This is a genomic window from Streptomyces sp. NPDC024687 (genome assembly GCF_055559055.1).
This window is the reverse complement of the sequence record NZ_JBVHLJ010000004.1, coordinates 204,162-261,832: the sequence shown is the minus strand read 5'-3', so window position 1 is coordinate 261,832 and position 57,671 is coordinate 204,162. Positions and strand designations below refer to the sequence as shown.

The 57,671-nt window shown below is 70.9% G+C and carries 43 protein-coding genes and 1 pseudogene (1 of these 44 only partly in view); 14 read left to right on the top strand and 30 right to left on the bottom strand.

All coding sequences use genetic code 11. The features are described from left to right. Positions 1-338, bottom strand: a pseudogene (locus ACZ39I_RS17870) (NAD(P)/FAD-dependent oxidoreductase) (it extends 921 nt beyond the left edge of the window). 303 nt (positions 339-641) lie between these two features. On the opposite strand from ACZ39I_RS17870, the gene ACZ39I_RS17865 reads away from it, so the two are divergent. Both ACZ39I_RS17865 and ACZ39I_RS17860 read left to right on the top strand, forming a co-directional pair. Then, positions 642-938 (top strand): hypothetical protein, encoded by a 297-nt coding sequence (locus ACZ39I_RS17865; RefSeq protein ID WP_467245312.1) that lies wholly within the window; start codon positions 642-644, stop codon positions 936-938. 136 nt (positions 939-1,074) lie between these two features. Beyond that, positions 1,075-2,082: a hypothetical protein gene (locus ACZ39I_RS17860; RefSeq protein WP_467245311.1), complete on the top strand. Its 1,008-nt coding sequence runs from the start codon at positions 1,075-1,077 to the stop codon at positions 2,080-2,082. A gap of 52 nt (positions 2,083-2,134) precedes the next feature. Here the strand turns inward: ACZ39I_RS17860 and ACZ39I_RS17855 are convergent, their stop codons facing one another. After that, the gene (locus ACZ39I_RS17855) at positions 2,135-2,317 is read right to left on the bottom strand and encodes a hypothetical protein (RefSeq protein WP_467245310.1); all 183 of its coding nucleotides are present in this window, start codon (positions 2,315-2,317) and stop codon (positions 2,135-2,137) included. 129 nt (positions 2,318-2,446) lie between these two features. After that, positions 2,447-3,505: an acyl-CoA desaturase gene (locus tag ACZ39I_RS17850; RefSeq protein ID WP_467245309.1), complete on the bottom strand. Its 1,059-nt coding sequence runs from the start codon at positions 3,503-3,505 to the stop codon at positions 2,447-2,449. A gap of 298 nt (positions 3,506-3,803) precedes the next feature. On the opposite strand from ACZ39I_RS17850, the gene ACZ39I_RS17845 reads away from it, so the two are divergent. Together ACZ39I_RS17845 and ACZ39I_RS17840 are read left to right on the top strand one after the other, a co-directional pair. Further along, positions 3,804-6,611, top strand: a complete 2,808-nt coding sequence (locus ACZ39I_RS17845; protein WP_467245308.1) for a DEAD/DEAH box helicase — start codon at positions 3,804-3,806, stop codon at positions 6,609-6,611. Then, on the top strand, positions 6,608-7,876 hold the full coding sequence (locus tag ACZ39I_RS17840; protein WP_467245307.1) for an SWIM zinc finger family protein: 1,269 nt from the start codon (positions 6,608-6,610) through the stop codon (positions 7,874-7,876). The genes ACZ39I_RS17845 and ACZ39I_RS17840 overlap by 4 nt, the downstream gene beginning before the upstream one ends. On the opposite strand, the gene ACZ39I_RS17835 is transcribed toward ACZ39I_RS17840, so the two are convergent. Together ACZ39I_RS17835 and ACZ39I_RS17830 are read right to left on the bottom strand one after the other, a co-directional pair. After that, positions 7,856-9,031 (bottom strand): cytochrome P450 family protein, encoded by a 1,176-nt coding sequence (locus ACZ39I_RS17835; protein ID WP_467245306.1) that lies wholly within the window; start codon positions 9,029-9,031, stop codon positions 7,856-7,858. The genes ACZ39I_RS17840 and ACZ39I_RS17835 overlap by 21 nt on opposite strands. A 52-nt stretch (positions 9,032-9,083) precedes the next feature. Beyond that, the gene (locus tag ACZ39I_RS17830; protein ID WP_467245305.1) at positions 9,084-9,929 is read right to left on the bottom strand and encodes a patatin-like phospholipase family protein; all 846 of its coding nucleotides are present in this window, start codon (positions 9,927-9,929) and stop codon (positions 9,084-9,086) included. A 100-nt stretch (positions 9,930-10,029) separates the two neighbouring features. Here ACZ39I_RS17830 and ACZ39I_RS17825 point away from each other — a divergent pair, with 100 nt between their 5' ends. Next, positions 10,030-10,710, top strand: a complete 681-nt coding sequence (locus tag ACZ39I_RS17825; RefSeq protein WP_467245304.1) for a TetR/AcrR family transcriptional regulator — start codon at positions 10,030-10,032, stop codon at positions 10,708-10,710. A 341-nt stretch (positions 10,711-11,051) separates the two neighbouring features. Here the strand turns inward: ACZ39I_RS17825 and ACZ39I_RS17820 are convergent, their stop codons facing one another. Both ACZ39I_RS17820 and xylA read right to left on the bottom strand, forming a co-directional pair. After that, positions 11,052-11,504, bottom strand: coding sequence for a hypothetical protein (locus ACZ39I_RS17820; protein ID WP_467245303.1), 453 nt, complete (start codon positions 11,502-11,504; stop codon positions 11,052-11,054). 286 nt (positions 11,505-11,790) lie between these two features. Continuing rightward, complete coding sequence (gene xylA / locus ACZ39I_RS17815; RefSeq protein ID WP_467245302.1) at positions 11,791-12,957, bottom strand: xylose isomerase; 1,167 nt, start codon at positions 12,955-12,957, stop codon at positions 11,791-11,793. A 145-nt stretch (positions 12,958-13,102) separates the two neighbouring features. On the opposite strand from xylA, the gene xylB reads away from it, so the two are divergent. From xylB to exaC, 5 genes are all read left to right on the top strand, one after another. Next, the gene (gene xylB, locus ACZ39I_RS17810) at positions 13,103-14,548 is read left to right on the top strand and encodes a xylulokinase (protein ID WP_467245301.1); all 1,446 of its coding nucleotides are present in this window, start codon (positions 13,103-13,105) and stop codon (positions 14,546-14,548) included. A gap of 7 nt (positions 14,549-14,555) precedes the next feature. Then, the gene (locus ACZ39I_RS17805) at positions 14,556-15,764 is read left to right on the top strand and encodes an ROK family protein (protein WP_467245300.1); all 1,209 of its coding nucleotides are present in this window, start codon (positions 14,556-14,558) and stop codon (positions 15,762-15,764) included. A 309-nt stretch (positions 15,765-16,073) separates the two neighbouring features. Then, positions 16,074-16,673 (top strand): N-acetylmuramoyl-L-alanine amidase, encoded by a 600-nt coding sequence (locus ACZ39I_RS17800; RefSeq protein ID WP_467245299.1) that lies wholly within the window; start codon positions 16,074-16,076, stop codon positions 16,671-16,673. A 62-nt stretch (positions 16,674-16,735) separates the two neighbouring features. After that, on the top strand, positions 16,736-18,052 hold the full coding sequence (locus ACZ39I_RS17795; protein WP_467245298.1) for a GAF domain-containing protein: 1,317 nt from the start codon (positions 16,736-16,738) through the stop codon (positions 18,050-18,052). 56 nt (positions 18,053-18,108) lie between these two features. Then, positions 18,109-19,632, top strand: coding sequence for an acetaldehyde dehydrogenase ExaC (exaC, locus tag ACZ39I_RS17790; RefSeq protein ID WP_467245297.1), 1,524 nt, complete (start codon positions 18,109-18,111; stop codon positions 19,630-19,632). Between the two features lie 247 nt (positions 19,633-19,879). Here the strand turns inward: exaC and ACZ39I_RS17785 are convergent, their stop codons facing one another. From ACZ39I_RS17785 to ACZ39I_RS17765, 5 genes are all read right to left on the bottom strand, one after another. After that, the gene (locus tag ACZ39I_RS17785) at positions 19,880-21,697 is read right to left on the bottom strand and encodes a glycoside hydrolase family 15 protein (RefSeq protein WP_467245296.1); all 1,818 of its coding nucleotides are present in this window, start codon (positions 21,695-21,697) and stop codon (positions 19,880-19,882) included. Positions 21,698-21,721: 24 nt separating this feature from the next. Further along, a complete protein-coding gene (locus tag ACZ39I_RS17780; RefSeq protein WP_467245295.1) occupies positions 21,722-23,140 on the bottom strand; it encodes a DUF2252 domain-containing protein in 1,419 nt (472 codons plus the stop codon). Then, positions 23,137-24,723 carry a GMC oxidoreductase gene (locus tag ACZ39I_RS17775; RefSeq protein ID WP_467245294.1) on the bottom strand — a complete coding sequence of 529 codons (1,587 nt, stop codon included), beginning with the start codon at positions 24,721-24,723 and terminating at the stop codon, positions 23,137-23,139. The genes ACZ39I_RS17780 and ACZ39I_RS17775 overlap by 4 nt, the downstream gene beginning before the upstream one ends. A gap of 79 nt (positions 24,724-24,802) precedes the next feature. Beyond that, positions 24,803-25,717, bottom strand: coding sequence for a YhjD/YihY/BrkB family envelope integrity protein (locus tag ACZ39I_RS17770; protein WP_467245293.1), 915 nt, complete (start codon positions 25,715-25,717; stop codon positions 24,803-24,805). A 335-nt stretch (positions 25,718-26,052) separates the two neighbouring features. Then, the gene (locus ACZ39I_RS17765) at positions 26,053-26,985 is read right to left on the bottom strand and encodes a cyclase family protein (RefSeq protein ID WP_467245292.1); all 933 of its coding nucleotides are present in this window, start codon (positions 26,983-26,985) and stop codon (positions 26,053-26,055) included. A 129-nt stretch (positions 26,986-27,114) separates the two neighbouring features. Here ACZ39I_RS17765 and ACZ39I_RS17760 point away from each other — a divergent pair, with 129 nt between their 5' ends. Next, positions 27,115-28,077, top strand: a complete 963-nt coding sequence (locus ACZ39I_RS17760; RefSeq protein WP_467245291.1) for a DUF389 domain-containing protein — start codon at positions 27,115-27,117, stop codon at positions 28,075-28,077. A 17-nt stretch (positions 28,078-28,094) separates the two neighbouring features. On the opposite strand, the gene ACZ39I_RS17755 is transcribed toward ACZ39I_RS17760, so the two are convergent. From ACZ39I_RS17755 to ACZ39I_RS17715, 9 genes are all read right to left on the bottom strand, one after another. Beyond that, positions 28,095-28,658: a gluconokinase gene (locus ACZ39I_RS17755; protein ID WP_467245290.1), complete on the bottom strand. Its 564-nt coding sequence runs from the start codon at positions 28,656-28,658 to the stop codon at positions 28,095-28,097. 116 nt (positions 28,659-28,774) lie between these two features. Next, on the bottom strand, positions 28,775-29,194 hold the full coding sequence (locus ACZ39I_RS17750; protein WP_393601017.1) for a DUF7144 family membrane protein: 420 nt from the start codon (positions 29,192-29,194) through the stop codon (positions 28,775-28,777). A gap of 282 nt (positions 29,195-29,476) precedes the next feature. Next, the gene (locus ACZ39I_RS17745) at positions 29,477-31,255 is read right to left on the bottom strand and encodes a cation:proton antiporter (protein WP_467245289.1); all 1,779 of its coding nucleotides are present in this window, start codon (positions 31,253-31,255) and stop codon (positions 29,477-29,479) included. A 106-nt stretch (positions 31,256-31,361) separates the two neighbouring features. Next, positions 31,362-32,402, bottom strand: coding sequence for a cytochrome d ubiquinol oxidase subunit II (locus tag ACZ39I_RS17740; protein WP_467245288.1), 1,041 nt, complete (start codon positions 32,400-32,402; stop codon positions 31,362-31,364). Continuing rightward, positions 32,402-33,886 (bottom strand): cytochrome ubiquinol oxidase subunit I, encoded by a 1,485-nt coding sequence (locus ACZ39I_RS17735; RefSeq protein WP_467245287.1) that lies wholly within the window; start codon positions 33,884-33,886, stop codon positions 32,402-32,404. Before ACZ39I_RS17735 ends, ACZ39I_RS17740 begins: the two co-directional genes overlap by 1 nt. Before the next feature lie 54 nt (positions 33,887-33,940). After that, positions 33,941-35,260 (bottom strand): NAD(P)/FAD-dependent oxidoreductase, encoded by a 1,320-nt coding sequence (locus ACZ39I_RS17730; protein ID WP_467245286.1) that lies wholly within the window; start codon positions 35,258-35,260, stop codon positions 33,941-33,943. Between the two features lie 6 nt (positions 35,261-35,266). After that, on the bottom strand, positions 35,267-36,103 hold the full coding sequence (locus tag ACZ39I_RS17725; RefSeq protein WP_451477560.1) for an SDR family oxidoreductase: 837 nt from the start codon (positions 36,101-36,103) through the stop codon (positions 35,267-35,269). Positions 36,104-36,449: 346 nt separating this feature from the next. Further along, complete coding sequence (locus tag ACZ39I_RS17720) at positions 36,450-36,734, bottom strand: hypothetical protein (RefSeq protein WP_467245285.1); 285 nt, start codon at positions 36,732-36,734, stop codon at positions 36,450-36,452. A 111-nt stretch (positions 36,735-36,845) separates the two neighbouring features. Continuing rightward, complete coding sequence (locus ACZ39I_RS17715; protein WP_467245284.1) at positions 36,846-38,279, bottom strand: endo-1,4-beta-xylanase; 1,434 nt, start codon at positions 38,277-38,279, stop codon at positions 36,846-36,848. Between the two features lie 353 nt (positions 38,280-38,632). Here ACZ39I_RS17715 and ACZ39I_RS17710 point away from each other — a divergent pair, with 353 nt between their 5' ends. Then, a complete protein-coding gene (locus ACZ39I_RS17710; protein ID WP_467245283.1) occupies positions 38,633-40,096 on the top strand; it encodes a non-reducing end alpha-L-arabinofuranosidase family hydrolase in 1,464 nt (487 codons plus the stop codon). Positions 40,097-40,147: 51 nt separating this feature from the next. Here the strand turns inward: ACZ39I_RS17710 and ACZ39I_RS17705 are convergent, their stop codons facing one another. The 4 genes from ACZ39I_RS17705 to ACZ39I_RS17690 all read right to left on the bottom strand — a co-directional run bounded on the left by ACZ39I_RS17705 (position 40,148) and on the right by ACZ39I_RS17690 (position 46,914). Further along, entirely contained in the window at positions 40,148-40,981 is an 834-nt protein-coding gene (locus tag ACZ39I_RS17705; RefSeq protein WP_467245282.1) for an endonuclease/exonuclease/phosphatase family protein, read from the bottom strand. Positions 40,982-41,047: 66 nt separating this feature from the next. Further along, entirely contained in the window at positions 41,048-43,981 is a 2,934-nt protein-coding gene (locus ACZ39I_RS17700) for a hypothetical protein (protein WP_467245281.1), read from the bottom strand. Between the two features lie 2 nt (positions 43,982-43,983). After that, the gene (locus ACZ39I_RS17695; RefSeq protein ID WP_467245280.1) at positions 43,984-45,852 is read right to left on the bottom strand and encodes an HSP90 family protein; all 1,869 of its coding nucleotides are present in this window, start codon (positions 45,850-45,852) and stop codon (positions 43,984-43,986) included. Positions 45,853-45,930: 78 nt separating this feature from the next. Beyond that, positions 45,931-46,914, bottom strand: coding sequence for a hypothetical protein (locus ACZ39I_RS17690; protein ID WP_467245279.1), 984 nt, complete (start codon positions 46,912-46,914; stop codon positions 45,931-45,933). A gap of 211 nt (positions 46,915-47,125) precedes the next feature. Between ACZ39I_RS17690 and ACZ39I_RS17685 the strand changes: the two genes are divergently transcribed. Next, positions 47,126-47,533, top strand: a complete 408-nt coding sequence (locus ACZ39I_RS17685) for a RidA family protein (RefSeq protein ID WP_467245278.1) — start codon at positions 47,126-47,128, stop codon at positions 47,531-47,533. Between the two features lie 53 nt (positions 47,534-47,586). Here ACZ39I_RS17685 and ACZ39I_RS17680 read toward each other — a convergent pair whose 3' ends face one another. The 5 genes from ACZ39I_RS17680 to ACZ39I_RS17660 form a co-directional block, all read right to left on the bottom strand. Next, a complete protein-coding gene (locus ACZ39I_RS17680) occupies positions 47,587-49,323 on the bottom strand; it encodes an amylo-alpha-1,6-glucosidase (RefSeq protein ID WP_467245277.1) in 1,737 nt (578 codons plus the stop codon). Between the two features lie 58 nt (positions 49,324-49,381). After that, positions 49,382-50,191 carry a carbohydrate ABC transporter permease gene (locus tag ACZ39I_RS17675; RefSeq protein WP_352386844.1) on the bottom strand — a complete coding sequence of 270 codons (810 nt, stop codon included), beginning with the start codon at positions 50,189-50,191 and terminating at the stop codon, positions 49,382-49,384. Next, positions 50,188-51,141 (bottom strand): carbohydrate ABC transporter permease, encoded by a 954-nt coding sequence (locus ACZ39I_RS17670; RefSeq protein ID WP_467245276.1) that lies wholly within the window; start codon positions 51,139-51,141, stop codon positions 50,188-50,190. Before ACZ39I_RS17670 ends, ACZ39I_RS17675 begins: the two co-directional genes overlap by 4 nt. 20 nt (positions 51,142-51,161) lie before the next feature. After that, positions 51,162-52,409: a sugar ABC transporter substrate-binding protein gene (locus tag ACZ39I_RS17665; RefSeq protein WP_467245275.1), complete on the bottom strand. Its 1,248-nt coding sequence runs from the start codon at positions 52,407-52,409 to the stop codon at positions 51,162-51,164. Positions 52,410-52,541: 132 nt separating this feature from the next. Continuing rightward, on the bottom strand, positions 52,542-53,561 hold the full coding sequence (locus ACZ39I_RS17660) for a LacI family DNA-binding transcriptional regulator (protein WP_403669979.1): 1,020 nt from the start codon (positions 53,559-53,561) through the stop codon (positions 52,542-52,544). A gap of 396 nt (positions 53,562-53,957) precedes the next feature. Here ACZ39I_RS17660 and ACZ39I_RS17655 point away from each other — a divergent pair, with 396 nt between their 5' ends. Further along, positions 53,958-57,563, top strand: coding sequence for a LamG-like jellyroll fold domain-containing protein (locus ACZ39I_RS17655; RefSeq protein ID WP_467245691.1), 3,606 nt, complete (start codon positions 53,958-53,960; stop codon positions 57,561-57,563). Positions 57,564-57,671 lie beyond the last annotated feature (108 nt).

Genomic DNA, 57,671 nt, shown 5'->3' with positions numbered 1-57,671 from the left:
GCGGTCCCGCACGCTGATCACCGGGTTGGCGAGAACCCGCCGCCGCACCAGTTCCTCGAGCTGTGCGCGGGAGCCGGTGTAGATGTGCGTCGTCGCGGGCACCGCCTGAACCAGCGGCTGCTCTGCCACAGCACCATGTCGGCCGGCATGCCCACTCGAGGCGCTCCCGCCTCCCGCAGCTCCGCCACGAACCCCGGCAGCAGCGATTCCAGGGCCGTCTGTCCGCCCTGGAGCAGAACATGCGGGTGACGGCCCTGCGGCACGCCGGGCCGCGGCCTCGCGCCCTCCGGGAACCGGTCGCGCTCGAGGATCGTCACCCGGTCTGCGTGCCCGGCCAGGACGTGCGCCGCGAAAAGCCCTGCGAGGCTCCCGCCGACGACGACGGCGTGCCGTCCGCCCCTGCCGCCGCCTTCTCCCCGACCGCCCGTCTCTCCGGCAGAATTCACCGATCACTCCCCCTGGTCGCCGTTCGCGAGAAGACACAAGTATCTCGACCCGCCCACCTGATTGACCGTTTTCCGGCCCTTCTGAGCGACACGGGAACTCCGGCCCTCTTCTGCGGCCAAAGCTCCGACTCTACGTTGGAGAGCAGAAGATGAAGGTTCGACGGGATCACGTCACGCAGGGGGAAGGTGGTCGGTATGTGGGCCAGGATCCGCAGGTACAGCGCCGGGTTCGTCAATTCGTTGCGCATCGAGGGGCCCACCGGTCGGCAGGCCGGCACGCACAATCTCTTCGAGGCCGCCGCCGCGTACGTCTCGGCCTGCGCGGAGGACGATCAGGACCGTATCGACGAGGCTTCGGCCTGGGTCTCGCCGGAAGCCCTGTCGTTCGGGGTCAACGAACTCGCGTGCCGGGCCGTTATCGCCCTCGCGCGGGAGCGCGACGAGTCGCCGGGTACGGTGGCCCGTGCGCTCCTCGGACTGCCGGCGGCCTGAGCGGCCGGCAAGTGAGGGTCGATTCGCCCCCGTCCAGCCGGATAACTGCAGCTCCGGGTGTTCTTGTGAGTCGTGACAAGCGCCTTCCGCGCACACTAAGGTGCGCGCCGTTGGACGAACCGATGGGGAGGCTGGGATGGCCGGGACGGACGAGGACGCCGTCGCCGCCGCGGACGACGCGCTCTATGTGCTGACGGCGGTGCTGTTGACGCCGGCGAAGTTCCCGAGCGTGCTGGGCGACGACTATCCGGAGGCCTGCGCGGCGCTCGGCCTGGCGCCGCTGGCCGACGGGTACGGCCTGGTCATCGGCCAGGACGGCAGCGGCGCCCGGTGGACGGTCGTCGTCGACGACGTCTCGCTGGTCGCCGTCGCCATCGCGTCCTGGGACTGCGGCATGGAGTACGACCTGTCGCCCGACGAGCGCTCGGTCGTGGCCGCCCTGCCCGGCTGGCCGCTCGCGGTCGCCGTCGCCGCGCCCGGTGTGCCGGCGCCGCACGACCCCGATCCCGAGGCCGGCGACGGCCCGCCTCTGACGCCGCCGGACACGTCGACGTGGGGATCCGCGCAGCGGCGTCTGGGTGCCGACGAGATCGCGCTCAGGTGGGCGATGTGGCGGGGCCAGATCGACGACGCGAGCTTCGCGAGGCCGAACGGCGGGTCCGCGGGGGGCGACCAGACCGCGGCCGGTCGGAGCGTGGACGGCGAGATCGCGGATCGCGTGACCACGGGCGGCGACGACTTGTCCCGCGACGTCTCACAGGACCAGGCGACGAACGGTGCGGCCGCGGGAGACAGTGCTGTGGGAGCCAGTGCTGCGGGAGCCAGTGCTGCGGGACACGCGGCCTCGGGTGTGGCCGAGAGGGAAGGCCCCAAGGGCCACAGCGGCGTCCGGCGTGTCCTCGCGGAGGCTCGCGCCTACGTGGATTCGCCGCCGCCCCTCGGGCGGGTGCGGTCGTCCTTCGCGTCCGGCCACGCGCGGATGCTGCGCGCCGACGGTCCCGGCTGGTCACTGGTGGCCAGGACCGACGACATCGCGTTCGTGCTGCTCGACGACGAGCCCGGAGAGGTCCTGCCGGTGGGCCGGGGCCCGGAGCTGCCAGGACTGCTGGAAGCGCTCGACAAGATGGCCGTACGTCCCAGCTGACCCGCCGCGCCGCACCGTCCGGGTCTGTCGGATCCCGGCCGGTGCGGGTGCGTCAGCGGCCGAGTTCCTTGCGGGTCACGCGCCGCAGCCTGCGCCGCTGTGAGGGGTCCAGGGTGAGGTACGCGGCGGCCGGGACTCCCACGATGATCAGGAATGCGGCCCACCACGGCAGCCAGACCAGCAGGAGCAGCCCGACCGCCACCCCCCCAGCGGCGATCTTCGCCTTCTTCGACATGTGCGTCGCCTCCTTCGCGGCGGTTGCCGCTCTCTGTCCAGAAGAACGGGTTCGTGCTTCCTGCAGTTCCGCACCGCGACCCTGAGACATCCCTGAGAACTCGCCCTGAACGCCCCGGATGCGCGCCTCCTAGCGGTCCGCCCGCAGCGGCTCGCCCACCTTGTGCATGTGGCCCAGGGCCTGTCGGTAGGAGTCGACGAGCCCGGTCTCCGTGTAAGGGATACCCAGATCCCTGCAGTGGGCGCGCACCAGCGGCTGCGCGAGGCGCAGATGCGGCCGGGGCATGCTGGGGAAGAGGTGGTGCTCGATCTGGTAGTTGAGTCCGCCGAGGAACCAGTCGGTGAAGGTGCCGCCGCGGATGTTGCGGGAGGTGAGCACCTGGCGGCGCAGGTGACCCCAGGACTCGCCGTCCGGGTCCGGCATCTCCATGCCCTTGTGGTTGGGGGCGAAGGCCATCCCGAGGTGCAGACCGAACAGCGCCTGGTGGATCGCCGCGAAAGCGAGCGCCTTTCCGGGGGACATGACGGTCAGGAGCAGCGTGGCGTAGGCGGCGACGTGGCTCACCAGGAGAGCGCCCTCGACGGCACGCTCCCCCGGCGCCTGTCGGCGCAGGTCCCGGAAGCCCTGGATTTTCAGGGCGATGCCTTCGAGGAGGGTGAGCGGGAAGAACAGCCAGGCCTGGTGGCGGGTGAGCCGGCGCCTGAAGCCGGTGCGCAGCGTCGCCTGTTCACCGGTGAAGACGAGGATGTCGGCGGCGACGTCGGGATCCTTGTCGATGTGGTTGGGGTTGGCGTGGTGGCGGTTGTGTTTGTGGTTCCACCACGAGTAGCTCATCCCGAGCAGCAGGTTGCCGTGGATCAGACCGATGAGGCGGCCGGTCGCCTTGTCGCCGGTGATCTGCGCGTGGCCCGCGTCGTGCCCTATGAAGGCGGTGCGGGCGCAGAACAATGCGAGAAGCGGCGCCAGCAGCAGGGTTCGCCAGGAGTCGCCGGACAGGGCTACGGCCGTGACGAGGCCGGCGAGGGCGAGCGCGTTGACGGCGATGGCCCGGACGTACCAGTCGTGGCGGCGGTCCAGGAGGCCCTGGCTCTTCACTACACGCAGGAGGGGTGCGAACTCGCTTTGGCCGGGCGGGGAGCCGGACGTACCGCGCGGGTGGGGTGCGACGGTTGTGGCGCTCTGGGGCATGTCCGGACTCCGGCTCTCTCAGGAAACGCGCTGACCTGAGGAAACGTACGAGTCGGCGGCCTGTGGAGACCATGCGGCGAGCCCCCGTGTACGGCCGGGGGCCAGCACCGGGCACACAGGGGGGTTGACAACACCGCCGCGCGAATGTGAGGCAGAGCACTGCTCTGAAGGCCCGCGAGGTGATGTACCCTCGACCACTTCGACGACGTAGTCAAGTTTGAGGAGTCCCGCGATCTCTGCCCAGAGGTTTCCCGCGGCATCACCGTCCGAGATCTCCGAACTGGCGTCGTGCTGCGCCGTGTTCGTGCCCGGCGACCCGGCCCGCACCGGCAGTGTGGCCTTCTGGCGGCCCGACGGCGCCCCTCCTCCCGCTGTCGCGGCGGGGACGGCCGAGGACCTGGCGTTCGTGAGGCCCGGCGACGGCGGTGTGGAGCTGGTGACCCTGCCCGCGGTGCTGCTCCCGGTGCGCGCCGCCCTGCCGGTCCTTACGCGTGCGCGTACCTCCGCGGACGGGCACCGGGCCACCGTCTTCTGGGGTGCCGCGGGCGTGCTGGCCCTGCAGTGCGTGGCACAGGGGCTGCTGTTGCCCGGCCTGTCCCCCACCGATCATGACGCCTGGCGCGTGGGTCCCCTGGGCGCCGCGGACGTCGAGCGGGTCCGCCGGCTCGCCGCGGCGATGCCGCCCGAGGCGCACGCCGTACCGCTGAGCACCGCAGAACCGCTGCGGCTGCCTGATCCCGAACAGTTGCTGCGCGCCTTCCTGGACGCGGTCGCCGACGCTCTGCCCCGCTCCCCCGCGGCGCCTTTCGTGACGGGCGGACCCGCCTATGCCGCCCAGGAACCGCAGTACGTGCCCGAGCAGCGCGCGTGGGCGAGGGATGTCGCCGCGGGACACGACGCGGGCGTACGCGTCTCGTTGCGGATCGAGGTGCGCGGGCTGACCGGTGATGGCGGCCTGACCGGTGATCGAGGCATGTCCGGTGCTGAGGCGCCCGCCTTCCGGGCCGTGCTCCAGGTTCACAGCGTGAGCGCTCCGACGATCGTGGCGGACGCAGCCGATGTGTGGGGCGGGGCCACCGCCTTCGGCCCGCACGCGCGCATGGACGGCCTGCTCGCGCTCCGCAGAGCCGCACGCGCATGGCCCCCGCTCGCCCCGCTGCTCTCGGCGGCCGTCCCGGACGCGGTCGAACTCGCCGACGAGGAGATCACCGACCTGCTGGGAGTCGGCGCGCGAGCTCTCGCCGACCTGGGCGTCGAGGTGCACTGGCCGAAGGACATGGCCAGAAAACTCACCACGCGCGCGATGGTCGGTCCGCCGGACGACCACGACCGGGCACCGTCGGACACCGAGTCGTTCCTGTCCGCCGACGCCCTGCTCGCGTTCGACTGGTCGTTCACGCTGGGTGATCGGCAGCTCACGCGCGAGGAACTGGACCGGCTCGCCGAGACCAACCGCCCGGTGGTGCGGCTGCGTGACCAGTGGGTGCTGGTCGACCCTCAGGAGGTGCGCCGGGCCCGCGCCCGGCAGGACCACAAGGTGACGCCGGTCGACGCCCTGAGGGCCGCTCTGACGGGCTCCGGCGAGGTCGACGGCCAGCTGGTCGACGTACAGCCCAGCGGGTGGCTGGCGGCCCTGCGGGACCGGCTTGCGGACCCGGAGGCCCAGGAGCCGGTCCCGCAACCCGCCGCACTCGCGGCGACCCTCAGGGACTACCAGCGCCGGGGGCTGAGCTGGCTGGCCCGTATGACGTCGTCGGGCCTCGGCTGCTGTCTGGCCGACGACATGGGACTCGGCAAGACGATCACCCTGATCGCGCTGCATCTGCACCGGCAGACCGACGCGGCGACCGCCGGCCCCACCCTCGTGGTGTGTCCGACGTCGCTGATGGGCAACTGGCAGCGCGAGATCGAGAGGTTCGCACCGGGTACGCCCGTGCGCCGCTTCCACGGTCCACGGCGTGAGCTCGACGGCCTGGCGGCCGGGGAGTTCGTGCTCACCACGTACGGCACGATGCGCCTGGACGCGTCCCGGCTCGCCGAAGCCTCGTGGGGGATGCTCGTGGCGGACGAGGCGCAGCACGTGAAGAACCCGTACGCGGCGACCGCCCGGGCGCTGCGCTCGATCGGGGCACGCGCACGCGTGGCGCTCACCGGAACCCCGGTCGAGAACAACCTGTCGGAGCTGTGGGCGATCCTCGACTGGACGACTCCGGGTCTGCTGGGCCGGCTCGGCACGTTCCGGGCCCGGTACGCGCAGGCCGTCGAGAGCGGTCGGGACCCGGCCGCCGCGGAGCGTCTGGCCCGGCTGGTGCGCCCCTTCCTGCTGCGGCGCCGCAAGTCGGATCCGGGAATCGCCCCGGAGCTGCCGCCGAAGACCGAGACCGACCGCGCCGTGTCGCTCACCCCGGAACAGACCGGCCTGTACGAGGCCGTGGTGCGCGAGACCCTGGCGGAGATCTCCGGGGCGGACAGCATGGCGCGGCGCGGGTTGATCGTGAAGCTGCTGACCGGGCTGAAGCAGATCTGCAACCACCCGGCGCAGTTCCTCAAGGAGGAGGAGCCGAGGATCGCCGGCCGTTCCGGCAAGCTGGAACTGCTGGACGAGCTCCTCGACACCATCGTCGCCGAAGGAGCGAGCGTCCTGGTGTTCACGCAGTACGTGCGCATGGCCCGTCTCATCGAGCGGCATCTTGCGGCGCGTGGCGTGCCGTCGCAGTTCCTGCACGGCGGGACGCCGGTCGCTCGGCGTGAGGCGTTGGTGCGCCGGTTCCAGGAGGGTGAAGTGCTCGTGTTCCTGCTGTCGTTGAAGGCGGCGGGCACCGGCCTGAACCTCACCCGGGCCGAGCACGTCGTGCACTACGACCGCTGGTGGAACCCTGCCGTCGAGGCGCAGGCCACCGACCGCGCGTACCGCATCGGCCAGACGCGTCCCGTGCAGGTGCACCGTCTGATCGCCGAGGGGACGGTCGAGGACCGCATCGCCGACATGCTGCGCCGAAAACGGGAGGTGGCGGACGCCGTGCTCGGCTCCGGCGAGGCGGCACTGACCGAGCTGACGGACGCTGAGCTGGCCGATCTGGTGGAACTGCGAGGGGGCGTTCGATGACCGGACACGAGGGTGACGCGGAGCGCACGTTCGCGGCGCTGCCGCCCGCGCGCGGGCGGGGCTTCGCGCAGACGTGGTGGGGCATGGCCTGGCTGCGGGCCCTGGAGGACGCCGCGCTGGACTCGGGCCAGGTGAAGACGGGCCGCCGCCTCGCACGTGCGGGTGCGGTGGGCGCGGTGTCGGTGCGTCCCGGGCGCATCACGGCCGTCGTGCAGGACCGTGACCGCACCACGCACCGCGCCGACGTCCTGCTGGCCGAACTGTCGGCCGAGCAGTGGGAGCGCCTCCTCGACATGGCCGTCGAACGTGCCGGGCACGTGGCGGCGCTGCTGGACCGCGAGATGCCACCGCACCTGGTGGAGGACGCGGCGTCCGCGGGCATCGAGCTCCTGCCGGGGCTGGGCGATCTGGAACCGGAGTGCGACTGCGACGCCTGGGACCACTGCGGGCACACGGCTTCCCTCTGTTATCAGGTGGCCCGGCTGCTGGACCAGGACCCCTTCGTGCTGCTGCTGATGCGCGGTCGCGGCGAACATGCGCTCCTGGAAGACCTGCGGGCCCGCAGCGCCGTGCCCGCGGAGGAAGCTCCGGAAACGGAGGGGGTGGATGCCGCCGAGGCGTATGCGACCGGTGACATCCTTCCGCCCCTTCCCGCGCCCCCGGAGCTGCCCGAGGAGCCCGGCCTGCCGCCCTCCCTGGACACCGAGGCCCCGCCGGAACCCGGAGTCGACCCGGTCGCCGTCCGCCATCTGGCCGCCCGGACCGCCGTAGAGGCGCATCGGCTGCTCGCGGAGGCTCTTCGGCCACCGTCCGATCGCCCCCTTACGGTCTCTGAATTGACGGTTGTTCAGGACGCGGTACGTCTTGCCGTCGCCGCGCCCGACCAGGCGCTGACGGAACGGCTCGCCGCCGGATCGGGCCGCGATCCGCAGTCGCTGGCGGACGCCACGCGCGCGTGGGAACTCGGTGGTGCGGACGCGCTGTCCGTCCTGGAGGAGGAACGGGAGCCTTCGGGCGGCGCGCTCGCACGCGCGCGTGCCGCTCTGGACTCGGCCTGGGACGAGGACGAACGACCGTCCCTCAGGGCAGAGGGCAACCGCTGGACGGCCGTCGACACTCCAGCCCAGGTGCGCCTGGGGCGGGACGGGCGGTGGTGGCCGTACCGCCGGGAGCAGCGACGCTGGGTACTCGCGGGCCCGGCGGCCCTTGATCCGGCGACGGCTCTGGCCTCGGCGGAGCTCTCCTCAGCCGAACCGCAGCGGTAGTTCTGCCAGGCCCCGCAGGAGTGTGCTGCTGCGCCAGGTCAACGTACCCGGATCGGTCGCGAAGGCGAGAGCGGGCCGGTGGCGCAGCAGCAGGCGCAGTGCGACGGCCGCCTCCGCGCGGGCCAGCGGGGCGCCCAGGCAATGGTGCGGACCGTGGCCGAACGCCAGGTGCCCACGCGTGGGACGCCGTAGGTCGAAGCGGTCGGGGTCGGGAAAACGCAGCGGATCGCGGGAGGCCGCGGCGAGCGAGACCTGCACGGAGTCGCCCACCTGAATCCGGGTGCCTTCGATGTCGAGCGGCTCGGCCGCGAAGCGGAACGCGGTGGCGTGGACCGGTGAGTTGTAGCGCAGGGACTCCTCGACGGCCGGGCCGGTGAGGTCCGGTTCGGCGCGCAGCAGGGCGAGTTGGTCCGGGTGGGCCAGCAGCGCGTGGACGGTGCCGGAGATCAGGTCGACGGTCGTCTCGTGGCCGGCTACGAGGATCAGGAACGCCATGCCGAGGAGCTCTTCGGAGGTGAGGTCCGAGGCTGCCACGAGATCACCGAGCAGACCTCTCGCCCGCCGTTCGCGACCTCGGGCGAGCAGACCGGCGAGGTACTCCGTCAGTGAGGCTGCGGCAGCGGTCGCCGTCTCGGCCGAGGCGGGCATGACGAGTTCGTCGGCCCAGGTGTGGAACGGCGCGCGGTCGGCCGCGGGCACCTCCAGAAGATCACAGATCACCGTGACGGGCAGCGGCAACGCGTACCTGGCGACCAGGTCCGCCGTTCCCCGTTCCGGCAGCGCGTCCAGGAGGTCGAGAGCTGTGGCTTCGATGCCAGGTCGAAGCGCGGTGATCCTGCCCGGCGTGAAGTGAGCGGCCACCAGTCGACGCAGCCGGGTGTGCTGGGGAGGGTCGCTCTGGAGCATGTTGCGGCCGACGGCGTGTCCGCCGTCGCTGCGCCAGGACGAGGAATGGCGGATGTCGTTGCGCAGGCGCGGGTCGGTCAGCGCGGCTCGCGCCGCGTCATGGGCGACGACGAGCCAGCTCTCACCACTTCCGGGCACGAGGACGCGGTGCACGGGGCCCTTGGTCCGCAGCGCGGCGTAGACGGGGTACGGGTTCGAGGCGAAGTCATGGCCGTCCGGGGTCAGCTCCTCCAGAGTAGGCGCGGACACGGTGATTCCTTTCGGTAGGAGACGTCAGGCTTACGGCCTCCCTGCCCGGCCTTCACCGCTGGGCGTGCCAGAGCGGGTGCACCGAGGCCGCGAGGGCCGTCCCCTGGGCGTGGCCGGCCCGGGCGGCCGCGGGGCGGCGCGCGTCGGACGTCATGTCGCGGCCCATGGCCCGGCGTGCGGCGCGATCCGGCGTCACGAGGGTCACGTGGGCGCCTTCGGCGGCGAGGACGGCCGCCTGCTGTTCGGCACCGGGATGAGGACCCACGGCCGTGGGCATCGGGGCGATGGCCAGGACGTGGTGATGGCCGTGTGCGAGATGAATGTTGGCCGTGGAGCGGCTGCCCCCGTCCATCCAGCAGCGCCCGGTCAAGGTGATCGGGGGCCAGACCACGGGCACCGCGCAGCTCGCGGCGACGGCTTCGAGGAGCGTGACGTCCGAGTCGGCGTCGAAGGCCGTCAGTTGCCCGGAGAGGGCGTCGACTGCCGTGATTCGCAGTGCGCGGTCGGGCCAGTCGCCCACGCTCCGCAGCAGTGGGCGCAGAGCGTCGTACACATCGGACTCTGGCCCCGTGCGGGCCTTCAGCGCCGCTCGCCCGAGGCGAAGCACGGAACGTTCCGGATCGCGGGAGCCCAGCGCGGCCCACAGGAAGCGAAGCATCTGAGCAGACGTCACTGCGAGGTCAACCCGGTCGGCTCCCGAGAGTTGACGTTCGTACAGCTCGCGGGCGGGCTCGCCCGCGCGGAGACGCGAACCGAAGATCGCCCCGGCCGAGGTCCCGATGACCACGTCCGCGCGGGCCGGGTCGACACCGGCGTCGCACAGGCCGGCGAGAACCCCCGTCATCCAGGCTCCGCCGACGAGGCCGCCCCCGCCGAGGACGAGCGCTGTGCTGCCCATGTCCCACCCCTCCCAGCCAACTGGGGAGTACTCCCCGTTTCCCCGGACGACGATAGCATCACTAACGGGGAACACTCCCCGGTAGTGCGAAGGGGCGATCATGGCGGACGACGCGACGGCGCCGGTACGGCGCCGCGATGCGCGACGCAACCGGGAGTTGCTGATCGAGGCCGCTCACGAGGTGTTCACGGAGCAGGGGTTGGAGGCGCCCCTGGACGTCATCGCGCGGCGGGCGGGGGTGGGAAACGCCACGCTCTACCGGCATTTCCCGAGCCGGGCTGCCCTGGTCGACGCGGTCTTCAGGGCCCCCCTGGCGGGCACCATGGCCGCCGGTGAGCAGGCCCGGGCCACGACGGACCCCTGGAAGGGACTCGTCGGCTACATGGAGGCAGTGTTCGCCGTCCTGGCGACCGATCGCGGTACGAACGACCTGATGACCACGCATCTCGAGGGCGTCGAGTCGTTGCAGGCCGTGCACGCCCACAACCGGGCGACCATGGAGCTGCTCCTGCGCCGTGGGCGCGAGGAGGGAAGCGTCCGGGCGGACGTCACGACGGAGGACGTTCTTTTCGCGCTGGCCGCGCTCGGCCGGGCCGTCCCCTCCCTCGCTGCGGCCGTCGGCCCCGAAGCCTGGCGTCGCCCTCTCAGCCTGCTCCTCGACGGCCTGCGCGCCTCGCCGGCCGTCGCACCCCTGCCGTCCCCCGCGCTCACGGCGGGCGAACTGGGCGATGTGCTCCAAGGGTTGGGACCGCACCGACCACCCCGCAGCTCGTCCGGCTGAGCATGCGGCACGCACGCGTGCGCGGCGACGTCGGCCGTCGCACGTCCCGCGTCTCGCCCACCTCGCCGAACCTGGGGGTTGACCTCAGCGGATGAGTCCCGAGCCCGCGCGACGCTCGGGCCCGCCGCGGTCTTCCAGCCGCGCACCGGCGACGAGGTTCCGGTTCTCGCCGAAGACGAGGTTGCGTTTCTAGCCGAAGAAGGCGGTCGCCGTCGCGTACGGGCACCGCTCCGTCACCGGAGCCGCTCGACGATCCGCCGGCCTCGGGCGTGCCCGTCCTCGCCAAGAAGCTGGTCGTCGACCTGGGCAGGATCGAGGGCGTCGCACGGATGGAGACCGATTCACCCGATCAAGGACGGCAGCAGCGACTCCAGATCGCTCGGGAACTCGCTGGGGAGGTCGCTCGGGAACTGCGACGGGAGTTCGCTGGGCAACTCGCTGGGCAGCTGCGTCGGCAGGCTGAACGACGGCTTCGGAGATCGGCTCGTGCTGGTGGCCGGGCCCGGGTTCTTGTCCGGCGAGTCGTCGCTGCCCGATGCCATGAGGAGCACGGCGGCCACCGCGACCGCGGCCACGATCACGACGAGCAGGGCGAACAGCGGGCTGCGGCGCCTGCTCGGGCCGTTCGGTCCGGGACCGCCGACCGAACCCATCGGCTGGGTCGACGGCGTACCGCCGTACGGGGTCGGGCCGTTGCGCCCGAAGTCGTCAGGAGGTGGTCCGAAGCCACCGCCCGGAGGCGGGGTGTCACCGGGCGGTCCGGGCGGCTGGGGCGGTACCGGCGGCATGGCCATACCGTCCAGAGTCGCCTCGAACCGGCCATGACGCGACCCCCGCGCGGACGTTGCTACGGCCTCATACCGTGGATCGCACGATTCCGGCACACTCCGCGCGAAGGTCGCGGCACGCGCGAGGTCGCGGCACGCGCGAGGTCGCGGCACGCGCGAAGGTCGCGGCACGCGCGAGAAACCCGGCAGACGCGAGGGCCGCGGCTGCCGCGACGATCGCGGCAAGTCCGCACGCGCGCGTGCCCTCGGCGGAGGCCACTCACGGCCGACGGCACACGCGCGTGGGCGCTGCTCAGCCGCGCGCACCCAGGAGGTGGTCCATGGCGAGCTGGTCCAGCTGCTCGAAGGCCATGCCGCGTGCGGCGGCCTCCTCCACGTCGAAGTCCTCGAAGGCACTGCGGTCCGCGAGCAGCGACTTCAGGCCGTCCGCCGCCGTCTGCTGTGCCAGCTCGTCCAGACGCGAGGCCCGCAGCGCCTCCTGGACCTGCGGGTCGGCACGGAAGGCGGCGGCACGCTCCTTGAGGATGAGGTAGTTGCGCATGCAGCCCGCGGCCGACGCCCACACACCGTCGAGGTCCTCGGTCCGCGGCGGCTTGAAGTCGAAGTGCTTCGGGCCGGCGTACCCGGCGCTCTCCAGGAGGTCGACGAGCCAGAAGGCGGCACGCAGGTCGCCGGCGCCGAAGCGGAGGTCCTGGTCGTACTTGATGCCGGACTGGCCGTTGAGGTCGATGTGGAAGAGCTTGCCCGCCCACAGGGCCTGCGCGATGCCGTGCGGGAAGTTCAGCCCGGCCATCTGCTCGTGACCGACCTCGGGGTTCACGCCGTACAGCTCGGGGCGCTCCAGGCGCTCGATGAACGCGAGCGCGTGGCCGACGGTGGGCAGGAGGATGTCGCCTCGCGGCTCGTTCGGCTTGGGCTCGATCGCGAACTTCAGGTCGTAGCCCTGATCGGTGACGTACTCGCCGAGGAGGTCGAAGGCCTCCTTCATGCGGTCCAGGGCGACCCGCACGTCCTTGGCCCCGCCGGACTCGGCGCCCTCGCGGCCGCCCCAGGCGACGTAGGTCTCGGCGCCGAGCTCGACCGCCAGGTCGATGTTGCGGATCGTCTTGCGCAGCGCGTAACGGCGCACGTCGCGGTCGTTGGCGGTGAACGCGCCGTCCTTGAAGACGGGGTGCGTGAAGAGGTTGGTGGTCGCCATCGGCACCTTCATGCCGCTCGCGTCCAGGGCCTCGCGGAAGCGCTTGATGTGACCCTCGCGCGCACTGTCGGACGATCCGAAGGGGATCAGGTCGTCGTCGTGGAAGGTCACGCCGTGGGCGCCGAGCTCGGCCAGGCGCTGCACCGTCTCGACCGGGTCGAGGGCACGGCGAGTGGCGTCGCCGAACGGGTCCCTTCCCTGCCAGCCGACGGTCCACAGGCCGAAGGTGAACCTGTCCTCGGGGGTGGGCTGGTAGTTCATGACGCGGCTCCTTGCTGCTCCGGACTATTTCGTCATGGCGGTTTACAAATTAGTATGCACACACGTCTCCGGGAAGAGACAAGGCGTCTGCGGTGGAGACACCTGCCGCATCGAGATCATGAGCCGCGCAAAAAGGGAGAGCCCGATGTCAGCAGCCGAGGGTCCGCTCGTCGTCGGCGTGGACACGTCCACCCAGTCCACCAAGGCCCTGGTGGTCGACGCTGCCACCGGCCAGGTCGTCGCGCGCGGTCAGGCACCGCACACCGTGTCCGCCGGGGCCGGCCGGGAGAGCGACCCGCGCCAGTGGTGGGACGCGCTGTCCGAGGCCCTGCGCCAGTGCGGGGACGCCGCGCGCGAGGCTGCGGCGGTGTCGATCGGCGGCCAGCAGCACGGCCTGGTCACCCTGGACGCGCAGGGCGAGCCGGTACGCCCGGCCATGCTCTGGAACGACGTCCGCTCGGCGCCGCAGGCCCGGCGTCTCATCGAGGAGCTGGGCGGCCCGAAGGCCTGGGCGGAGCGGACCGGAAGCGTGCCGGGTGCCTCCTTCACGGTCACGAAGTGGGCCTGGCTCGCCGAGCACGAGCCGGAGGCCCTGCGCGCCACGAAGTCGGTCCGGCTGCCCCACGACTACCTCACCGAGCGGCTCACCGGGGAGGGCACCACCGACCGCGGCGACGCCTCCGGCACCGGCTGGTGGGCGTCCGCGACGGAGTCGTACGACAGCGAGATCCTCGCGCACGTGGGCCTCGACCCCGCCCTGCTCCCGCGTGTGGTCCGGCCCGGCGAGGTGGCCGGCACCGTGCGCGACGGCCATGACCTGCCGTTCTCCAAGGGCACGCTGGTCGCCCCCGGCACCGGCGACAACGCGGCCGCGGCGCTGGGCCTCGGGCTGCGCCCCGGCACGCCGGTGATGAGCCTGGGCACCTCGGGCACGGTCTACGCCGTGTCGAAGCGGCGTCCGACCGACCCGACCGGCACCGTGGCGGGCTTTGCCGACGCCCACGGCGACTGGCTGCCCCTGGCCTGCACCCTGAACTGCACCCTCGCCGTCGACCGCATCGCGGCGCTGCTGGGCCTGGACCGCGAGGCCGTGGAGCCGGTCTCGGGGGTGACCCTGCTGCCCTACCTGGACGGCGAGCGCACCCCGAACCTGCCGAACGCCTCCGGACTGCTGCACGGCCTGCGCCACGACACCACCGGCGGCCAGCTCCTCCAGGCCGCCTACGACGGTGCTGTGCAGGCACTGCTCGGGGCCCTGGACCTGGTGCTCGACGAGGACGCGGACCGTTCGACGCCGCTGCTGCTGATCGGCGGCGGCGCCCAGGGCACCGCCTGGCAGCAGACCGTACGCCGGCTCTCCGGACGGCCCGTCCAGGTGCCCGAGGCCAAGGAACTGGTCGCGCTCGGCGCCGCCGCGCAGGCCGCGGGGCTGCTGACCGGCGAGGACCCGGGTGCGGTCGCCCGGCGCTGGAACACAGCCGCCGGGCCGGTGCTGGAGGCCGTGGAGCGGGACGACGAGACGCTGGCCAGGATCGCCGGGGTACTCTCCGACGCGGCGCCGCTGCTGGAGCGGGGGAGCTCTGAGGAGTGAGGGAGGCATGACCGCACCGCTGCGTGACGGCCACCCGGCGAGGCCCGGGCGCGGTCTGCCCGACACCCAGCAGGGCATGCGCCGTCGCAACCTGGCCCGTGTGATGCACACCGTGCGTGCCGAGGGGCCGCTGTCGCGCGCCGCGGTCGCCTCACGCATCGGCCTGACCCGGGCCGCGGTGTCGACCCTCGTCGACGAACTCATCCGCTCGGGACTGCTGGAGGAGCTCGGCCCCGAGCGTCCCGGCAGGGTCGGCAGGCCGGGTTCGGCACTCGCCGTCAGCGGCCGCGGGCCCGCCGGCATAGGTGCCGAGGTCGGCGTGGACCACCTCGCGGTCTGCGCGGTGGATCTGCGCGGTCAGGTGCGCTCGCGGCTGGTGCGGTACGGCGCGAACCGGGGACGCTCCCCCGAGCCGGTGCTCGCCGAACTCACCTCCCTGGTGCGCCGGGTGGTGGCGGAGGCGGAGAGCGAGGGCCTGTGGCCCGCCGGTCTCGCGGTGGCGGTGCCCGGTCTGGTCGCACGGGACGCCCGCACCGTCGTGCGCGCCCCGAACCTCGACTGGCACGACACGGACCTGGGCACCCTGCTGCCCGAGGACCTCCCGCTGACCGTGGGGAACGAGGCCAACTTCGGCGCGCTGGCCGAACTCTGGCTCGGCGACGGCACCCCCCATGACTTCCTGCACGTCTCGGCGGAGATCGGCATCGGCGCGGCACTGGTCGTGGACGGGCAACTGCTGCGCGGCACCCGCGGTTTCGCGGGCGAGCTGGGCCATGTCCCGGTTCGCCCGGACGGACCCGAGTGCCCGTGCGGCGGGCGCGGCTGTCTGGAGCAGTACGCCGGCGAGGAAGCGGTGCTGCGGGCGGCCCGCCTGGAGCTGGGCGAGGACCGGGTCGGACTGCTCGCCCAGCACGCGGCGGACGGCGACGAGGCCGTAAGGGGCGCCCTGCGCGAGGCCGGGGAGGCGCTCGGCATCGCGCTGACCGGAGCGGTCAATCTGCTGGACCCCGAAGCCGTGGTGCTCGGCGGTGCGCTGGCCGGGCTCGCACCCTGGCTGCTCCCTTCCCTGCGGGACGAGCTGGCCCGGCGGACAGCCGGCCCGGCCTGCCCGGTGTCCGTGTCCGGCCTGGGTTCGCAGGGACCGCTGCTGGGGGCCGCGCACTCGGTCGTGCGGGCCGTACTGGACGACCCGGCGGCCGTGGGCGAACGGGCCTGAGCGCCTGTCACTCACCCCTTCGGGTGAGCGAGTTATCCACATTCCCGACCTCGTCCACCGGAACAGCGAGCGCCCTCCTGCCCAACCGGCAGCCGCCGTACCGTGATTCACGCAAGGCACACAGCTGCCGTGGACGATCGGTCTTGGCCCGGTCCTGTTCGTCTGCGACACCAGCCACACCCGCGTGGCGAAGATCCGCAAGGAAGGGCTGCCGGCGCGCGAGACTCACCGCGGAGCGCACAACCTGCTCCAGGAGACCGCGGTGCCGCCGCGCGGCCGAACACCGCTGAGACGAAAGGCAGTTGATCCATGGAACGCGCCAGACCGCTGCTCGACCGACGGCGGCTGCTGAAGGGGGCCGTCCTGGCCGCCGTACCGTACGCACTGCTTCCCGAGACGCGGGCCGGGGCTGCCCCGCAGCCCGTCGACCACCCGCTCGCCGAGTGGCAGCCGGCCACGCCGTCCAACTTCACGGTGTCGGACCGCCCCTGGTCCTACCAGGTGGACCGGGTGGTCGTCCACGTCACCCAGACCGATTACACCGGCACCCTGGACATCTTCCGCAACCCGGAGAAGAAGGTGTCCGCCCACTACGTCGTGCGATCGGCCGACGGTCATGTCGCGCAGATGGTGCGGGAGGCGGATGTCGCCTGGCACGCCGGCAACTGGGACTACAACACCCGCAGCATCGGCATCGAGCACGAGGGATGGGTGGACAAGCCCGCCTACTTCACCGAGGCCCTCTACCAGGAGTCCGCGAAGCTGACGGCGGGGATCTGCGAGAGATACGGCATCCCCAGGGATCGCGCGCACATCATCGGGCACTACGAGGTGCCGGGCGCGGACCACACCGACCCGGGGCCGTACTGGGACTGGGACCGCTACCTGAGCATGGTCGAAGCCGTGTGAGTCGCGCATCGTCCGGATGACGGCGGTCGGAGAGGTTGTCTGCGCGCGTACCGGGAGTGACGATGTCCCCCATCGCACCGCCTTCCCGGGAGGCCGAGTTGACCGATCCATGGGTGGCCCTGGAGCCGGGGGCCGACCCTGCCGAGCGGGTCCGGCTGCTGCGGCGGGCGCACGAGACGTTCACCGAGGCGGGCACGGTGCAGCGGCCGGTGCGCCCGGTGGTGGCCGACTCGTGGCGGCGTTCCGCGCGGGCCGGCGTCGGGCCCGACGGGACGGCGAACGTCGAACTCGGCGAAGGTGACCTCGGTTCGTATCGGGCCGAGCATCCGCTGGCGCGGGTCATGCCACTGTTCCGTGAGCTCATGGGGACCTTCGCCTCCGACGGGGAGCACCTGCTCGCCGTGTGCGACGAGCACGGCAGGCTGCTCTGGGTGGAGGGCCATGCGGGGACCCGTCGGCAGGCGGAGTGGATGAACTTCGTGCCGGGTGCGCGGTGGGCGGAGACCGCTGTCGGGACGAACGCCCCGGGGACGGCGGTCGCGGTGGACCGGCCGGTGCAGGTGTTCGCGGCGGAGCACTTCATCCGCCGGGTGCAGCCGTGGACCTGCGCGGCGGCGCCGGTGCACGATCCGCGGACCGGGCGGGTGCTGGGGGCCGTGGACATCACCGGCGGCGACGAGCTCGCGCATCCGCACAGCCTGGGCTTCGTCCAGGCGGTCGCGCGGGCCGCCGAGTCCCAGCTGGCGCTGCTCCTCCCGCAGCAGCCGGCCACCGGCAGGGCCGAGCTGAGCGCACTGGGCCGGGACGAGGCGCTGCTGGTCGGCGGGGGTCGCAGGGTCAGGCTCAGCCGCAGGCACAGCGAGATCCTGGTGCTGCTGTCCCGGCATCCGGAGGGTCTGACCGGGGACGAGCTGCTGTGCGCGCTGTACGAGGACGAGTCGGTGCCGCCGGTGACGCTGCGGGCCGAACTGGCCCGGCTGCGCAAGGTTCTCGGACCGGGGCTGCTGGCATCACGGCCGTACCGGCTGACCGTGCCGGTCGAGTCCGACGCGGCGATCGTCGAGCGGCGGCTGGAGAGCGGGGCGGTCGCGGCGGCGGCGAAGGGGTACGCCGGTCCGCTGCTGCCGGCGTCGCAGGCCCCGGCGGTGGCGCGGCTCAGGCGCCGGGTCGCGGACGCGCTGCGCACGGCGCTGGTCGCCCGCCGGGATCCCGACCTGCTGGCGGACTGGGCGCACGCGCCGTGGGGCGAGGACGACGTCGAGGTGTGGCGGGCGCTCGCGGCCGTACGTCCCACGGCGAGCGTCCGGGCCCGGCTGGCCGCGCTGGAGTCGGAGCTGGCCGCGCCGACGGCAACGTGGTTGCAACGTCCGCGCTCCTAGCCTCACGCGCAGAGCTGCCCAACGGCGGGCGGCGCTGCTGAAGGAGGCTGGCCACCATGACCCGTTACGCGGCACCCGGCACCGAGGGCGCGATCGTCTCCTACCAGGCGCGCTACGACCACTTCATCGGTGGCGAGTACGTGCCGCCGGTGCGCGGGCAGTACTTCGAGAACCCGTCTCCGGTGAACGGGCAGCCGTTCACCGAGGTCGCGCGGGGCACAGCGGAGGACGTGGAGCGGGCGCTGGACGCCGCGCATGCCGCCGCCCCGGGCTGGGGCCGGACCTCGGTGACCGAGCGGTCCGGCATCCTGCTGAAGATCGCCGACCGCATGGAGGCGAACCTCGAAAAACTGGCGGTCGCGGAGAGCTGGGAGAACGGCAAGCCGGTGCGCGAGACGCTGGCGGCCGACATCCCCCTCGCCATCGACCACTTCCGGTACTTCGCGGGGGCGATCCGCGCGCAGGAGGGTTCGCTCGGCGAACTCGACGACGACACGGTGGCGTACCACTTCCATGAGCCGCTCGGTGTCGTCGCGCAGATCATCCCGTGGAACTTCCCGATCCTGATGGCGGTGTGGAAGCTGGCCCCGGCCCTCGCGGCGGGCAACGCGGTGGTCATCAAGCCCGCCGAGCAGACCCCGGCCTCCCTCCACTACTGGATGAGCCTGGTCGCGGACCTGCTGCCGCCGGGCGTGGTGAACATCGTCAACGGCTTCGGGGTGGAAGCGGGCAAGCCGCTCGCGTCCAGCGCGCGGGTGGCCAAGGTCGCGTTCACCGGGGAGACCACGACGGGGCGGCTGATCATGCAGTACGCCTCGGAGAACATCAAGCCGGTCACCCTCGAGCTCGGCGGCAAGTCACCGAACATCTTCTTCGACGACGTCTGGGCACGCGACGACGACTTCCGGGACAAGGCGCTCGAAGGGTTCACGATGTTCGCCCTCAACCAGGGCGAGGTCTGCACCTGTCCGTCCCGGGCACTGATCCAGCGCGGCAACTACGCCGAGTTCCTCCAGGCGGCCGTCGCCCGCACCGAACTCATCAAGCCGGGCCATCCCCTCGACACCGACACGATGATCGGCGCCCAGGCGTCCAACGACCAGTTGGAGAAGATCCTCTCCTACCTGGACGTCGGCCGGCAGGAGGGCGCGAAGATCCTCACCGGCGGCGAACGCATCGAGTACGACGGTGAGTTGAAGGGCGGCTACTACGTCCAGCCGACGATCTTCGAGGGCGACAACCGTATGCGGATCTTCCAGGAGGAGATCTTCGGCCCCGTCGTCTCGGTGACGTCCTTCGACGATTTCGACGACGCCCTGAAGACCGCCAACGACACGCTGTACGGCCTCGGGGCGGGCGTGTGGACCCGGGACATGAACACGGCGTACCGGGCAGGGCGGGCGATCCAGGCGGGCCGCGTCTGGACGAACTGCTACCACGCGTACCCGGCGCATGCGGCCTTCGGCGGGTACAAGCAGTCGGGGATCGGGCGGGAGACGCACAAGATGATGCTGGAGCACTACCAGCAGACGAAGAACCTTCTGGTGTCGTACTCGCCGAAGAAGCTCGGCTTCTTCTGAGCGAAACCCGAGCCCGCCGGGACCGCTCCGGGAACCAGCCCGAGGTGTCCCTGTCCGGTCAGACCCTGGCGCAACTCGCCGCCGACCCCCACGCGTGGTCCGTCGGCGCCCTGGTGGGGGTCCTGTTGTTCAAGGGCATCGCGTACACGCTCTGCCTGGGCAGCCTGCGGACTCGGCGTCGTACCGGGCATGGCGGCGGGCATGACGGCTCGCAGACCGTCCCCGTGATCGTGCTCGCCGCTGTCGTTCAGCGCGGAGCCCGGTCGAGCGCCTCGTCCAGCGTCGTCGCGGCCATGATGAGGGAGAGGTGGGTGAAGGCCTGGGGGAAGTTGCCGAGTTGCTCGCCGCTCGGGCCGATCTCCTCTGCGAACAGGCCGACGTGGTTGGCGTATGTCTGCATCTTCTCGAAGGTGTAGCGGGCCTGCGGGAGCCGGCCTGCGCGGGCCAGGGCGTCGACGTACAGGAACGTGCAGAGGCTGAAGGTCCCTTCGGAGCCGCGCAGTCCGTCGGGGGATGCCTGGGGGTCGTAGCGGTAGACGAGGCTGTCGGAGACGAGGACCCGCTCCATGGCGTCGAGGGTGTTGAGCCAGCCGGGGCTGCGGGGGGACACGAAGCCCACCCGGGGGGCCAGCAGCAGGGAGGCGTCCAGGACGTCGCCGCCGTAGTGCTGGACCATGGCCTGTTCCTTCTCGTTCCAGCCGCGTTCCATGACCTGTTCGAGGATCTCGTCGCGGGCCCGTGTCCAGCGCGCGGTGTCGGCCGGCCTGCTGAACTCCGCTGCCATCTTCAGACCGCGGTCGAAGGCCGCCCAGCACATCACCCGGCTGTAGGTGAAGTCCTTGCGTCCGCCCCGGGTCTCCCAGATGCCCTCGTCGGGGCGGTCCCAGGAGTCGGCGAGCCAGTCGAGGGTGCGGGTCAGGCCCTTCCACCCGTGGTAGCCCGCCTGTTCGCCGACGTGGCGGCCCTCGGCCAGGGCGTAGAGGGCCTCGCCGTAGATGTCGAGCTGGAGTTGGTCGGAGGCGGCGTTGCCGGCCCGGACCGGGTAGGAGCCGCGGTAGCCCTCGAAGTGCTCCAGGATCTCCTCGGTCAGATGCGGGTCGCCGTCGACCCGGTACATGATCTGGAGGGGTTCGTCGTCCGGTCCCTCGCGGGCCCGCAGACGGTCGCCGAGCCAGTGGGTGAAGCGGGTCGCCTCCTCCACGAAGCCCAGGTCGAGCAGCGCCCGCACCGAGAGGGAGCCGTCCCGGACCCACGTGTAGCGGTAGTCCCAGTTGCGCTCCCCGCCGACCTGCTCGGGCAGTCCCATGGTGGCGGCGGCGACCGGCGCGCCGCTGGGGGCGTAGGTGAGGAGCTTGAGGGTGATCGCCGAGCGGTGCACCATCTCCATCCAGCGGCCGTGGTAGTTGGAGGTGCGTACCCACTTCTGCCAGAAGTCGACGTTCTTCCAGAGCTCTTCGGTGATCTGTTCCGTGGTGGGCGGCGGTGGCGCCTCCCCGTCCGGCGCGCACACCGTGAACACCACGGCTGCCGAGTCTCCGTCGCTGAGCGTGATGCCGCCCCGGACGTCCTGGCCGTCCCGTTCGAGCGGGATGCCGCCCTGGAGGTAGGCGGTCGTGCCCGGGGCCCGGAACGTGGCCGTGCCGTCCGTCAGGTCGAGGTCGTGGGTGGCCCGCGCGTAGTCGAACCGCGGCCGGCAATCGAGAGCGAAGTGCACGGTGCCGCGCACCGCGCGGACGATGCGTACCAGTTGATGCCGGTCCGTCGGTGTCGGGCCCGGCAGGACCGGCATGTGGTCGACGATCTCGCCGACTCCGTCGGGTGACAGGAACCGGGTCACCACGACGGCGGTGTCCGGATAGTAGAGCTGTTTCCAGGCGCCCTCGGGATGATCGGGCGCGAGACGGAAATAGCCGCCGCCGTCGTGGTGGAGCAGGGCGGCGAAGACACTCGGCGAGTCGAAGCGCGGTGCCGCGAACCAGTCGATCACGCCCTGGGACGAGACCAGGGCCGCGGTCTGCAGGTCCCCGACGAGTCCGTGATCGGCGATGGGCGGGTAGCGTTCCATGAGTTCTCCCTGCTGGTCGCCTCGTCAGGCCGCTTGAGCCGTTACCCGTCCCGTACGGACGGCGTCGACGAGTGCCTGGTGGTCCTTCTCGTTCTGGTCTGCGTAACGCTCGGCGAAGGTCACCAGCGCTCGGTCGAAAGAGTCGCCCCCGCCCAGGTACGCGGCGATGGCGATCCGGTCGCCCGACCGCGCGTGTGCGCGGGCCAGCGTGGCGCCGCACAGCTCGCCGAAGGTCCGCATTCCGGCCGGCACCATCGCCTCGGGTTCGGCGATGCCCTTCCAGTCCCTCAACTGCCGTACGTAGAAATCACGTCGGCGACCGTCGATCCCCTCGACCCGCTCCCAGCCGAGGAAGATGTCACTGGTGGCCTGCATGAGCCGCTGTCCGGACACCACGCGCTCGCCCTGCGTACCGTAGGCGCTGGCGCCCGCGAAGGGCGCCAGCACCGACTGGTCGGCCTCCTTCGCCTGCAGCAGCAGCGGGTCCTGGTCGTCCCGGCCGAGCAGGAGCACGATCCAGCAGCGGGTGCCCACGCTGCCGACCCCGACCACCTTGCGGGCCATGTCGGCCACCCGGTACTGCTCCAGAAGGGAGCGCCGGTCCGACTGCAGGGTGCGGCCGTACCGTTCGATCAGTCGGTGGATCTCCTTCTCCAGCGCGTCGCGTTGGACGCCCTGAAGCAGGTCCTGGAGCGGGGTGATCAGCGGCGGAACCGCGGCGATACGGACCTGCCCGTCGACGATGTGGGTGAGCTTGCCGAAGGCCTGGAGACCGTCCCGGCTGCGTGCCTTGGTCACCGCCTGCGACCACCGGTCGCGGCCCCGTGCGCTCAGTTCCGCGCCGAAGTGCTCCCGCACCCACGCCTCGTCGAACTGGGCGTACCACACGGCGAGGTTGCCCTCCTTGGCGAAGCGTCGCATCCACTCGCGGTAGGAACGCACCGTCGCCCGGACGATGCGGGCCCGCTCCTTGGTGCTGAAGCCGTTCGCCCGGCCCGCGATGACCAGACTCGTGGACAGGCGCTTGACGTCCCACTCCCACGGGCCGGGCAGCGTCTCGTCGAAGTCGTTGATGTCGAACATCATGCGGCGCTCGGGCGAGGCCAGCAGCCGGAAGTTCAGCAGGTGCGCGTCCCCGCACAACTGGGCCCTGATCCCGGACACGGGCGTGTCGGCGAGGTCCCCGGCCATGATGGCAGCGGCACCGCGGTAGAAGCGGAACGGCGACTCGGTCATCCGGCCGTAGCGGATCGGTACGAGCTCGGGAACCCGCGTGGCGGACTGCGCGTCGATGATGTCCACCGGGTCGGGCCGTTTCACCGTGGGCGCGAACTCGGCGTGGCTGGAGCGGGGCACGGACGACCGGGCGGCCTTGCCGCGTTGGGCTCGCTCCTGAGGTGTGCGGTGCCGGATTTCACCGCTGTCCGGATGGTTCGGCGTCATTGAAGTCGCTCCGCGATGTGGTCGCCGACGCGCAGGGCGTTGGCGATGGCGGTCAATGAAGGGTTGACCGCTCCGATGCTCGGGAAGAAGCTCGTGTCGACGACGTAGAGGTTGTCGAGGTCATGCGCCTTGCAGTTGACGTCCAGCGCGGAGCTTTCGGGGTCGTGGCCGAAGCGGACGGTGCCCGCCTGATGCGCGGTGGCGCCGATGGGCATGCCCTTGTGCAGGTAGATGCTGTGCGACAGCAGATGGTGTTCGTGCATGCCCAAGTGGCTGAGCATGCCCTGCAGTTTGTGCCGCAGGTGCTTCAGGCCGGCGATGTTGTTCTTCTCGTCGAGTGCCAGATGGATGCCGCCGTCCCGGTCCAGGGTGACGCGGTTCTCGGCGAGGGGCAGATCCTCTCCGCACAGCCAGAAGTCGACCGCGTGGTGGGCGAGCACCTCGAAGGGCATGTCGGGGGTGACGGCCCCGGCCCAGCGGGGCGCCTCGCCGTGGATCTGCTCGGAGTCGGACTTGCCCAGCATCTGGATGCCGCCGAGGGGGTAGTCCCAGTCGTCGGACCCCAGATACCAGTCGTGCAGCGCCAGGGTCTTCTGGAACTTGGTGTCGTTGGGTTCCTTGGACACGGCCATCAGGGCGAGGTTGTTGTGCCGCATGTAGTGCCGGCCCACCACGTCCGAGCTGTTGCCCAGGCCCTGCGGATGCCGGTCGTTGGCCGAACGCAGCAGCAGGGCGGCCGAGTTGACCGCACCACAGGCGACGACCACGATGTCGGCGCTGTACTCCACGGTGGTGGCGTCCCCGTCCCCCACGGTCGCGACGACCGACGTGACACTGCGACCGGTCCCGTCCGTGTCGAGGCGCCGCACGTCCGCGTGCGTGACCATCTCGACGTTGGCGTGTCCGAGGGCGGGATCGACACAGATGACCTGTGCGTCGGACTTGGCGCCGACCAGGCAGGGGAAGCCGTCGACCCGGTCGCAGCGGATGCAGACGCTGGTGTGGGTGGCCCGGCCCCGGTCGTCCTGGGTGAGGTTCACCCCGATCGGCAGGTGGAAGGGGTGCAGTCCCTGCTTCTCCAGATCGTGACTGAGCTGCTGGATGCGCGGCTCGTGCTGGACCGGCGGGTGGGCGTACTGGGCGCTGGTGGGACCCTCGGACGGGTCCTCGCCGTGCCTGCCGTGGACGAGGTAGAGGTGTTCGGCCTGCGTGTAGTACGGCTCGAACTCGTCGTAGCTCAGTGGCCAGGCCGGGGAGATGCCGTCGTGGTGCCGGAGTTCGCCGAAGTCCTCGGGGCGCATACGGAAAAGTGCGGCGCCGTAGAACTTGGTGTTGCCGCCCACGTAGTAATTGACCTCGGGCGGGAACTGGTTTCCGTTCTTGTCGTACCAGAATTCCGGAGCGCGGTATTTGCCTTTGACGAAGACCGCGGTGGATTCCCAGTTGTCGCGTTCTCGGGGCAGATAGTCGCCGCGTTCGAGGAGGAGGATCCGTTTTCCGGTCGGGGCCAGGCGGTGGGCGATGGTGCCGCCGCCCGCACCGGTACCGATGATGATGACGTCGTAGTGGAATGCGTCGATCATGCCGGCCACCGTCCTCGGAGCATGCTCCGGTCCCGCCGGGTGTAAAGGGCTCCTGATCCACTACCAACGTATCCCCGGGTTACTTTTCCGGCGAGTTGGGCCGAGCGGGTGATCCAAGACGTCGGGCCACGGCGGGTTCCTGGGCGATGACCGCACCGACGGTGATGGAGACGGCCACCACGACACAGAGTCCGATCAGCCATGACAGCACGGTGAAGACCGCGCCGAGCGACCCGTACCGGTCGAGGCTGCGGTTGAGCGCGGCCGGCACGTAGAACTTCGCGATCACCGACAGCACGGTCAGGGCGACCCCGGTGAGGACCGCCCCGGGAAGCAAAGGCATCCAGGGAAGGCGACCGGCCAGGAGCAGGTGCTGAGTCCACCACCACACGGCCACCTCCACGGTCAGCAGGAGCGGAACGCCCAGCCACAGTCCGGCGCCGAACCCCTCCCGCAACGGCCCCTGCAGAACGACGACAACAAGCCAGACCGCGATCCACACAGGCCATCTCCACGCGGCGACACGGGCGCCCGCACTCGGCAACCGCCAGGCCCGCTGGCACAACCGCTGCATCGCGCGGCTGCAGGCGGTCGCGGAGAGCAGCACCATCAGTGCGCTGACGACCCCGGTGCTCTGCTGCAGATCGGCGGGGTTGGCCTGGTAGACCTTCTTCAGCTCCTGGTCGGCGGCGCCCTGGATGCCGAAAAGGTCGTGCACGGAGTCGATGATCTGGTTGCGCAGACCCTGTGGGGCGAGAGAGGCGACCAGGAAGAGCAGGGGTACGGCGGTCAGGAAGGCCTGGGCCGCCAGCCGCGTCGCGGAGTCCAGCAGGTTCACCGCGATCAGGTGGGCGGTGAGGCGGGTGATCACCGGGAAGCGCTCCTCGGCGGTGCTGCGCAACCTGAGCAGTCGGCCCTTCAGATCCGCCACCCGTTCGCGCCAACGGCTCTTCCCGCCGTCCGCGGGCGAGGCGGATTCTCTGTCTGCGCGCATGCTGCTCCCGCTGTCCGGTCCGGGCGTCACGCCCCGGGGCGTGACCGCCTCACCAGAGTGCCGCCCCGGGCGGCCGACGATGCCCGCGGCGCGGGCACGACTGTGCCGTACGGGTGAGGAGGGTGGTGGCGGCGTTTCCGGGTGGCCTCGGGCCGAGTCCGGCTGCGCCGATGGCTGGAGGACCACAGGGCCGACAGTCGCCGCCCGGTGGGCAAAGCGTCCACCAGCTGACGGCCTGAATCCTGGGACGCCGGGCGATCGCTCGTCGGCCGTCTCCCGTCTCCCGTCTGCCGTCTGCCGTCTGCCGTCTGCCGTCTGCCGTCTGCCGTCTGCCGTCACAGGATCGCGAGGGGGTTGACCGGGGAGCCGGTGGCCGTCGGCAGCCGGAGAGGGGCGATCACACAGAGGAACGTCCAGCGGCCCTCCCGCGCGCAGATCGGCGCGAGGTCCTCGAACCGCAGGTAGTCGAGCAGATGCAGTCCCATCGCGTGGACGGCGAGTACGTGCACGGGAAACGCGACGCCCTCCACCGGACTGGGGGCCGTGTCGCTGTTGCCGTCACTGCCGAGTACGGCCGCCTCTCGCTCGGCCAGGAACTCCATGGCGGTCGGGTGGAGTCCGGCACGGGCGTCGGACACGTCCCAGGGGCCGAGCTCCTCACGGCGTCGGCGGTGTCCGACCCGTACGAGGACGATGTCGCCCCGGCCCACCCGGACCTCCTGCCGCACCTCGGCCGCGGCGAGGTCCTCGGCCGTCACGCTCGTTCCGGGTTCGAGCCAGGGCACGCCGTGCAACCGGGGAACGTCGAGCAGGACCCCGCGCCCGACGATGCCGTCGCGGACCAGGTCGACGGAGAGCGCGCTCGCTCCGGCCGGGGACAGGGCGTTTGCCGCCGGTGCACCGCCGTGCAGGGTGCCGTCGTAGATGACGTGGCACAGAGCGTCCAGGTGGCTGTTCACATCACCGTGGATGTTCATGGCGAAGCGGTCCCGCGCGAATTCCAGGCCTCTCTCCGCAGGTTCGGCGCCCGCCGGCGCCGTGAGCCGGTGCTCGGCCGGATCGGGGTCGTCCGGTCCGGGGCGGGTGTTCACCGGGGCCGCGAGCGACACCGTACGTCCCGACCGCACCTCGCGGACGGCCGCCCGCACCTGTTCCCCGGTGATCGTGTCCAGGGCACCCCTGGGAGTGCCACCGCCGGAGGCCGTGGCACGCAGGCGGCGGTACAGCGACCGGAAATCGGCTTCGCTCAGCTCGTCGGGCGTTCGCATACCCCCACCCTCCGACGGGCGCCGGACACCGGCACGCCGAGTTGCCGGGGCCGGGGGCCGCCGCGTTAATGGATGGGCACCCCGACCGGGGCCGCAGGCCGCCGCACCGAACCGATCCGCGGAGTCCGGATGGACATGATCCATGTCCGAGCGGTGTGCCCGCCGGACCTCACCGAACGCACCATGGCCCTGCTGAGCGCCGAGACCTGCGTACTGAACCTGCATCTGCAGACGGGCCGGGTAAGCAACCCCGAGGGCGACGCCATCGAGTGCGACGTGCTGACCGGAGCCGCGAACGAGGTGCTGCGCGGTCTGCGGGGCCTCGGCCTGGAACACCGCGGCACCCTCGTGCTCGAGCCGGTGGACACGGTGTTCTCGGACCTCGCGGCCAGGACCGGGACCGAGGAACTCGGGGCCCGCCTGCGTGCGCCGGTGTGGGAGCAGGTGGAGGCCCGGATCCGGGCCGAGGGCAGGTACCCACCGAGCTTCTACCTGTTCCTGGTCATCGCCGGGCTCATCGGCGCGGTGGGCATCATCACCAACTCGCAGATTCTCATCGTCGCGGCCATGGTGGTCGGACCCGAGTACGGGGCCATCACCAGCATCGCGCTCGGTATCGACCACCGCGCCCGGCCGCCGGTCGAGCAGGGCCTGAAGGCGCTGCTCGTCGGCTTCCTGCTGGCCGTCGCCGCGACCTTGCTCTTCGCCCTGTTGGTCCGGGGCTTCGGCCTGCAGCCCAGGGCCTTCGAACTGGGAATCAGGCCCGTGTCGAGTCTGATCGACACCCCCAACTTCTTCTCCGCCGCGGTGGCGGTGCTGGCAGGGATCGTCGGCATCGTCTCCCTGGCCGAGGCCCGCACGAGCGCGCTGCTCGGTGTCTTCATCTCGGTGACCACGATTCCGGCGGCGGCCGACATCGGCGTCTCGACGGCGTTCGCCAGCTGGAACGAGGCCTGGGGCTCACTGCTGCAACTGCTGCTCAACATCGTCGTACTGATCGTGGTCGGGACCGGCACCCTCAAGTGTCAGCGGGCGATCTGGCGCCGGGTGAGCGCACGCCGACGCAAGCGGGCAGCCGGGCCGACGGCATAGGAGACCCTCTGATCCGCTCACTTGCCCGCGCGCCTGTCGCTGCGGGCGACAGCGGCCCGCACCAGGCTGAGAAGCTCCGGAAGATCGGCGGTGGCGTCCAGGGTCATGCCCGGCTCGTCCGGTTGCAGCGGTTCCAACGTCGCGAACTGCGACTCGACCAGCACGGCGGGCATGAAGTGACCGGTACGCCGGGACACCCTGTCCCGCGCGGTGGCCCGGTCCAGGGCGAGATACAGACACCACAGTCCGGCACCTGCGGCCGACCGAAGTTCGTCCCGGTAGGCACGCTTGAGCGCCGAACAGGCGATGACCAGCCCTTCGTGGGCCTCGGCGGACTGACGGATACGCTCGGCAAGGGCGCGCAACCAGGGCTCGCGGTCGGCGTCGTCCAAGGGACGGCCGGCGCTCATCTTCGCGATGTTCGCTGCCGGATGGAAGTCGTCGCCCTCGAGATACGGCACTCCGAGTTGCTCGGCGACCGCCTTGCCGACGGTGGTCTTCCCGGAACCCGAGACCCCCAGGACCACCACGACCGGCGGCCCGTGGGCGGTGCCGGTCACAGGTTCCCCGGTCCCGGTCACGGACTCTCCGACTCGCGGCCGGGCGCCGTCTTCGGACCGGCCGGCCGCGGAGCCGTGACTCTGGATCGCCACATGTCATTCATCACGACATCGCCTTCTGACCCGGTTCAGCGGGATCAGCCGGTGCGGGCCTCTCGGCTCCTTCCGGCGCACAGCGCCCAGATGACGAAGGCGTCCACGGCGATCAGCACGACGGCCCAGACGGGGTAGTACGGCAGCCACATGAAGTTGGCGATCATCGACAGGCCCGCGAGCGCGACGCCGATCACCCGCGCCCAGAGCGCTCCACCGAAGAGGGCGATGCCGGCGGCCAGGACGAGGACGCCGAGGACGAGGTGGATCCAGCCCCAACTCGTCAGAGAGAAGTTGTAGGTGTAGTTGCGAGTGGTGACGAACACGTCGTCCTCGGCGATGGCTGCGATGCCTTCGACTATCGCCATCGCTCCGCCGAAGATCATCATGACCCCGGCGAAAGCGGTCCAACCGGACGCCCACACTCCCCCGGTTCGGTGGTGGTGCATTCCCGCTGTAGTCATTTCTCGGGTCCTCCAGCGTCGGCCTCGCCACTGACCTGCAACCGATCGGTGGCCCGTATTTCAGCGTGCCACGAGAACCGCCGACCGGCAGAACATGAGCAGGTCCCTGCGGTGTTCCGATAAAAGAGACCTGCGCACCGAGAATTGCGCCCTGCTGAATGTCGGCCGTTTATCGGCACTGGTTTCGCACGGCTCGGGGCGAGCGTCGTCGGCCTCACGCTGGGTACAACCACCTGGGCCGGCAGATGACGGACTCCGAGCGGCCGACGGCCGGCGGCCCGATCACCCTTGCGGGCTCTCTCCGGCCCGTCCGCCCGGGGTCAGCAGGACGACCGTGTCTCCTGGCCGGGGCATCGGTGCCCTGCCTGCCGTGACCGGATCGAGGCGGCCGTCCCGCCGCACGAGGAACAGCGGATCGCTGCCGGGCCGCACGGCGTCGTCGGCCGGCTGCCCGAGCACGGTTGCCCCTTCCTCGTATCTACGGGAGAACGTCGGCCACGTCAGATCCGGGCCGAACAGAACCTCGCCGCCGATGAACGGTGCCACCACGCCCTGACTGTCGGCCGGTGCGTTCAGGCGGTGGACCGTACCTTCCACGCTGCCCCGCAGAAGCTCCGCCGCCAATGCGTTGAAGTCGTCCTCGGCGGTGAGGAAGTACACCGCCGTGATGCCCTCCAGCTCGGCGGCCCCGCCCGTGGCAGCAGCCAGCAGCTCACCGGGCGCCAGTTCGAGCCCCGCCCGACGGATACGGTCGCGCTGTTCCTCCTCCCCCGCCCATATCAGGACCTCCAGTCCTGCCGCTTTCAGGGCCACGCCCAGGTCGACCACCCAGGGGGCACCTCCGACGAGCAAGGGCCGCGAGCGGGACTGGCGCACGACGCCCAGGCGCCGGGCAACCGGCGAGGCGGTCAGACCGTAGAGCGTCACGGTCGCGACGATGACCACGAAGGAGGCCGGAAGGATCTTCGTCGCGCCGCCGATCCCCTTGTCGACGAGGCCTGCCGAGAACGTCGAGGCCGTGGCGGCCGCGACGATGCCACGCGGGGCCATCCAGCCGACGAAGCCCCGTTCGCCGCGCGCCAGGTCGGTGCCGAGGGTGGACACGGCCGCGACCAGCGGCCTGACGACCACCACCAGAAGGGCGGCGAGGCCGAGCGCGGGCAGCCACACATGGCGCAGTGAGTGCGGGGTGACGGTGGCCGAGATGGAGATGAAGAGCAGGCCGAGGATCAGGCTGACCAGGGTCTCGAAGAACGGCCGGCGTGCGGGTGCGCTCATGCCGGGCAGGTTGGCGACGGCCAGGCCCATCACCACGGCGGCGATGAGTCCCGTGTCGTCCCGCAGCACATCGCACAGCGCCGCCACACCGATCACCGCGGCCAGTTGGGCTGTGGTGCCGAGGACCTCGCCGAGCCGCAGTACCCGGAACAACAGCCACAGCAAGGCTGCCCCGGCGGCTCCTCCGGCCGCTCCGACGCCCACGCTGGCCAGGAACTGTGCCGTTCCGCTGCCGAGGTGGTGGTCCGAGCTCGCCACGACCGCGTGGAAGACCAGTGCGCCCAGTACGCCACCGACCGGGTCGATGAGGGAGCCCTCCCAGATCAGGATGTGCTGGAGCCGGTCCTTCGGTCGCACAAAGCTGAGGAGCGGTCCTACGACCGTCGGTCCCGAGACCACGAGGATCGCGCCGATCATGACGGCCGCACGTCGGGACATCCCGAGCAGGGGCGCGGCGAGGAGCGTGCCGAGCAACCAGGTGATCAGGACACCGATCCAGAGCAGCCGGACGACGACGCGGCGGGTGTGGCCCTTCAGCCTCGCCAGATCCAGCCCGAGGCCCGCGTCGTAGAGGATCACGGCAACGGCCAGCGACACCAGCGGTGAGAACGCCGCCCCGAACAGCTGCTCGGGATCGACGTCGTCGATCAGCGCGCCCGCGGCGAAGCCGACCGGCAGCAGCAGAATGAGGGCAGGGATGCGCAGGCGGCCGGCCAGGACCTGCGATCCGACGGCCAGGACGAGGATCAGGCCCACGCCGATGAGCACCTGGTCCGTTGTCACAGAGGGGCCTTTCGATGCGTGATGGACGGGTCGGTGCTCTTGCCGTGGATCAGGCGGAAGGCCCTGCTCACCGGGGCCGAGGCGGACGAGCAACAGGCTGCGGTCGCTACAGGTTGTCCCCCGCTGCTCGGACGGCCCCGGTGTCGGCGTCGGTGAGCTCCTCCAGCTCGCCCATCGTGTCGAGCCGGTACAGCACTACCAGCGCGGGACCGACCAGGACGATCGCGATGGCGGTGACGATCACCAGCCAGCGCAGGGTGGGGGCGGCGCCCGCCGCTTCGGCCACCGTCAGCGAGGTGGGCAGCGCATAGGGCCGCTGCGCGCAGCCCCAGGCGCCGACGGTCAGGGCGACACTCGCCACCGAGGTGTAGCGGGTCCAGCCGTAGGACCGGCGCAGCAGAAGCAGCACCGTCGCCAGTCCGCAGACCCCGGCCAGGATGATCAGCAGCAGGCCCAGGCCCCCGGTGAGGCCGTCCCAGACGTACCGGGCGTCGTCGTGGGTGACGGGCAGTGCGATGAGCGCGAGGACCGCCACGGCGCCGAAGGAGATCAACGCCCGTACGCGGAAGTAGTCGACGAGATCGTGCGCGCCGAACCGCAGGGCGTCGGAGCAGAGGAAGACCGCCCCCAGAAAAGCGGTGGCCGCGACGGCCAGCAGGCCCGTGAGGACGGAGGTTCCATTGGCCCAGGCGTCCGCGGAGGCGGTCGTGCCGACCTCGACCCGGCCCGTGGCGATGCCGCCGAGCACCGCCCCCAGGAAGAACGGCGTCACCAGTGACGAGACGGCGAACATCGCCCCGTAGATCCGTCGTTGGGCCAGGCGTCGGGTCGGCTTGCGCAGGGCGAACCCGGCGCCGCGGAGCACCAGGCCGACGGCGGCGAGGGCGAGCGGCAGCCACAGAGCGGAGAAGACGGCCTGGAAGACCGTCGGGAAGCCGGTCCACATGATGACCAGGACGAAGATCAACCAGACGTTGTTGGCCTCCCAGACCGGTGCCATCGCGTGGTCGATGAGCCACCGGGGCCGCTTGCCGCGCTCCGCGCCCCCGGCCAGGAGGTCCCAGAACCCCGCTCCGTAGTCGGTCCCCCCGGCGCAGGCGTAGGCGGCGATCGCGAGCACCAGGACCCATGCGATGAACTCGGCCATTACGACGCACCGCCGGACGTGTGAGCGGACCCGCTGTCGGGCGCGGCCCCGCTGGCTGCGGGTTCGGGCTCGCTGCGGGGCCCGTACGGAGTGTCGGCCTCCGGGGGAAGATCGGCGCGGGCGGCAGCCGAGCCCTCGTCGGCGATGCGCCATCGGGTGCGCATCTTCAGGACGACGGCGAGGAACGCGCCGAACACCAGCACGTACACGGCCATGACGATGCCGAGCACGGTCCAGAGTCCCGAGGCGTGGGTGCTGGTCACCGCCTCCGAGACCCGCATGTGGTTGTAGACGATCCAGGGCTGACGGCCGACCTCCGTGGTGATCCACCCGCACTCCACGGTGACCAGGCAGGAGACGCCCGCGAGCGCGGCGCAGCGGTAGAACCAGCGGCCACCGGGGTTGTCCCGGTGGCGCCACCAGGACCAGGCGTACCAGAGCGCGAGCAGGATGAGCAGGCTGCCGATGGTGACCATGATGTCGAAGGCCCAGTGGGCGATGGTGGCCTGAACGGCGGTGGGACGGTCGGCGGCCGGCACCGAGGTCAGTCCCGTCACCTGTGTGCTGGGCTTGAAGCCCGCCAGGATCGAGTCCAGTTGGGGGATCCTGAGGCCGCCGGAGATCGTCCCGTCACTGTTCAGCCGTCCGAACATGTACTCGGGCACATGGGTGTCGGTCTTCCAGACGATCTCCGTCGCGGCGAACTTGATCGGCTGCTTGTGGAACACGGCGCGAGCGGCGGAGTCGCCGAGCATGAACTGGACCGGTGTGAGGATCGCGGCCACCGTGAACGGCAGCGTGAATCCGAGCCGGTGGTATCGGTCTCGGCGCCCGCGCAGCCAGCCGACCGCGTACACACCGGCGACCACGTAGGCGGCGGTCAGGAGCATCGCGACGACGAAGTGCCAGTACTCCGGGCCGAAGATCGGTGTGAAGATCGCCTGCCGTACGTCGACGTGGACCGGCTTGCCCTGGGCGTCGAGGCTGAACCCCTGGGGGGTGTTCATCCAGGAGTTGGCCGCGATGATGCCGAACGCGCCCATCAGGGCGGCCAGCGGCAGCGGTACGGCCAGCCAGAAGTGCGTCCAGGGCTTGAGCCTGCGCCAGCCGTAGAGGTAGATCGCGATGAGCACGGCCTCCAGGAAGAACGCCCACGCCTCGACGCCGAACCCGAGGCCGAAGACGTCGCCCCAGCGGCCCATCATGCCTGGCCACAGCAGGCCGAACTCGAAGGACAGCACGGTGCCGGTGATGATGCCGATGGCGAACTGAACGGCCATCACCGCCGACCAGCGCCGGGCGAGCAGGAGGGCGACGGGGTCGTTGCGACGCAGCCCCCGATGGTGCATCAGCAGGGTGATGAACGGCAGTGCCACACCGAACGGGACCAGCAGGATGTGTGAGGCCAGGGTGAAGGCCATCAGCTCGCGGGCCGGCAGGAGTTGGTCCGGCGTGTTCGCGAGAAGGACCGCTGTGCGGAACATGTACGCCTCGGAGGTCTGCCCCGTATGAGCAGGCGGGGCTGGGGAAGGACGGGTTTATTGAGGGGGTGGCCCGGCGCCCGGAGCGTCGGTGTCGGTCAGGGGGAAGGCGCGTTCGCGGCGCGAGCCGGTGGCGAAGGCGACGGACCAGCTGAGCACTGCTCCCAGCCTGCTGCGGAAGCCGGTGAGAAAGGCCAGGTGGATGAAGAGCCAGACGAGCCAGCCGCTGAAGCCCGAGAGATGCAGCGGACCGGCCTTGACCACGGCCCGGCCACGGGCGATGTAGGCGGCGCTGCCGAGATCCACGTACGTGAAGGGCTTCGGCTTCTTCGTCCTGCCTTCGACCTGATGTCGCACCATCCGGCCCGCGTAGGCGCCGGACTGCATGGCGACCTCGGCCAGGCCCGGCAGATGGTTCAGGCTCATCACGTCGCCCGTGACGCGGATCTCCGGATGGCCGGGAACGGTGAGGTCGGGTTCGACCAGGATGCGTCCGGCCCGGTCCTGTTCGGCACCGGTCGCACGGGCCAGGGCGGCCGCGATCGGCGGCGCCTCGACGCCCGCCGTCCACAGCACGGTGCGCGCGCCGAACCAGGTCGCCTTGCCGTCGTGGTCTCGTACCGTCAGGCCGCGCGCGTCGATGTCGGTGACCCTCGTGCCCAGATGGAGTTCCACACCGAGCCCCCGCAGCGTTCGGGCCGCGCGGTGGGCCAGTGCCGGGCCGAACGCGCCCAGTACGGCGTCGGACCCCTCGAAGAGCAGCACCCGCGCCGTGGCGGAGTCGATCTTCTGGAACTCCCGGTCGAGGGTATGGCCGGCGATCTCGCGGATCTGTCCCGCGAGTTCCACACCGGTCGGCCCGCCACCGACGAGCGCGAAGGTGAGCCACTGCTGCCGTTCGCGGTCGTTCGCCGCCGTTTCGGCCATCTCGAACGCCCGGTAGATCCGTCGGCGGATCTCGAGCGCGTCGTCGAGGGTCTTCATACCGGGGGCGTGCGCGGCGAACTCGTTGTGCCCGAAGTAGGACTGGCGCATCCCCACCGCGAGGATCAGTTCGTCGTACGGCAGCACGAGGACTCCCCCGTCGGGTCGCCGGGCGTGGACCAGCCGGGCGCCGGCATCCACGTCGGTGGCCTCGGCGAGCACACACCTCACGTTGTGGTGGCGCCGCAGGACCCCGCGCAGCGGCTGGGCGATCTGGCCCTCGGACAAAATCCCGGAGGCGCACTGGTAGAGCAGTGGCTGGAAGAGGTGGTGGGCGCGGCGGTCGACCAGGGTCACCGCGACCGGTGACTTCCGCAGGGCACGGGCGGCGAACAGTCCGGCGAACCCCCCGCCGAGGATCACCACCCGGCGGGGCGTGATGTGATCCTGCACCGGAGCTCAGCCTCCGGTGGCGAAGCCGGGGAAGAGCGTCATTCCGCCGTCGACGTAGAGGGTGCTGCCGACCACGTAGTCGAGCAGGTCGGAGGCCATGGCGACGACGGCGTTGGCGATGTCGTCCGGATCGCCCACCCGGCGGTACGGGATCAGGCGCAGCAGGTCGGCCTCGGCCTCGGGGGTGTCCCAGGCGTCACGGTTGATCGGTGTGCGGATGGCGCCGGGTGCGACGGCGTTGACCCTGATCCGCTTGGGTGCCAGCTCCTGGGCGAGGGTCTGCATCAGCATGCCGACCCCGCCCTTGGAGGAGGCGTAGTTCACGTGGCCGGACCACGGGACGATCTGGTGGACCGAGCTCATGCAGATGATCTTTCCCGCCGAGCGGGAGACCTCCTCCACCACTCCGCGCCGGATGAACTCCTTGGCCGCCTCCCGCGCGCACAGGAACTGGCCGGTCAGGTTGACGTCGATGACCTTCTGCCACTGGGCGAGCGTCATCTCCGTCACGGCCGCGTCCCGCTGAAGGCCCGCGTTGGCCACCATGATGTCGATGGTGCCGAACTCCTCGACCATCCGCGCGACCATGGCGGTCACCTGGTCCTCGTCGGACACGTCGGCCTCGTGGGCGTAGGCGCGGACGCCGAAGCTCTCGATCTCCTTCACGACCTTCTCGGCCTCGTCCGCACCTACGACGTAGTTCACCACGACGTCCGCTCCGGCCCGGCCCAGGGCAACGGCGGTCGCCAGGCCGATGCCCGAGTTGGCCCCGGTCACCAGTGCTTTCTGGCCCCTGAGAAGTTGCGCGGACGTCGTGCCGCGGCTCTCGACTTTCGTTGTCATCGCGATGTCTCCTCGGACGTTTCGGACGGCACGCCCTCAGGAATCGGGCGGGGCATGAGCTGGGCCGGGCCACGGCCGGCCCACCAGGACAGGCGCAGGAGCCGGCCGTCGCACACCCGGCCTCAGACGAAAGCACCCCGCGTCGCGGGCGGCACCGACCGGCACACGGTGCCGCCGATCTGGGCGGGGCACGTCACACCGTCGGGCTACCGGCGGCCGGCCGTGCCTCGGCCCGCGCGGCAGCCGAAGCGGCCGTCGCGCGCGACGGCCCCGTGGTTGTCGTGTTCAGCCCCGTGGCGCCTGCCACGACCATCGGGCGTGGCAGGTCCAGGAGGCGGCGCCGGACCTAGCGGGCGAGCGACCCGTTCTGGGCGTCGGACGCGGCCTGCCACGCCCGCGCGCCCGCCAGGGACGCCTCCTTGGCCTGTCGCCACTTCATGGCTGCCTGCTGGGAGGGGGGCATGTCCATCTCACGGATCATGCGCCGGCCGGCCGAGAACACGGCGAAGGCGGCGACGCCCATGCCGGCGCACGCCACCGCGGCACCGGCCGCGGTGAGCACGGCGCCGGTCCTGATGAGCCGGGTGTCGATCTCGATCATCCGCTGGGGCTGGCGGTAGTCCTGGTTCATGGCTCCACCATCCGACGGAGAGAGCCGCCTCGCATCCCGACGAACGGCCCAGGGGTTGCCTGGAGGCCTCGCTTGCCTCCGGACAACCCCCACGGGAGCCGTAGGTCTCCGTCAGGTGCGGGTCCAGCGCTGGTTGCTTCCGTTCGAGCAGGAGTAGAGCTGGATCAGCGTGCCGTTGGCGGTGCCGTTCGCGACGGCGTCGAGGCAGAGGCCGGACTGGACGCCGACGATGGAGCCGTCGGAGGCGAGGCGCCATTTCTGGTTGTCGGCGCCCCAGCAGCTGTAGATCTGGACCCTGGTGCCGTTGCCGGTGCCGCCCGCGTCCAGGCACTTGTTGCCGTAGACCCTGAGCTCACCGGCGGCGGTGTACGTCCACTGCTGGTTGGTGCCGTTGTTGCAGTCCCAGAGTTGGAGCTGGGTGCCGTCGGTCGTACTGCTGCTGGGCACGTCCAGGCAGCGGCCCGACCCGACGCCCTTGATCGTTCCGGAACCCGGAGGGGGCGTGGTGGTGCCGCCGTTGAGTGCGTTGAGGACGGCGGTGTAGGCGGACTTCTTGCTGCCGTCGCCGTTGAAGAGGAGCGGCGTGTCCTGGGATCGCCACGAGTCGGTGTCGCGCACCCCCCAGACGGTGATGCCGAGGCAGCGCGAGACGGCCAGGCAGTCGTTGGTCACGTTGGCGTACGTCGTGGCCGAGGCACCCTGGATGTCGAGTTCGGTGATGGCCACGTCGACGCCGAGGGCGGCGAAACTCTGCAGGGTCGTGCGGAAGTTGCTGTTGTAGGGGCTGCCGCTGTTGAAGTGCGACTGGAAGCCGACGCAGTCGATCGGCACGCCGCGCTGCTTGAAGTCCCGCACCATGGCGTACACGCCCTGGGTCTTGGCCCAGGTCCAGTCCTCGATGTTGTAGTCGTTGTAGCAGAGCTTGGCCGCCGGATCCGCGGCGCGAGCGGTGCGGAAGGCGACCTCGATCCAGTCGTTGCCCGTGCGTTGCAGGTTGGAGTCGCGCCGGGCTCCCGAACCGCCGTCGGCGAACGCCTCGTTCACGACGTCCCACTGGGCGATCTTGCCCTTGTAGTGGGCCATCACGCCGTTGATGTGGTCGTTCATGGCCTGGCGCAGTGTGCTGCCGCTGAGGCTCTGCATCCAGCCGGGCTGCTGGGAGTGCCAGGCCAGAGTGTGGCCGCGCACCTTCTTGCCGTTCTGCACCGCCCAGTTGTAGACGCGGTCACCGGCGGTGAAGTTGAACTGGCCTCGCTGCGGTTCGGTGGCGTCGATCTTCATCTCGTTCTCGGCCGTCACCATGTTGAACTCGCGGCCGGCGATCGTCGTGTACGCCGAGTCGCCGAGCCTGCCCGAGGCGATGGCGGTGCCGAAGTAGCGGCCGCTCTGCGCCGCCGCGGCGCCGAGCGTGTTCTCGGCGGCGTGTGCGGACGGTGGTGGCGGGGCCAGTGCGGCGACCGCGCCGAGGAGACCGACGACCAGCGCCGGCACCAGGCCGCGGATCTTTTGGCGGATGACGGTTCTGGGAAGGGCGGACGAGCGCATGGCTGTGCCTCCAAGGTGGACATCACGCAAGGACTGAAGCGCAGGGGAATGTGTCGTCCGTCAGCCACTGGGCAGACCGGGACGATCGCGACTACGGCCGACACGGTTCGACATCTCGAACTGTGGCCGCTTTCTCAGACAGGGATGATTGAGGCATTGACGAGGCATCGTCAATACTCCGCGCAGAAGAAGTTTCCGTTCGTCGACCGAAAGTTTCCGGAACCCTCTTCGCGTGGCCAGATCGGTGACAAGCCTTGACCGGAGGGCCCCGCATTCCTAGCTTGTGGCGTCGAGCCATCCGGGAATTCTTCGAAACTTTCGGATCGTCCCCGCCCCTCAAAGGAGGCCCCGCGATGTTGTTGCGCCACCGGTCCCCGGTCCGCCTCAGACGATTACTGGCCGTCCTCGCACCCCTGCTGCTCCTGGCCGCCTTCCTCGGTGCCCAGCCCGCCGAGGCGGCGACCGTAGACCCCAACGCCTCATATGTGCTGGTCAACCGCAACAGCGGCAAGGCCCTGGACGTCTACAACATGGCGACCGAAGACGGCGCCCGCATCACCCAGTGGACCAGGAACGATCAGGCCCAGCAGCAGTGGCAGTTCGTCGATTCCGGGGGCGGCTACTACCGCATCAAGTCCCGCCACTCGGGCAAGGTCCTGGACGTCTACAACTGGTCCACCGCGAACGGCGGCTCGATCGTCCAGTGGGCCGACCTGAACGCCGCCAACCAGCAGTGGCGGCTGGCCGACAGCTCGGACGGCTACGTGCGGTTCATCTCGCGCCACAGCAACAAGGCCCTCGAAGTACAGGGCGCCTCCACCGCCGACAACGCCAACACCGTCCAGTACGACGACTGGGGCGGCGCCAACCAGCAGTGGCGGCTCGTCAAGGTCGGCGACGACTCCAGTGCGTGCGACCTTCCGTCGACGTACCGCTGGTCATCGACGGGCGCACTGGCGCAACCCAAGGCCGGGTGGGTCTCTCTCAAGGACTTCACCGTCGCCCCCTACAACGGCAAGCAACTCGTCTACGCGACGACGCACGACACCGGGACGAGTTGGGGTTCGATGAACTTCAGCCCGTTCACCAACTGGTCGGAGATGGCCTCGGCCGGCCAGAACACGATGTCGTCCTCGACCGTGGCGCCCACGCTCTTCTACTTCGCGCCGAAGAACATCTGGGTGCTCGCCTACCAGTGGGGCGGGAGCGCCTTCTCCTACCGGACGTCGAGCGACCCCACCAACCCGAACGGCTGGTCGTCTCCGCAGGTGCTCTTCTCCGGAAGCATCTCCGGCTCCGGAACAGGGCCCATCGACCAGACGCTCATCGGTGACGGGACGAACATGTACCTGTTCTTCGCCGGTGACAACGGCAAGATCTACCGGGCCAGCATGCCGATCGGGAACTTCCCGGGCAGTTTCGGCTCGAGCTACACGACGATCATGAGCGATACGACGAACAACCTGTTCGAAGCCCCGCAGGTCTACAAGCTGCAGGGCCAGAACCGCTACCTCATGATCGTCGAGGCGATCGGCTCGCAGGGCCGCTACTTCCGCTCGTTCACGGCCACGAGTCTGAACGGCTCATGGACACCCCAGGCCGCGACCGAGAGCAACCCCTTCGCCGGCAAGGCCAACAGTGGCGCCACCTGGACCAACGACATCAGCCATGGCGAACTGATCCGCACCAGTGCCGATCAGACCTTCACCGTCGATCCCTGCAACCTGCAGTTCCTCTACCAGGGGCGCAGCCCCAGCTCCGGCGGGGACTACGGCCTCCTGCCCTACCGTCCGGGTCTGCTGACACGGCAGCGCTGACGGCGTGGCGGGCTCGGTGAAAGGCCGGGCCCGCCATGGCTCACCGTGGAGTCAGGCCACGTCGGCATACACCATGTGGTGGTCCGAGACCGGGCTCGGATGCACTCGCTGCCTGAGGGGGACGTACCCCCGCAGGAACACGTAGTCGAACTTGCTCTGCCAGTCGGTGGTCGGCTCGCAGGTGCCGTCGGACCCGGGACGGCACTGGGGGTCCGCGTCCTTGGCCAGGGCCCACATCCGGGTGAGTTCGGAGGCGTACGGCACGGCGTTGAAGTCGCCGATGACGATCGCGCGGTCGTGCCGGGCGACCTCCTTTGCGAGGACGGCGACCTGCTCCGCCCGGACCGCCTCCTGACGCCGTTCGGCGAGGTGGGTGTTGAAGACCCGGACCGGGCGGCCGCCCACCGTGGTGGTGACCTCCATGTAGCCACGGTCCTCGGAGCCGCCGTCGGGATATTCCTCGGTGACGACGTCGGTCATCGGGGCCGCCGAGAGGATGGCCTCGCCGTAGCCGCCCGGGTTCCAGGGCGCTCCCCCGCAACGGCCCCAGCTCTGCAGAACCGCCCCGTACTCGACGTGGTAGACGAGCCCGTGCAGGTTCTCCAGATACTCCCGGATCTTCTCGACGTCACCCACGCACGCCTCCTGCAGGCCGATGACCTGGGGCGCGAACGCGGCGATCTCCGCCGCCCGGTCGTCGTTGCCCGTCTCGCAGGGGTTGCAGAGGTTCCACGTCATGACCCGGTTCTGTACGACGTCCCGGACGGACTTGGCGGGCAGCGCTTTGGCGTCGAGGGATCCGCTCGGGGCGCTGGGGCCCGAAAGGACCATCCAGGCCACGACCATGGCGCCCACGAGCAACCACGTGCCCTTTCCGAGCACCATCGCCTCCCCGACGCGGATTCCCCAGGCCAACTGACGTCTGCGTGAACCATGCTAGGCGACGCGGACTCACTCCTCGTCGCGCAGCCGGGCCGCCAGGGAGGCCAGGGTCTCGGTCTCCTCGGTGTGGCCCAGAGCGGTCAGGCGGGCAATTGCCGCGTCGAGGCGGGTGAGGGCGGGGGCCGGGCGTTTCAGGTAGAGGCCCTCCACGGCGCCCGCGAGGCGGACGCACTCGGCCCACTCACCGGCCCGGTCGTCCTCCGGTCCGAGTTCGCCGAGCAGGGTCAGGGCCTTGTCCAGGGCGGCCAGCGCGTCCTCGTACGCGCCCGCGTAGGCGTTGACCCGCCCGTGCTCATAGGCCAGGGCGGTGTCCAGGGAGCGGCCGCGGGCCTCGTACCCGGCGGCGCGGGCCTCCTCGGCGATCCGGCCGGCGTCGGCGAGGAAGGCGCGGGCGTCGGCCAGACCCTCGGGACCCTGCTGCTGGGCCTGGAGGCGGCCGAGTTCACGCAGGCAGTTGCTGAGCAACTCGTAGCGCGGGTCCCGGGCGTGGGCGGCGATCGCCTGGTCCGCGGCCTCGCGGGCCGGGCCGAACTCACCGGACTCACCGAGGAGTACGGCCGTCTCGGCGGCGATCATGGCATGGCTGCCCGGGTCGTCGTCCCAGCCGGCGGACTCGGCCGCGAGCGCGGCGAACTCGGCCGTGGCGGCCTTGAGGTCCTCCCCCGCGCGCAGTGCGCGGGCGCGGGTCAGGCGCAGTTGGGCGGCGAGCCGGTCGTCCAGCTCTCCGGAGACGACGTCCGGTTCGGCCAGCAGGGAGTCGAGCAGCGCGATGCAGTCCTCGACACGGCCCAGGTCGAGGCTGAGCTGGGCCGCGTTGCTGTAGGTGCAGAACGCGTCGATCCGGTTGCCGCCGCGGAGGTTCACCTCCGCCGAGCGCGTCAGGTGCCGCAGCGCCTCGTCGGGGCGGCCCAGGTGCATGGAGGCCTCGGCGAGATCACCGTGCAGGCGGCCCGTGTCGACCGTGTCGGCGGGCCAGTCGGCGGCCAGTCGCAGCGCTTCGGTGAGGTTCGCGTGCGCGGTCTGCGGGTCCTGGAGGACGAGCTGGAGCCGGCCGCGCAGCCCGAGGGTGCGGGGCAGGTGCCAGGCCGGGCCGTGCGCCTTCAGCCGGTCCAGAAGGGCGTCGATCTCGGTGACCGCGGCGGGCAGGTCGCCGGAGATGGCGTATGTGCTCGCCCGCAGCAGCAGGGCACCGGAGATCTGCCCGGCGAGGTCGTGCCGGGTGGCGAAGGCGTGCAGGAGCTCCGTCTCGGCGAAGACCGGTGCGACGTGCTCCTTGCTTCCCGTCGTCTGCAGACGCAGGCCGAGCGCGGTCGCCCGCAGCCGCAGCAGGCGGGCCTCCAGGTAGGGAGCGAGGCCGGCCGTCTCCTCGTGCAGGCGGACCACGGACGCGTGGGCGGCACTCAGCGCGGCCGCCTTCGCCTCGGTGTCGTCCCCGTTCGCTTCGGGGATCTGGGCGGTGGCGAGCAGGGCGCAGGCGCGGGCGATCGCCGCATGCCCGGGCTCCGCGGCGTCTTCGTAGAGGGCCGCGGCCTCCTCGTCGAGCGCGGCGGCTTCGACGAAATCGTCCTTGTTGGCCGCCGAGGTCGCCTCGTCGGCCAGCAGGTCGGCACGCAGCCGGACCAGCGGGCCCACGGCCGGGTCGTCGGGGTGGGCGTAGTCGCGGGCGGCGACCAGCGTACGCAGCCGGGCGAAGCAGGCCTCAGCGTCCGGGTGTCCCTGTTCGTCCAACGTCCTTGCCTGGAGGATGAGTTCAGGCAGGGCATCGGGAACCGCGGCGGTCGTACGGGAGGCCGGCGCGGTGACCGGGGCGGCCGGGGCGACGTCGTCGAGGCTGCGGGTGCGCAGGGTCAGTTCGAGCGCGTCGAGGAGCGGAGCACGGTCGAGGCGGGCCCTGCGGCGGCCGGTGTGGGCCGGGGTTCCGTTGCGGGCGTCGAAGCGGGCGGCGAGGTCGTCCGCGCGGCCGCGCACCTCGGCGTGCAGCCCCGACACCGTCCAGGTGCGGCCGGGGTATCCGGCGGCGGGCAGTTCACCGTGGCCGAGGTGCGCGACGCGCTGGAGGAGGACCTCGACGCCGGTGAGGAAGTCGAGCTGGTCCAGGGGCGAGTCGACCTCGTCGAACAGGTTCCGGTTCTCGGCGAGCAGTTCCAGGCCGCGGGCCTCGTTGCCGGTCAGCGCGCAGAACTCCAGGTGCCGGCCGACCTCCCCGGACATCGAGGGGTTGCGGCGGCAACCGCGGTAGCCGGCGAGGTGCAGTTCGCGGGCCCGGTCGGCGGCACCGGTGCGCAGCAGGGGCAGCAGCGCGTGGGAGAGGGAGCGGGCCGGCTCCTCCTGGCAGGACTCCTTGCCGTTCAGGACGGGCTCCCAGGTGCGCAGGGCCCGCTCGTCGTCGCCCGCCGCGAGGTGGAACAGGGCGCGCTCGCAGATCTCGCAGGCCTCGCAGTCGCTGAGCCGGGTGCGGGCGCGGGCCGCCCACAGCTCGTAGGCGGCGGTGGTGTCCTCGCCGACGTGGGCGGCGAGTTGATAGGCCTGGCTGTAGTACGGCTGGAGCCCGAGGCCGGCCTTCTCGTAGCGGTCGCGCATCTCGGTCAGCCACTGGCGCAGGCTGGCCAGCGGTATCTCGGGCAGCTGACGCAGGGCGTGGCCCACCCACTTGAACCGCCAGAACAGCAGGTGGCGCAGGCGCTCGTCGAAGATGTCGGGCTGCTCGTCGAAGAGGGTGAGCAGACGGGCGAAGACGACGGGCGACTTACGGGGTTCGGATCCGTAGGTGTACGCCTCCTGGAGTTCGAGGAGGGCGTGGATCAGCGGTACGGGCTCCTCGAACTGCTCGGCGGCGTCGACGAGTTCCTCGGCCGTGACGGTGCGGGTACGGCCGTAGGGGCGCTCGTCGTTGTCCTGGAGCGCCTGGTACAGCTCGTCGGTGGTCTGGATCGTGGTGGGCATCGTCAGCTGTCCTTGCGGAGGGCGTGGGCGAGGAGGTCGAGGAAGGAGCGGTTGATGAGGCTCGACTCGGCGGGCCTGAGCGGGCGGCGGGACAGCATCGCGGCCTGTCCGTAGAGGGCTTCGGCGCTGGTGCGGGCCAGCTCGGGCTCGTCGATGGTGACCGCGGTGCGCACCAGCGGGTTGAGCTGGTTGAGGATCAGCTGGGCCCGGGGGGCCTCCTGGCGCAGGGCGCCGAGGATGTCGCCCCACACGCCGCCCTGCTGCTCGCGGGCGAGCTGGGAGCGGGTGCGTTCGTGCCGGGCCTCGCGGCTGTCGAGGAGGAGGGCGGGGGCGGAGGCGGGCTGGAAGGTGCGCAGCGCGACATCGCAGTCGAAGACGGCGAGGGCGTCGCGGGCCTGGGCGAGATAGGCCGCGGCGGCCAGCTCGGTCTCCCGGTCGACGGGGTCGAGGTGGGCGGTGAGGGTCGCCGGGTCGAGGTCGGCGACGCTGACCTCGGGCCTGACCTCGGGCAGCCGGTGGACCAGTGCGCGGTCGTAGGTGTAGCCGCCGTTGACGACGCCGAGTCCGGCGGCGGAGGCGATGGCCGCGACCTGGCGGAACTCCTCGACGCTCGACGTGACGAGCACGGTGCGGTGGGTGCGCGCGAACTCGTCGAGGGTGGCGTGTCCGTCGGTGGTCTCGAACGGCAGCCACGGCAGCAGCATCCGCATGATCTCGTCGTCGTGCACCGCGAGCGACTTCACGGCCAGGTGGTGGACCTGGAGGAAGCGGCCGAGCAGTTCGGGATCGCTGGCGGCGGCCTTGGCGATCCACGCGCGCAGGTGTTCGGCGAGCGCGTCGCGTACGGCGGCGAGGGTGTCGTCCTCGTACAGGGACTCGCGGGACGCGGTGGGGCGCAGGCTTTCGGCGTCGATGACACAGCGGACGAAGAACGCCCAGTCGGGCAGGATCTCCTCGGCCTGCTCGGACAGCAGCATGCCTTTGACGTGGACGCGGTGGCCGTGGCGGCGGCCGGCCGGCACCGCCTCGGGCAGCACGCAGGCGATGCCCTTGAGGCCCACGGCCGGCAGGTCCAGCTCGATGGTGTCCAGCGGCGTGAACCCGAAGACCTGCTCGCCGTAGGCGGCCAGGGCACGGGAGCGGGCTCCCGGTGTGGGGTGGGTGCGCGCCCAGGGTGCGGGCTCGGGGTTGACGGGTGCTCCCACGGACGCGCCCGGTCGACCCGCACCGCCGGTGCCGTCGTCGAAGGTCACCGGGTGGCGCAGCAGGGAGCCGAAGTGCCTGGCCAGCGCGTGCACTTGGGCCGGGCGGGTCCACTCGCCCGCGTCGGCGCGGGGCGTCAGCGTGACGGTGGTGCCGGGCCGGGGGCGGGCGGTGGTGGGCAGGGTGCGGACGGTGTAGCTGCCGTCGCCGCGTCCGCGCCACTCCACGGCGGGCGCGTCGGGGTTGCGGGCGGAGCGGCTCAGGACGTGGATCTCGTCCGCGACCAGGAAGCAGGAGAGCAGTCCGATGCCGAACTGGCCGATGAAGTCGGCTCGTTGGTCGGCGATCTGCTCGGCGCGCTTGCTGCTGCGGCCGATCGTCGCGAGGAAGGTGTGCACGTCGGCCTCGGTGAGTCCGACGCCGTCGTCCTCGACGCGTACCACGGCGCCGTCGGCGTACAGGCGGATGCCGAACGCGTCGGCGGGGGCGCCCTGTTCGAGGCTGTGGCGGGCGGTCAGCGCGTCCACCGCGTTCTGGAGGAGCTCGCGCAGGTAGACGCGGGGGCTGGAGTAGAGGTGGTGGGAGAGGAGGTCGACGAGGCCGCGCAGGTCCACCTGGAAGGTGCGGTCGGCGGCGGCGTGGTCGGCGGGGTCGTGGCGCAGAGGCATGGGGCAGTCCGGGGATGAGGAACGGCGGGGGTGGGCGATGGTCCGGCCGGGACGGGCGGGGCCCGTGCGGCCTTCGGCTCAGAAGGCCTTGCGGAAGCGTGCGTAGGCTTTCTGGGGGTCCGCCATGAACGTCCACGGCCACTCGGTGAAGACACCGTCCAGCTCGCGGAAGACATTGGAGGCCTTGCTGCTGCCCGCCAGCGAAAGGGCCATGGCGAAAATGTTGTAGTCGCCCTGCCAGCCCAGGCCGCGTTCGTACGAGTGGTGCAGGATGCTGCGCTCCGCGGCCTCCCTCAACTCGGTCCGGATCCGCGGGTCCTGTAGACAGTCGCTGTCCTCGGACTCCACCCACTCCTCGATGTGGGCCATGGCGATCACACAGCCAAGGCGGTGCCCGTCGGGCGCGCCGGCGAAGGCCTCACGCGCGAACGCCAGCGCCTGGCCCGGCTCGCCGCTCCACCGCGGCTGCAGCTGGGACACCCACTCGATGTGGGTCTCCAGATCCAGCGGATCGCGGCGCAGGGCGGCGTCGCGCCGGGTCTCGTTGACAGCGGGGCCCAGCGACATGCCGCGCCCCGAGGTGAGGAGGCGGCGCCACGGGGTGACCCAGTCGGGCCGCAGCTCGGCGGCTTCGAGCAGCTGCTCCTCGGCGATCTCGAGTCGCTCGTGGAAGATCCGCCACTGCTCCTGTGTGACGTTCACGGCTCGTGCGGAGGTGCGGGCCTCCCAGCCCCAACTGATGTGACGCGCCCCGGATATCAGCAGGGCCGTGGCCCGGTGCTCCTTGTCCTCCTGGACGGCCCGCCCGATCCAGTCCTGCAGACCGTCCAACTCGGCGAGCTCGCTCAGCACCGCGTGGTCACGGCCGAGATCGAAGGGAGCCAGGGCCGACTTGACCGCCTCCCAGTCACCGGTGTCGGCCGCTTCCACCAGCGCGAGCACCCGGGTGTCCCCGAGGGCGCGCAGCCGGTACGTCCCGTTCTTCTGTCTGCGCGGGACGGGCAGGGCGTACGGATTCGCCCCCGGTCTCTCCGCATCTTTTCCGAACAGCTTGCCGAACATGCCGCGCCCTCCCCTGGTCCCGCGTGATCGTTGGTGCAGCATAAACGGCCCGACCGACACCGCCGTCCGGGCCGCGGAGCTGCTGGGTCACCGCCGGGTTACCCGGTCACGGAAAAGTGCGTTCTTCCATGTCAGCGGACGCTCTCCTACGGTTTTCCAGTAACCACAAGAAACTACGGGCGTGCAGCGCCCGACGATGGAGGCACAGAGGATGTCCGTCACCTTGCTGAATCCCGAGGGACTGCCGAAGATCGATGTCTACCGGCAGGTGTCGGTCGCGTCCGGCACCAGGCTGGTCTTCGTCGCCGGGCAGGTCTCCTGGGACGCCGAGGGCCGCACGGTCGGCGAGGGCGACCTCGCCGCCCAGGTCGAGCAGTGCTACCTCAACGTCGGCACGGCCCTGGCCGAGGCCGGCGGTTCCTTCGACGACGTGGCGAAACTGAACGTCCACGTCGTCGACTGGACACCCGACAAGATGCCCCAACTCCTGGAGGGGATCTCACGGGCGGCCGCGAAGCTGGGGGTCACCCCGGTTCCGCCGGCCACACTCCTGGGCGTCGCGGCACTGGACGTCCCCGACCACCTGGTCGAGGTCGAGGCCACCGCGGTCCTCGACTGAGCGAGGGGCCCGCGGGGGCACCACATGAAGTCACCAGCCCGGCCCGCCCGGTCTCACCTGCCGTCCCGCTGTGCGTGTGCCTCGGCGAGGAGGAGGTAGGCGGCGGCCGTCCAGGTGTAGGCGCGGTCGCGCAGGCCCGTGCCGGCCAGGGCGTCGAAGTTCTCCGCGAAGCCGTGGTTCTCGCACAGCGCGCGGAAGCGGGCGCTGATCTCGTCCGCCAGCCGGTGGTGGCCGCCGCGGCGCAGGCCGTCCTCGACGAGGACCGTGGCAGGAGCCCAGATCGGGCCGCGCCAGTAGCCGTCGGGAAGGTAGTGCGGCGAGGTCGGCAGCTCGGTGGCCAGGCCGTACGGGGTCAGATGGGCCTCGATCCGGCCGGCCAGCACGTCACTGATGTCCCGCGGCAGATGTTCGCCCAGCACGATGGGCATCAGGTCGAGCAGGCTGGAGGTGTCCCAGGTGTCGCCGCTGTCGACGCCCCGGGTGACGAACCGGTCGCCCTTCCAGAGCTGGTCGAGCATCGCCCGCTGGGTCTCCTCGGCGGCCCGCGTCCACCGACGGGCGTCGTCCGGTCTCTCCAAGTACGTTGCCAGGTCGGCGAGTTCACGCAGTTGGAGGGTGAGGAAGGCGGCCAGGTCCGCGGTGACGACCACGCGCTCGGGGTCGAAGGTGGTGGCGTTGTCCCAGCCGCTGTCGTTGCCGTGCTGGTAGTGCGGCAGGGCGTCGCCGGGAGCGCGCCGGGCGGTGAGCCAGAACTCCGTCCAGCGTTCCAGCCTGTCGTACGTCCCGGTCAGCTCCGCCCGCTCCAGGGGGGTCGGCAGCCGGCGGCGCAGATGGCCGAACGTCCAGCCGTGGATGGGGGGTTTGACGAAGTTGCGGAGCACCTCGGAGTGGGTGACGGAGTCGGGCAGGGCCCCGCTGTCGTCCTGGTGGTCGAAGGGCAGCTGGAACTGGTCCAGGGCCAGTTCGGGGCAACCGGACGCCAGGGCGAGGGCGTTGAAGCAGTGGTCCCAGCTCCAGACCTTGTCCATCCAGTGCTTGGACATCAGGACACCGGGCCGGGTGACCAGACCTGCCGGGCGGACGGTCGCCGACCACAGGACGTAGGCGGCGAGTTCGGCGGCCGGGGTGGTGAACGAGCGCCAGGGGGCCACGGAGTCGACGAAGTCCGCGAAGGCGTTCCGGGTGGCCTCGACGACCTTGCCGAAGGCCGCCGTCGACGCGTAGGGCAGGCGTGCGGTGTCGAGTTCCTCGAGGGCGATCTCCCATTCGCCGTCCGCGTCGGCGGCGACGGTGACGCCCCGGTCGGCGCTGCCCAGGGCCTGGCTGCCGAACACCTCGGTCACCGTGCCGGACAGCAGGGTGATCCGGTAGCGGCGTCCGGTCTCGTACGAGGTGAACACGTACGCGTCGGCGGCCGCTTCGCGGTAGAAGTACGTCCCGCTGAACGGGGTCAGCGTCCGGGCCGCCGCCGAGATCCGCAGCGGGGCGCCCGCACCGCGCAGTCGTACGGTGTCCGGCGTCTCGTAGGCGAGATCCACCCGCCCGGCCGGGCCGGTCCAGCTCAGCAGGCCCGGTGTGGCCTCGACCAGGGTCTCGGCCCGCTCGCCCGTCGCGGGGTCGAGGGGCACGAGGCTCAGGACGGCGTGCATGCCGTTCTGGTGCGAGACGAGGTGGAGGTCCTCGGCGCGCGTCTTCTCCGCGAGCACGGGGGAGATGCCGAACCAGGAGCCGTGCGTGCTGAACGGGATGTCCTGGACGGAGAAGGCCGGGCCGGAGCGGTCGGCGGTCATGAAGAGGCACTCGTTTCTCGAGCAGGGATCGTCGGGGGGAAGGGCCGCGCCGCGCAGGTCAGTCCTTGACGGCGCCCGCGGTGACGCCGGCGGCGACATAGCGCTGGGCGAGGACGAGGATGACCGCGGCCGGCAGCGAGGCGACGACGGCGGTGGCCATGATGGCGTTCCACTGTTGGTTGTTGTTGCCGATGTAGTGGTAGATGCCGAGGGTGATCGGCTCGTGGGCGCCGCCGCCCGCGAGGGTGCTGGCGAAGATGAAGTCGGACCAGGACCACAGGAACGCGAACAGCGACACGGTGACGACGGAGTTGCGGCTCATCGGCAGCACGACCGACCAGAAGGTGCGCAGCGCCCGCGCTCCGTCCACCTGCGCGGCCTGGAGGAGTTCGCCGGGGATGCCGGACATGAACGCGGTGAAGATGAGCACCGCGAAGGGCACGGCGAGGGTGGAGTCGGCGACGATCAGGCCGGGCACCGACTGGAGCAGGCCGAGTTGCAGGTAGATGGCGTAGAAGCCCATCGCCATGATGATGCCGGGGATCATCTGGGCGGCCAGGAGGACGAAGCTGAGGATGCCGCCGCCGCGCGGGCGCAGTTTGGCCAGTGCGTAGCCGGCCGGGGCGGCCAGGGCCACGGTCAGGGCGACGGTGCCGAGGCCGATGACGAGGCTGGTGCCCAGGTAGGGCAACTGCTGGTCGATGACGGCCCGGTAGCCCTCCAGGGTGGGGTGGGCGGGGAACAGGTCCGGCGGGCTCTTGCGCATGTCCTGGTCGCGGGTGAGGGACACGTTGAGCATCCAGTAGACCGGGAAGAGCATGATCCCGGTCAGCAGCAGACCGAGGGCGGTCTTCAGGCGGGTGGTCATGACAGCGCCTGCTTTCGCTGGACCCGTACGTACACCAGGCCGAAGACCAGGGCGGCGAGCACGAGCAGGTTGCCGACGGCCGCGCCGGGGCCGAAGGCGGGCAGCAGGTTGCCGAAGCCGAGCTGGTAGGACCAGGTGGCGAAGGTGGTGGAGGAGTCGGCCGGGCCGCCCTTGGTCATGATCCAGATGATGTCGAAGACCTTGAGGGTGTAGACGAGGCCCAGCAGGAGGGTGATGGCGGAGACCGGGCGCAGCAGCGGGAAGGTGATGCGCCAGAAGCGCTGCCAGGCGTTCGCCCCGTCCAGGGCCGCCGCCTCGTACAGGCTGGACGGGATGGACTGCAGACCGCTGTGGAGCACGACCAGGTTGAACGGGACGCCGATCCAGATGTTCGCGATGATCACCGAGGTCAGCGACCAGGTCGGCGAGGTCAGCCAGTTCACCGGGTCGACGCCGACGGCGTGCAGGACGGCGTTGACGATGCCGGAGTCGCTGTTGAGCATCCACGACCAGGTCGACGCCGACACGATCAGCGGCAGCAGCCAGGGCACCAGGAACAGGGCCCGCAGGGTGGCCGAGAGCCGGAAGTGCTGGCTGAAGAAGACCGCCAGCGCCAGGCCGATGGCGTACTGGAAGACCAGGCACACGGCGGTGAACACCACGGTGTGCAGCAGGGCCGGCGCGAAGGTCGGGTCGTCGAAGACCGTCCGGTAGTTCGCCAGGCCGGTGAACGGGGCGTCGCCCCGCACGAAGGAGCGCACGGTGTAGTTGCGCAGGCTCAGGTCGAGGTTGCGGTAGAGCGGATAGGCGTAGAAGAGGACGAGGTAGAGGGTCACCGGGGCGAGGAAGGCCCAGGCGGCCCACTGCGGGGAGGCGGGTCGGCGCCGCGCCTCGGGGGCCGCGCCCTCGGAGTCGGTCCGCGGGCGCGGCACTTGTGTCGTCTGGCTCATCAACTGACCCTGGGGTGAGCTCACTTGACGGCGGACTGGGCGTCGGTCAGCGCGTCCTTCGGGGACTTCGAGCCGCTGAGCGCGGACTGGACGGCCTTCCACATCTGCTCGGAGATCTTGGGGTACTTGGTGCCCAGGTCGTCACTGGTGCGTCCCTTGGCCGCCTTGACCGCGTCGACCCAGGGCTTCAGCTCCGCGTTCGCGGCCACCTGCTTGTCCTGGACCTCGCTGGTGGGGGCGACGTAGGACAGGGTGGTGTCGGTGTCGTACAGGTTCTGGGTGCTGGTCAGGCAGGTCGCCAGCTTCTGTGCGGTGGCGTAGCGGCCGGTGTCGTCCTGCACCGGGAGGGTGACGAACTCGCCGCCGGTCGGGGCGGCCGCGCTGCCGCCGGTGGCGCCGGGTATCGGGAGCACGCCGTAGTCGAGGCCGGCCTTCTTGGCGTTGCCGAGCTGCCAGGTGCCGTTCTCGGCGAAGGCGTAGTCGCCGGTCGCGAACTCCTGCCAGCTGGTCGTCTGGGTGTTGTTGAGGACCGAGTTGGGCGCGTAGCCGCCCTTGACCCAGTCCTTCCACAGGGTGAGCGCCGACTCGCCCTGCGCGGAGTCGAGTTGGGTCAGCTTCGCGCCCGCGCCCCAGAACCACGGCAGGAACTGGAAGCTGCCCTCCTCGGTGCCGATCGCGGAGAACGTGATGCCCTTCTTGCCGGCCTTCTTCACCTTCTCCAGGGCCGCCGTCAGGGACGTCCAGTCCTTCACCGAGGCGATGTCGACGCCGGCTTCCTTCAGGACCTTCTTGTTGTAGTAGAGGGCGAGGGTGTTGGCGCCGATCGGGGTGCCGTACGTCTTGCCGCCCGACTGGCCGGCCGCGAGGAGGTTGGGGTCGACCTTCGAGGTGTCCAGCTTGTTCTCGTCGGTCGTGGTGAGGACGCCCCCCTCGGCCAGGGTGGAGACGACCGGGTTGTCGACGATGAGGATGTCCGGGGAGTTGCCCTGCTGGGCCGCCAGCAGGGCCTTGTTCGTCAGGTCGCTGGTGTCGAAGCCCGTGCGCTTGATCTTCACGCCCGCCGCGGTGCCGCACTTGTCGAGCAGCTTCGTCCAGGCCGAGCCCTTGGCGAACTGCGGGTACGGGTCCCAGACGGTGTACGTGCCGCTGTCGGCCCCCTTGGTGCCGCTGCTGCCCGAGCCGGAGCCGCAGGCGGTGACGCCGGTGGCGACGGCCAGGGAGATCAGGACCGCGGCGGTGGGACGGTGCCGTCTGGAGAAACTGTTCATGGCGGGTTCCTTCGGTCTGTGGCATGCGGGTGCCGCGGCGGTGGGTCGCGCGGAGAAAAGGGCACCGCGAACAACGCCGTCGGGTGGTCGGGCGTCAGCGGTGTGGCGGGTGACGAGTACGTGAGGGACTGATCAGGTCTGCGGGGTCCCCGCGGGGCCGGTGCTGGCCCGCAGGGAGATCGGTGGGGTCAGGAGGTGCTGCCGGGGCGGCGCGTCGGAGTGGTCCAGCCGCTCCACGAGCAGGTCGACGGCGAGCCGGCCCATCTCGGCCGCCGGTACGTCGGCCGCGGTGAGCTGCGGGGTCACCGTCTCCGCCCAGCGGTTGGCGACGACCCCGGTGACGGAGAAGTCGCGCGGCACATGGCGGCCCGCGTGGGCGAGCCCCCGGTAGAGGCCGCCCAGAGCGGCCTCGTTCAGGGTGACCAGGGCCGTGGTGGCCGGGTCGTCGTGCAGGATCCGTTCCACGCAGGCCTGGCCCGCGGCGGCGTCGTCCCCGCAGCAGTACGTGCGGACCGTCAGCCCGCGTTCGGCCGCGGCCTTGGTGAAGCCGTCCAGGCCGCGGTGCGCGGACTCGTACCCGGTCCTCAGGAGTTGTTCGGGCCGGTTGACGAAGGCGATCCGGCGGTGGCCGAGGTCCGCGAGGTGGTGGACGCAGGCCGCCGCGAGCGCGGTGTGGTCGAGGGCGACGTACCAGCCGTCCTCCGGGTGGGCGGTGCGGCCGATGGCGACGGAGGGGAAGCCGAGCGCGGCCAGGTGATCGGCCCGGTCGTCCGCCAGCCTGATCTCCATCAGGATCGCGCCGTCGACCCGCCGCTCCCCCAGCAGCCGCTGGAAGGAACGGTCGCTGTCGACGCCGCTGGGCGAGAGCAGCACGTCGTAGTCGTAGGCCGCGGCGGCCTCCACCACGCTGCCGATGAAGTCCAGTTGCATGCCCGTGTAGTGGTTCCCGGCGGGCGGGAACACCAGGCCGAGGGTGCTGGTGCGGCCGTTGGCCAGGGCGCGGGCGCTGGCGCTGGGCCGGTAGTCCAGCTCGTCGACGATCCGCTGGATCTTCCGGCGCGTGTCCTCCGACACGGGGCGCTTGCCGCTCAGCGCGTAGGACACGGTGCTGCGCGAGACACCGGCCCGCCGGGCGATCTCACCGATGTTCACGGCGACTCCTCGGGGCAGGGCGACCGGCTGTCGAACCGGTTCGCGTGGAAGTGAACGTAGGAACTGCCCGGGCCGGTGTCAATACTCGTGCAGCAATCCCTGATGGGAACCGAGCGGTGGCGAGATCCCCGTGTCGAAGGGATTGCTGGCCGGATGGCCCGGTGCTAGCTTCGCCGAACCGGTTCGGCGCAGTCGCCCCGTGGCGACTCCCCCGCCACGCCGTCACAGAGCCGCCCCACCCGCCTCCCCCTCCACACTTCTTGTCCCCCACGCCCGCCTGGATCGAATCGGTTCGACGGCGACCGAGGCGGGCCGACCCGCACCCGTTACTCGACGATGAGGACGTTTCCGATGTCATCCGTTGACAGATCCACGCGCCGCCGCGCGCCGGCCGCCATGGCGCTGGCCCTCGGCGCGGGCCTGCTGGCCGCGCCCGCCGTGCCCGCGCACGCGGCCGAGGCGCCCGGGCCGGCCGCCCGCTACACCTTCGACCAGGACGACCTCGCGTCCGGAAACATCACGGACAGCTCCGGCAACGGTCTGACAGCGAGCCTGGTGAACGCCGCGACGGCCCAGTCCGTGGCGGGCACGGACGGCGGCAAGGCGCTGGCCCTGCCCGGCGGGGCCCCCACCTCCGACGGCGCCTACGTCCGGCTGCCCCGCGAAGTGGTCGGCGACGCGAGCGACCTGACCGTCTCCGCCCGGGTGAAGTGGAGCGGCGACAAGTCGTCCTGGCAGCGCATCTTCGATCTGGGCACCGACACCAGCAGGTACCTCTTCAGCACGCCGTACAACGGCAACGGGCTCTTCCAGACCTCCGTGACCACCGGCGGAGGCGGCGCCGAGACCCAGGTCCGCGGCTACGCGGCGCTGCCCGCGGACGCGTGGCGCACGGTCACCGTCACCCTCGACACCACCGCGGGACGGCTCACCACCTACCTCGACGGTGTGGCCGTCTCCTCCGCCGCGACCGCCATCAAGGCCAAGGACCTGCTGAGCGGTTCGGCGACCGCCGCCGGCTACATAGGCAAGTCCCTCTATCCGGACCCGCTCCTCAAGGGCGCCGTCGACGACTTCGCCGTGTGGCACTCGGCGCTCAGTGCCGAGCAGGTGGCCGGCCTGGTCGGGACCGTGCCGACCCTGCAGGACCTCTCGAAGACGTCCTTCGACGTCCGTACGACCGACGGGACCGCCCCGGCCCTTCCGGCCGCCGTCCGCGCCACCTACTCCGACGGCTACGACCGCGACACGCCTGTCACCTGGGACGCCGTACCGCCCGAGAAGTACGCCCAGCCGGGGACCTTCACGGTGGCCGGAACCGCGGCCGGGCGGGCGGTGAAGGCGAACGTCACCGTGGTCCGCGAGGGGCAGCTCACCGTCGACCTCGGTTCGGACACCGGGGCCTTCCACGGCGGCGCCTCCGGCACCCTGTACGGCGTGTACGGACCCGACGTGCCCACCAACAACCTCATCGAGGGCATGGGCCTGCGCACCGTCTCCACCAAGGCGCAGGACGGTCCGCAGCACCCCGGCGCCGACGCCCTGGACGTGGTCAAGCCGCTCGCCGACTCCACCGACGGCGACGTGTACATCTACATGACCGACATCCACCGCGGCTTTCCGTACGAGTGGCCCGGCAGCACTCCGCAGGAGAAGCTCAAGCTCTACGAGGAGAAGATCGCCAAGCAGGTCGACCAGGTTCTCCAGCTGCCGAAGCAGTACCAGGACAACATCGTCTTCGTGCCCTTCAACGAGCCCGAGGGCAACATGTTCGGCACCGGCGAGTGGAGCTACGACAAGGTCAGCTGGCTGAACGACCCCAAGGACTACTTCGCCGCCTGGGACGAGGCCTACAGGCTCATCAAGGGCAGGATGCCCAGTGCCCGTATCGCCGGCCCCAACACCAGTGTCCTGTACGACCAGGTGAAGGGCTTCCTCACCCACGCCCTGGCCGCCGGCACCCTCCCGGACGTCATCACCTGGCACGAGCTGAGCCACCCGGAGGCGGTGCGCACCAGCGTCGCCAAGTACCGGGTCTGGGAGAAGGACCTGTTCAAGGGGACCGACCGCGAGGGCACCCAACTGCCCATTAACGTCAACGAGTACGCCTTCAACTACCACACCTCGGTGCCCGGCCAGATGATCCAGTGGGTCTCCGCGATCGAGGAGTCCAAGGTGGACGCCGACATCGCCTACTGGAACATCGACGGCAACCTCTCCGACTCCGCGGTGCAGTCCAACCGCGGCAACGGCCAGTGGTGGCTGCTGAATGCGTACGCCTCGATGAGCGGGCACACCGTGACGGTGAACCCGCCGTTCCCCGGCGAGAACTACACCATGCAGGGCGTGGCCACGCTGGACGAGAAGAAGAAGCAGGCCCGGCTGCTCTTCGGCGGCTCCACCGGCAAGGGGCACATCACCTTCGCGGGCGTCCCGAAGAAGCTCTTCGGTACGAACGTGCACGCCTGGGTGCGGGAGATCGAGTGGAGCGGCCAGGTCGGCGACTCCTCCGGCCCGAAGCTGCTCACGGAGACGAACCTGAAGGTCGCGGACGACGGCACGGTCACCGTCGACTTCGGTACCGGCGCACTGCCGAAGCTGAAGGAGTCCTCGGCGTACGAGATCGTCCTCAGCCCGGCCGGGAAGGCGGCGAAGACCCAGTCTCCGCCAGTGCGTTGGCAGGGCTCCTACGAGGCGGAGGACGCGGCCCACACCGGGTCCGGCTACTCGAAGAACGGCCCGGAGGGCTCCACCTCCGACGTGTCGAAGTTCTACACCTCGGGCGGCTACGACGTGGGCGGGCTGCGCACCGGCTCGGACGTCACGCTCGACTTCACGGTGGACGTGCCCGAGGACGGCACCTACGACCTGAGCGTCTTCGCCAACTCCCTCAACACCTTCGACAAGGTGAAGGATCAGGGGCCCACCAACGTCTTCCTGCGCGTGGACGGCCAGGCCGGCACCGAGCAGCAGCTGTATCTGCCGCTCGGCTACAAGTGGGTGGTGTGGGACCACACCGACACCAAGGTGAAGCTCACCAAGGGCAAGCACACCCTGACGCTCGCCGCGAAGAGCCTGGACGGCACGCGCGTGACGAAGGGGGACGCCATCGTCGACCGCCTCACCCTCGCCCTGCCGGGCGCCTCGGCCGGCACGCAGGTGCACGAAGGCGAGTTGGCCTGGCTGGCCGGCGGAGCACAACCCGTCTACAACCTGCCGGGTTCGGGCTCGGGCTCAGGTGCGGCCCGGGTCGCCAAGGGCCAGAGCGCCACGTTCTGGGTCTACTCCCCCGCCGACCGTGAGGCCACCCTGCGGGTCGACACCCTCGGCGGCACCGGCGCCCGGCTCGCCGTCAACGGACACGACGTCCTGCGCCTGGCCAAGGACCGGAACAGCGTCGCCGTCTCCCTCTCCGGAGGCGTCAACAAGGTGACGCTGACGGGCGGTTCGTCCGCCACCCTCGTCGACCGTCTCACGGTCACGCCGAGCGAGGGCGCGCTCAAGGCGCGTACGTACGAGGCCCAGAGCGCCGTACTGGCGGGCTCGGCCACGCTCAGCCCGCTGTCACTCGCCACCGACGGCACGGCCATCACCGGCATCGGCGGAGACCCGGGCAACGGCAACACCGCGACGTTCACCGTCACCGCGGACAAGGCGGGCCTGTACGCGCTGCGGGTCCGCTACTCCAACCCCGAGCAGTCCGAGGCCACCCACTACAACCCGGACCCGCTGGCCCGGCACGCCGACATCAGCGTCAACGGCGGCGAGACGCGGCGCGTCGGCTTCCCGCACAGCTTCCACCAGAACAACTTCTGGGAGCTGACCGTCCCGGTCACCCTGAAGAAGGGACAGAACACGATCCTCTTCCGCTCCGAGGAGCTGCCGAACTTCGACGGCACGACCTACGCCTCGGACACCTTCCCGGGCGTGCTGCTCCGCTCCCGGTACGCGCCGCTGATCGACCGGATCACCGTGGCGCCGTACGCGCGGGAGGTGCGGTGAGGTGATCCCTGGCCCCGGGGGGGGGGGGGGGGGGGGGGGGGGGGGGGGGGGGGGTGGGGGGGGGGGGGGGGGGGGGGGGGGGGGGACCCCCCCACCCAAAGGCCACCT

Bases quoted from the DNA above. Each gene is read 5' to 3' on its own strand.
- ACZ39I_RS17865 (WP_467245312.1), top strand. From the start codon at position 642: ATGTGGGCCAGGATCCGCAGGTACAGCGCCGGGTTCGTCAATTCGTTG.
- ACZ39I_RS17860 (WP_467245311.1), top strand. From the start codon at position 1,075: ATGGCCGGGACGGACGAGGACGCCGTCGCCGCCGCGGACGACGCGCTC.
- ACZ39I_RS17855 (WP_467245310.1), bottom strand. From the start codon at position 2,317: ATGTCGAAGAAGGCGAAGATCGCCGCTGGGGGGGTGGCGGTCGGGCTG.
- ACZ39I_RS17850 (WP_467245309.1), bottom strand. From the start codon at position 3,505: ATGCCCCAGAGCGCCACAACCGTCGCACCCCACCCGCGCGGTACGTCC.
- ACZ39I_RS17840 (WP_467245307.1), top strand. From the start codon at position 6,608: ATGACCGGACACGAGGGTGACGCGGAGCGCACGTTCGCGGCGCTGCCG.
- ACZ39I_RS17830 (WP_467245305.1), bottom strand. From the start codon at position 9,929: ATGGGCAGCACAGCGCTCGTCCTCGGCGGGGGCGGCCTCGTCGGCGGA.
- ACZ39I_RS17825 (WP_467245304.1), top strand. From the start codon at position 10,030: ATGGCGGACGACGCGACGGCGCCGGTACGGCGCCGCGATGCGCGACGC.
- ACZ39I_RS17820 (WP_467245303.1), bottom strand. From the start codon at position 11,504: ATGGCCATGCCGCCGGTACCGCCCCAGCCGCCCGGACCGCCCGGTGAC.
- xylA (WP_467245302.1), bottom strand. From the start codon at position 12,957: ATGAACTACCAGCCCACCCCCGAGGACAGGTTCACCTTCGGCCTGTGG.
- xylB (WP_467245301.1), top strand. From the start codon at position 13,103: ATGTCAGCAGCCGAGGGTCCGCTCGTCGTCGGCGTGGACACGTCCACC.
- ACZ39I_RS17805 (WP_467245300.1), top strand. From the start codon at position 14,556: ATGACCGCACCGCTGCGTGACGGCCACCCGGCGAGGCCCGGGCGCGGT.
- ACZ39I_RS17800 (WP_467245299.1), top strand. From the start codon at position 16,074: ATGGAACGCGCCAGACCGCTGCTCGACCGACGGCGGCTGCTGAAGGGG.
- ACZ39I_RS17795 (WP_467245298.1), top strand. From the start codon at position 16,736: ATGTCCCCCATCGCACCGCCTTCCCGGGAGGCCGAGTTGACCGATCCA.
- exaC (WP_467245297.1), top strand. From the start codon at position 18,109: ATGACCCGTTACGCGGCACCCGGCACCGAGGGCGCGATCGTCTCCTAC.
- ACZ39I_RS17785 (WP_467245296.1), bottom strand. From the start codon at position 21,697: ATGGAACGCTACCCGCCCATCGCCGATCACGGACTCGTCGGGGACCTG.
- ACZ39I_RS17780 (WP_467245295.1), bottom strand. From the start codon at position 23,140: ATGACGCCGAACCATCCGGACAGCGGTGAAATCCGGCACCGCACACCT.
- ACZ39I_RS17775 (WP_467245294.1), bottom strand. From the start codon at position 24,723: ATGATCGACGCATTCCACTACGACGTCATCATCATCGGTACCGGTGCG.
- ACZ39I_RS17770 (WP_467245293.1), bottom strand. From the start codon at position 25,717: ATGCGCGCAGACAGAGAATCCGCCTCGCCCGCGGACGGCGGGAAGAGC.
- ACZ39I_RS17765 (WP_467245292.1), bottom strand. From the start codon at position 26,985: ATGCGAACGCCCGACGAGCTGAGCGAAGCCGATTTCCGGTCGCTGTAC.
- ACZ39I_RS17760 (WP_467245291.1), top strand. From the start codon at position 27,115: ATGGACATGATCCATGTCCGAGCGGTGTGCCCGCCGGACCTCACCGAA.
- ACZ39I_RS17750 (WP_393601017.1), bottom strand. From the start codon at position 29,194: ATGACTACAGCGGGAATGCACCACCACCGAACCGGGGGAGTGTGGGCG.
- ACZ39I_RS17740 (WP_467245288.1), bottom strand. From the start codon at position 32,402: ATGGCCGAGTTCATCGCATGGGTCCTGGTGCTCGCGATCGCCGCCTAC.
- ACZ39I_RS17735 (WP_467245287.1), bottom strand. From the start codon at position 33,886: ATGTTCCGCACAGCGGTCCTTCTCGCGAACACGCCGGACCAACTCCTG.
- ACZ39I_RS17725 (WP_451477560.1), bottom strand. From the start codon at position 36,103: ATGACAACGAAAGTCGAGAGCCGCGGCACGACGTCCGCGCAACTTCTC.
- ACZ39I_RS17720 (WP_467245285.1), bottom strand. From the start codon at position 36,734: ATGAACCAGGACTACCGCCAGCCCCAGCGGATGATCGAGATCGACACC.
- ACZ39I_RS17715 (WP_467245284.1), bottom strand. From the start codon at position 38,279: ATGCGCTCGTCCGCCCTTCCCAGAACCGTCATCCGCCAAAAGATCCGC.
- ACZ39I_RS17710 (WP_467245283.1), top strand. From the start codon at position 38,633: ATGTTGTTGCGCCACCGGTCCCCGGTCCGCCTCAGACGATTACTGGCC.
- ACZ39I_RS17705 (WP_467245282.1), bottom strand. From the start codon at position 40,981: ATGGTGCTCGGAAAGGGCACGTGGTTGCTCGTGGGCGCCATGGTCGTG.
- ACZ39I_RS17700 (WP_467245281.1), bottom strand. From the start codon at position 43,981: ATGCCCACCACGATCCAGACCACCGACGAGCTGTACCAGGCGCTCCAG.
- ACZ39I_RS17695 (WP_467245280.1), bottom strand. From the start codon at position 45,852: ATGCCTCTGCGCCACGACCCCGCCGACCACGCCGCCGCCGACCGCACC.
- ACZ39I_RS17690 (WP_467245279.1), bottom strand. From the start codon at position 46,914: ATGTTCGGCAAGCTGTTCGGAAAAGATGCGGAGAGACCGGGGGCGAAT.
- ACZ39I_RS17685 (WP_467245278.1), top strand. From the start codon at position 47,126: ATGTCCGTCACCTTGCTGAATCCCGAGGGACTGCCGAAGATCGATGTC.
- ACZ39I_RS17680 (WP_467245277.1), bottom strand. From the start codon at position 49,323: ATGACCGCCGACCGCTCCGGCCCGGCCTTCTCCGTCCAGGACATCCCG.
- ACZ39I_RS17675 (WP_352386844.1), bottom strand. From the start codon at position 50,191: ATGACCACCCGCCTGAAGACCGCCCTCGGTCTGCTGCTGACCGGGATC.
- ACZ39I_RS17670 (WP_467245276.1), bottom strand. From the start codon at position 51,141: ATGAGCCAGACGACACAAGTGCCGCGCCCGCGGACCGACTCCGAGGGC.
- ACZ39I_RS17665 (WP_467245275.1), bottom strand. From the start codon at position 52,409: ATGAACAGTTTCTCCAGACGGCACCGTCCCACCGCCGCGGTCCTGATC.
- ACZ39I_RS17655 (WP_467245691.1), top strand. From the start codon at position 53,958: ATGGCGCTGGCCCTCGGCGCGGGCCTGCTGGCCGCGCCCGCCGTGCCC.